This window comes from Gottfriedia acidiceleris (assembly GCF_050457485.1).
GTDB classification, from domain to species: domain Bacteria; phylum Bacillota; class Bacilli; order Bacillales; family Bacillaceae_G; genus Gottfriedia; species Gottfriedia acidiceleris_D.
In genome coordinates, this window is sequence record NZ_JBCMJM010000003.1 from 1 (window position 1) to 57,671 (window position 57,671).

The 57,671-nt window shown below is 33.0% G+C and carries 52 protein-coding genes (1 of these 52 running past the window's edge); 21 read left to right on the plus strand and 31 right to left on the minus strand.

Going from position 1 to position 57,671, the window contains the following annotated elements:
- Nucleotides 1-348 precede the first annotated feature (348 nt).
- Nucleotides 349-1,074, plus strand: a complete 726-nt coding sequence (locus ABEY15_RS02790; protein WP_429888314.1) for a TIGR02206 family membrane protein — start codon at nt 349-351, stop codon at nt 1,072-1,074.
- A 138-nt stretch (nt 1,075-1,212) separates the two neighbouring features.
- Complete coding sequence (locus ABEY15_RS02795) at nt 1,213-1,572, plus strand: YgzB family protein (RefSeq protein ID WP_091023209.1); 360 nt, start codon at nt 1,213-1,215, stop codon at nt 1,570-1,572.
- A gap of 41 nt (nt 1,573-1,613) precedes the next feature.
- Here the strand turns inward: ABEY15_RS02795 and ABEY15_RS02800 are convergent, their stop codons facing one another.
- The 6 genes from ABEY15_RS02800 to ABEY15_RS02825 form a co-directional block, all read right to left on the minus strand.
- On the minus strand, nt 1,614-2,051 hold the full coding sequence (locus ABEY15_RS02800) for a Fur family transcriptional regulator (protein ID WP_025672070.1): 438 nt from the start codon (nt 2,049-2,051) through the stop codon (nt 1,614-1,616).
- 328 nt (nt 2,052-2,379) lie between these two features.
- Nucleotides 2,380-2,844: a thioredoxin-dependent thiol peroxidase gene (bcp, locus tag ABEY15_RS02805; protein ID WP_429888316.1), complete on the minus strand. Its 465-nt coding sequence runs from the start codon at nt 2,842-2,844 to the stop codon at nt 2,380-2,382.
- A gap of 23 nt (nt 2,845-2,867) precedes the next feature.
- The gene (locus ABEY15_RS02810; RefSeq protein ID WP_429888317.1) at nt 2,868-3,275 is read right to left on the minus strand and encodes a potassium channel family protein; all 408 of its coding nucleotides are present in this window, start codon (nt 3,273-3,275) and stop codon (nt 2,868-2,870) included.
- 52 nt (nt 3,276-3,327) lie between these two features.
- Complete coding sequence (locus tag ABEY15_RS02815; protein WP_069035236.1) at nt 3,328-4,113, minus strand: ABC transporter permease; 786 nt, start codon at nt 4,111-4,113, stop codon at nt 3,328-3,330.
- A 3-nt stretch (nt 4,114-4,116) separates the two neighbouring features.
- Nucleotides 4,117-4,908 (minus strand): ABC transporter permease, encoded by a 792-nt coding sequence (locus tag ABEY15_RS02820; protein WP_056468360.1) that lies wholly within the window; start codon nt 4,906-4,908, stop codon nt 4,117-4,119.
- Nucleotides 4,901-5,917, minus strand: coding sequence for an ABC transporter ATP-binding protein (locus tag ABEY15_RS02825; RefSeq protein ID WP_429888319.1), 1,017 nt, complete (start codon nt 5,915-5,917; stop codon nt 4,901-4,903). Before ABEY15_RS02825 ends, ABEY15_RS02820 begins: the two co-directional genes overlap by 8 nt.
- Before the next feature lie 273 nt (nt 5,918-6,190).
- On the opposite strand from ABEY15_RS02825, the gene ABEY15_RS02830 reads away from it, so the two are divergent.
- From ABEY15_RS02830 to ABEY15_RS02840, 3 genes are all read left to right on the plus strand, one after another.
- Nucleotides 6,191-7,492 (plus strand): glutamate-1-semialdehyde 2,1-aminomutase, encoded by a 1,302-nt coding sequence (locus tag ABEY15_RS02830; RefSeq protein WP_429888321.1) that lies wholly within the window; start codon nt 6,191-6,193, stop codon nt 7,490-7,492.
- Between the two features lie 95 nt (nt 7,493-7,587).
- Nucleotides 7,588-11,979, plus strand: a complete 4,392-nt coding sequence (locus tag ABEY15_RS02835; RefSeq protein ID WP_429888323.1) for a glutamate synthase-related protein — start codon at nt 7,588-7,590, stop codon at nt 11,977-11,979.
- Nucleotides 11,980-12,315: 336 nt separating this feature from the next.
- Complete coding sequence (locus ABEY15_RS02840) at nt 12,316-13,413, plus strand: FUSC family protein (protein ID WP_429888325.1); 1,098 nt, start codon at nt 12,316-12,318, stop codon at nt 13,411-13,413.
- A 350-nt stretch (nt 13,414-13,763) separates the two neighbouring features.
- Here ABEY15_RS02840 and ABEY15_RS02845 read toward each other — a convergent pair whose 3' ends face one another.
- The 4 genes from ABEY15_RS02845 to ABEY15_RS02860 form a co-directional block, all read right to left on the minus strand.
- Nucleotides 13,764-15,524, minus strand: coding sequence for an ABC transporter ATP-binding protein (locus ABEY15_RS02845; protein ID WP_429888327.1), 1,761 nt, complete (start codon nt 15,522-15,524; stop codon nt 13,764-13,766).
- Nucleotides 15,525-15,620: 96 nt separating this feature from the next.
- Nucleotides 15,621-16,151, minus strand: coding sequence for a nucleoside tri-diphosphate phosphatase (gene ntdP, locus ABEY15_RS02850; protein WP_025671837.1), 531 nt, complete (start codon nt 16,149-16,151; stop codon nt 15,621-15,623).
- A 131-nt stretch (nt 16,152-16,282) separates the two neighbouring features.
- Nucleotides 16,283-16,540, minus strand: a complete 258-nt coding sequence (locus ABEY15_RS02855; RefSeq protein WP_025671838.1) for a YgaB family protein — start codon at nt 16,538-16,540, stop codon at nt 16,283-16,285.
- A gap of 303 nt (nt 16,541-16,843) precedes the next feature.
- Nucleotides 16,844-17,035 (minus strand): gamma-type small acid-soluble spore protein, encoded by a 192-nt coding sequence (locus ABEY15_RS02860; protein WP_429888329.1) that lies wholly within the window; start codon nt 17,033-17,035, stop codon nt 16,844-16,846.
- A 131-nt stretch (nt 17,036-17,166) separates the two neighbouring features.
- Here ABEY15_RS02860 and ABEY15_RS02865 point away from each other — a divergent pair, with 131 nt between their 5' ends.
- Entirely contained in the window at nt 17,167-17,391 is a 225-nt protein-coding gene (locus tag ABEY15_RS02865) for a hypothetical protein (RefSeq protein WP_098232667.1), read from the plus strand.
- A gap of 54 nt (nt 17,392-17,445) precedes the next feature.
- Here the strand turns inward: ABEY15_RS02865 and mutY are convergent, their stop codons facing one another.
- Nucleotides 17,446-18,543, minus strand: coding sequence for an A/G-specific adenine glycosylase (mutY, locus tag ABEY15_RS02870; RefSeq protein WP_429888331.1), 1,098 nt, complete (start codon nt 18,541-18,543; stop codon nt 17,446-17,448).
- 86 nt (nt 18,544-18,629) lie between these two features.
- Here mutY and ABEY15_RS02875 point away from each other — a divergent pair, with 86 nt between their 5' ends.
- Nucleotides 18,630-19,607, plus strand: a complete 978-nt coding sequence (locus tag ABEY15_RS02875) for a metal-dependent hydrolase (protein WP_098861267.1) — start codon at nt 18,630-18,632, stop codon at nt 19,605-19,607.
- Nucleotides 19,608-19,655: 48 nt separating this feature from the next.
- Here ABEY15_RS02875 and ABEY15_RS02880 read toward each other — a convergent pair whose 3' ends face one another.
- Complete coding sequence (locus ABEY15_RS02880) at nt 19,656-19,934, minus strand: YfhJ family protein (RefSeq protein WP_088014818.1); 279 nt, start codon at nt 19,932-19,934, stop codon at nt 19,656-19,658.
- Between the two features lie 118 nt (nt 19,935-20,052).
- Between ABEY15_RS02880 and sspK the strand changes: the two genes are divergently transcribed.
- Nucleotides 20,053-20,211, plus strand: a complete 159-nt coding sequence (gene sspK / locus ABEY15_RS02885) for a small acid-soluble spore protein K (protein ID WP_429888332.1) — start codon at nt 20,053-20,055, stop codon at nt 20,209-20,211.
- A 113-nt stretch (nt 20,212-20,324) separates the two neighbouring features.
- Here the strand turns inward: sspK and ABEY15_RS02890 are convergent, their stop codons facing one another.
- Nucleotides 20,325-20,651, minus strand: a complete 327-nt coding sequence (locus ABEY15_RS02890; protein WP_387362861.1) for a YfhH family protein — start codon at nt 20,649-20,651, stop codon at nt 20,325-20,327.
- A 155-nt stretch (nt 20,652-20,806) separates the two neighbouring features.
- Nucleotides 20,807-21,622 (minus strand): recombination regulator RecX, encoded by an 816-nt coding sequence (recX, locus tag ABEY15_RS02895; RefSeq protein WP_429888333.1) that lies wholly within the window; start codon nt 21,620-21,622, stop codon nt 20,807-20,809.
- Nucleotides 21,623-21,701: 79 nt separating this feature from the next.
- On the opposite strand from recX, the gene ABEY15_RS02900 reads away from it, so the two are divergent.
- The 4 genes from ABEY15_RS02900 to ABEY15_RS02915 all read left to right on the plus strand — a co-directional run bounded on the left by ABEY15_RS02900 (nt 21,702) and on the right by ABEY15_RS02915 (nt 24,819).
- On the plus strand, nt 21,702-22,598 hold the full coding sequence (locus tag ABEY15_RS02900) for a TIGR01777 family oxidoreductase (protein ID WP_429888335.1): 897 nt from the start codon (nt 21,702-21,704) through the stop codon (nt 22,596-22,598).
- A gap of 18 nt (nt 22,599-22,616) precedes the next feature.
- A complete protein-coding gene (locus ABEY15_RS02905; protein WP_025671592.1) occupies nt 22,617-23,747 on the plus strand; it encodes an amidohydrolase in 1,131 nt (376 codons plus the stop codon).
- 317 nt (nt 23,748-24,064) lie between these two features.
- Nucleotides 24,065-24,625, plus strand: a complete 561-nt coding sequence (locus tag ABEY15_RS02910) for a GNAT family N-acetyltransferase (RefSeq protein WP_429888337.1) — start codon at nt 24,065-24,067, stop codon at nt 24,623-24,625.
- A 68-nt stretch (nt 24,626-24,693) separates the two neighbouring features.
- Nucleotides 24,694-24,819, plus strand: coding sequence for a YfhE family protein (locus tag ABEY15_RS02915; protein ID WP_156339631.1), 126 nt, complete (start codon nt 24,694-24,696; stop codon nt 24,817-24,819).
- A 106-nt stretch (nt 24,820-24,925) separates the two neighbouring features.
- Here the strand turns inward: ABEY15_RS02915 and ABEY15_RS02920 are convergent, their stop codons facing one another.
- The 3 genes from ABEY15_RS02920 to pflB form a co-directional block, all read right to left on the minus strand.
- Entirely contained in the window at nt 24,926-25,105 is a 180-nt protein-coding gene (locus ABEY15_RS02920) for a hypothetical protein (protein WP_429888338.1), read from the minus strand.
- 177 nt (nt 25,106-25,282) lie between these two features.
- Nucleotides 25,283-26,032, minus strand: a complete 750-nt coding sequence (gene pflA / locus ABEY15_RS02925; protein WP_429888339.1) for a pyruvate formate-lyase-activating protein — start codon at nt 26,030-26,032, stop codon at nt 25,283-25,285.
- 95 nt (nt 26,033-26,127) lie between these two features.
- Entirely contained in the window at nt 26,128-28,353 is a 2,226-nt protein-coding gene (pflB, locus tag ABEY15_RS02930) for a formate C-acetyltransferase (protein ID WP_429888340.1), read from the minus strand.
- A 385-nt stretch (nt 28,354-28,738) separates the two neighbouring features.
- On the opposite strand from pflB, the gene ABEY15_RS02935 reads away from it, so the two are divergent.
- The 4 genes from ABEY15_RS02935 to ABEY15_RS02950 all read left to right on the plus strand — a co-directional run bounded on the left by ABEY15_RS02935 (nt 28,739) and on the right by ABEY15_RS02950 (nt 35,178).
- Entirely contained in the window at nt 28,739-29,632 is an 894-nt protein-coding gene (locus ABEY15_RS02935; RefSeq protein ID WP_429888341.1) for an AAA family ATPase, read from the plus strand.
- A gap of 19 nt (nt 29,633-29,651) precedes the next feature.
- Nucleotides 29,652-31,529 carry a vWA domain-containing protein gene (locus tag ABEY15_RS02940; RefSeq protein WP_429888342.1) on the plus strand — a complete coding sequence of 626 codons (1,878 nt, stop codon included), beginning with the start codon at nt 29,652-29,654 and terminating at the stop codon, nt 31,527-31,529.
- Nucleotides 31,530-31,923: 394 nt separating this feature from the next.
- The gene (locus ABEY15_RS02945; RefSeq protein WP_429888343.1) at nt 31,924-33,846 is read left to right on the plus strand and encodes an LTA synthase family protein; all 1,923 of its coding nucleotides are present in this window, start codon (nt 31,924-31,926) and stop codon (nt 33,844-33,846) included.
- A gap of 180 nt (nt 33,847-34,026) precedes the next feature.
- Entirely contained in the window at nt 34,027-35,178 is a 1,152-nt protein-coding gene (locus ABEY15_RS02950) for an AI-2E family transporter (RefSeq protein WP_420488282.1), read from the plus strand.
- A gap of 68 nt (nt 35,179-35,246) precedes the next feature.
- On the opposite strand, the gene ABEY15_RS02955 is transcribed toward ABEY15_RS02950, so the two are convergent.
- From ABEY15_RS02955 to ABEY15_RS02995, 9 genes are all read right to left on the minus strand, one after another.
- Nucleotides 35,247-35,729: a methylated-DNA--[protein]-cysteine S-methyltransferase gene (locus tag ABEY15_RS02955; RefSeq protein ID WP_429888345.1), complete on the minus strand. Its 483-nt coding sequence runs from the start codon at nt 35,727-35,729 to the stop codon at nt 35,247-35,249.
- Nucleotides 35,730-35,745: 16 nt separating this feature from the next.
- Nucleotides 35,746-36,072, minus strand: a complete 327-nt coding sequence (locus ABEY15_RS02960) for a GNAT family N-acetyltransferase (RefSeq protein WP_429888346.1) — start codon at nt 36,070-36,072, stop codon at nt 35,746-35,748.
- Between the two features lie 5 nt (nt 36,073-36,077).
- The gene (locus tag ABEY15_RS02965; protein ID WP_429888347.1) at nt 36,078-36,221 is read right to left on the minus strand and encodes a hypothetical protein; all 144 of its coding nucleotides are present in this window, start codon (nt 36,219-36,221) and stop codon (nt 36,078-36,080) included.
- A gap of 11 nt (nt 36,222-36,232) precedes the next feature.
- Complete coding sequence (locus ABEY15_RS02970) at nt 36,233-36,724, minus strand: DinB family protein (RefSeq protein WP_429888348.1); 492 nt, start codon at nt 36,722-36,724, stop codon at nt 36,233-36,235.
- A gap of 111 nt (nt 36,725-36,835) precedes the next feature.
- On the minus strand, nt 36,836-37,585 hold the full coding sequence (locus tag ABEY15_RS02975; RefSeq protein ID WP_429888349.1) for a sulfite exporter TauE/SafE family protein: 750 nt from the start codon (nt 37,583-37,585) through the stop codon (nt 36,836-36,838).
- A 445-nt stretch (nt 37,586-38,030) separates the two neighbouring features.
- Complete coding sequence (gene glsA / locus ABEY15_RS02980; protein WP_429888350.1) at nt 38,031-38,987, minus strand: glutaminase A; 957 nt, start codon at nt 38,985-38,987, stop codon at nt 38,031-38,033.
- A gap of 103 nt (nt 38,988-39,090) precedes the next feature.
- Nucleotides 39,091-40,875: a DEAD/DEAH box helicase gene (locus ABEY15_RS02985; protein WP_429888352.1), complete on the minus strand. Its 1,785-nt coding sequence runs from the start codon at nt 40,873-40,875 to the stop codon at nt 39,091-39,093.
- A 663-nt stretch (nt 40,876-41,538) separates the two neighbouring features.
- Nucleotides 41,539-45,810 carry a S8 family serine peptidase gene (locus ABEY15_RS02990; protein WP_429888353.1) on the minus strand — a complete coding sequence of 1,424 codons (4,272 nt, stop codon included), beginning with the start codon at nt 45,808-45,810 and terminating at the stop codon, nt 41,539-41,541.
- Nucleotides 45,811-45,940: 130 nt separating this feature from the next.
- Nucleotides 45,941-47,221 carry a helix-turn-helix domain-containing protein gene (locus tag ABEY15_RS02995; RefSeq protein ID WP_429888354.1) on the minus strand — a complete coding sequence of 427 codons (1,281 nt, stop codon included), beginning with the start codon at nt 47,219-47,221 and terminating at the stop codon, nt 45,941-45,943.
- Between the two features lie 415 nt (nt 47,222-47,636).
- Between ABEY15_RS02995 and ABEY15_RS03000 the strand changes: the two genes are divergently transcribed.
- A complete protein-coding gene (locus ABEY15_RS03000; RefSeq protein ID WP_429888355.1) occupies nt 47,637-47,999 on the plus strand; it encodes a VOC family protein in 363 nt (120 codons plus the stop codon).
- A gap of 89 nt (nt 48,000-48,088) precedes the next feature.
- Here ABEY15_RS03000 and ABEY15_RS03005 read toward each other — a convergent pair whose 3' ends face one another.
- Nucleotides 48,089-49,018, minus strand: coding sequence for a DMT family transporter (locus ABEY15_RS03005; protein ID WP_429888357.1), 930 nt, complete (start codon nt 49,016-49,018; stop codon nt 48,089-48,091).
- 139 nt (nt 49,019-49,157) lie between these two features.
- Here ABEY15_RS03005 and ABEY15_RS03010 point away from each other — a divergent pair, with 139 nt between their 5' ends.
- Nucleotides 49,158-50,591 (plus strand): PLP-dependent aminotransferase family protein, encoded by a 1,434-nt coding sequence (locus tag ABEY15_RS03010; protein ID WP_429888358.1) that lies wholly within the window; start codon nt 49,158-49,160, stop codon nt 50,589-50,591.
- A 32-nt stretch (nt 50,592-50,623) separates the two neighbouring features.
- Nucleotides 50,624-51,469: an FtsW/RodA/SpoVE family cell cycle protein gene (locus tag ABEY15_RS03015; RefSeq protein WP_429888359.1), complete on the plus strand. Its 846-nt coding sequence runs from the start codon at nt 50,624-50,626 to the stop codon at nt 51,467-51,469.
- Nucleotides 51,470-51,498: 29 nt separating this feature from the next.
- Here ABEY15_RS03015 and ABEY15_RS03020 read toward each other — a convergent pair whose 3' ends face one another.
- Together ABEY15_RS03020 and ABEY15_RS03025 are read right to left on the minus strand one after the other, a co-directional pair.
- Nucleotides 51,499-52,359 carry a pentapeptide repeat-containing protein gene (locus tag ABEY15_RS03020; protein WP_429888361.1) on the minus strand — a complete coding sequence of 287 codons (861 nt, stop codon included), beginning with the start codon at nt 52,357-52,359 and terminating at the stop codon, nt 51,499-51,501.
- 188 nt (nt 52,360-52,547) lie between these two features.
- Nucleotides 52,548-53,582: a DUF3048 domain-containing protein gene (locus ABEY15_RS03025; RefSeq protein ID WP_429888363.1), complete on the minus strand. Its 1,035-nt coding sequence runs from the start codon at nt 53,580-53,582 to the stop codon at nt 52,548-52,550.
- A gap of 222 nt (nt 53,583-53,804) precedes the next feature.
- Here ABEY15_RS03025 and ABEY15_RS03030 point away from each other — a divergent pair, with 222 nt between their 5' ends.
- Both ABEY15_RS03030 and gloA2 read left to right on the plus strand, forming a co-directional pair.
- Complete coding sequence (locus ABEY15_RS03030) at nt 53,805-54,023, plus strand: hypothetical protein (RefSeq protein WP_056468254.1); 219 nt, start codon at nt 53,805-53,807, stop codon at nt 54,021-54,023.
- A gap of 188 nt (nt 54,024-54,211) precedes the next feature.
- Nucleotides 54,212-54,598: an SMU1112c/YaeR family gloxylase I-like metalloprotein gene (gene gloA2 / locus ABEY15_RS03035; protein WP_429888365.1), complete on the plus strand. Its 387-nt coding sequence runs from the start codon at nt 54,212-54,214 to the stop codon at nt 54,596-54,598.
- Nucleotides 54,599-55,095: 497 nt separating this feature from the next.
- On the opposite strand, the gene ABEY15_RS03040 is transcribed toward gloA2, so the two are convergent.
- Both ABEY15_RS03040 and ABEY15_RS03045 read right to left on the minus strand, forming a co-directional pair.
- Nucleotides 55,096-57,318, minus strand: coding sequence for a glycoside hydrolase family 65 protein (locus ABEY15_RS03040; RefSeq protein ID WP_429888367.1), 2,223 nt, complete (start codon nt 57,316-57,318; stop codon nt 55,096-55,098).
- A gap of 173 nt (nt 57,319-57,491) precedes the next feature.
- Nucleotides 57,492-57,671: the final stretch of a VOC family protein gene (locus ABEY15_RS03045; protein WP_429888369.1), read on the minus strand. 219 nt of this gene lie beyond the right edge of the window; 180 of the gene's 399 nt are visible here — the last part of the coding sequence; its start codon lies beyond the right edge, outside the window — the gene reads right to left on this strand; it ends in the stop codon at nt 57,492-57,494.

Genomic DNA, 57,671 nt, shown 5'->3' on the forward strand with positions numbered 1-57,671 from the left:
AAAGTTCACTTCATCGCGTCATTAGCGACTTTTTCATGTTAACATCCTCAGAAGAGCCTGTCAACATTTTTTAAAATCTTTTTTCTTTCGACGCCGTTATCTCTTGGCGACATAGAATAATATAACATCGATAAATCACAGCGTCAACACTTTTTAAAAGTTTTTTTCAAAAAAGATGAAAACTCTTTTCTAAAAAGAATACACATGTATTTGGACATATAAATAGTAAGTCATAATACTTTAATACAAACAAGCTGAATACAATTAAAAAAGTACAGTATAAGGAAGATTCTATATAATAGCGAATTGTTCAATATCATCTATCCGATTTGAGAGAGGTGTAATTAAATGCATGGTTTCGTGCTGTTTTCAAAGCAACATATTATTACATTATTAATCATTCTCCTCCTTCTTATCTGTTTGTTTTACTTCAGAAATTTAATAAACAATAAGAAAAAAGTAGATTTATTCATCCGCACTCTATTAATCGTCTCAATGCTTACAGTTGAATTTCTATTATATGGATGGCTTATTAAAACGAAACAGTGGGATTGGGGCGATTCATTACCTCTCCAACTATGCGGTATAAGTATGTATCTATGCTGTTATACACTCATTACAAAAAATTATAAAGTTTATGAGATCATCTATTTTTGGGGATTAGCCGGGGCTATCCAAGCTGTACTTACTCCAGATATTAAATATAGTTTTCCTCATTTTAAATATATACAATTTTTCACTACTCACGGAGGAATCATTATTTCTATTTGTTATATGACATTGATCTTTGGATATACTCCAACTCTCCGTTCATTACTAAAGTCCTTCCTCTATTTAATTTTATTGGCTATACCTATTTATTTACTGGATTATGTCATAAAAGGAAACTACTTATTTTTAAGAGCTAAACCTGCTGGAGCAAACTTACTAGACTTTTTTGGGCCATGGCCATATTACTTAATTGTATTATGCTTAATTCTTATCCCCTATTTTTTGATTTTATATCTCCCAATTCATTTTTTAAACAAAAAGCTGAAGATAAACCCAGTACCATCTGATCATACTATCAATTAATTAATGTGTGGATGTCCTGTATTTAGCATAAATTCAGTATTCATCAATTGCATTAAATAAGTTCGAATTGTTTTCCATGTTAGCACTAACATTTCCTATCTCATTTATGCTATATTTACAATGAATGGGGTGGACAAAGTGGCAAAAAAGAAAAGTAGTAAAATTAATAATATAAGAACGTTTGCACTTTCATTATTATTTATTGGCTTCATCATTATGTATGGTGGTGTATTTTTCAGAGAGCATAAGATTGTCATGACGATTTTTATGCTTGTGGGATTTTTAGCGATTATTGGTAGTACAGTTGTTTATTTTTGGATCGGAATGCTGTCTACAAAAACAATTCAAGTCATCTGTCCGAATTGTAACAAAACGACTAAAATGCTTGGTAAAGTTGACATCTGTATGTATTGTAATGAGCCACTTACATTAGACCCTTCATTAGAAGGAAAAGAATTTAATGAAAAATATAATAGCAAACGCGATGCTAAACAATAGCATAATAAATAAAGCACATTACAATTATGTAATGTGCTTTATTATGATAATGTTTTTTCTTTACATTTAGGACAAATACCGTATACTTCCATTCTATGATTGGTTACTTCAAATCCCGTTTCCTTTTCAACATAAAGATTGATTCCTTCTAATCCGTCGTAATGAAAGTCATTCATTTCACCACATTTTTCACAAATAATATGATAATGATCAGTTGTTATATAATCAAAACGACTAGAAGAATCACCGAAGTTTAATTCTTTAACCATTCCTACTTCACGTAATACTCTGAGATTATTGTAAACTGTTGCCACACTCATATTTGGAAATTTTCCCTCAAGTGCTTTATAGATTTCATCAGCAGTTGGATGCGTTCCACTTCCTATTAAATATTCTATAATTGCATGCCTCTGAGGTGTAATACGTACGCCGCTATTCTTTAAATGTAAAATTGCATCTTGAATATTTTCCTTATGCAACGCCGTCTCCCCGTTTCTATAAAATAGTTCCAAAATTAATTACTTATTATTAGTTTATTCAACTGCAAGAATATTTGTCAACTTTTTGAGAATTTCTTAAAAAAATTAGCCAATGCTTGTATTCCATATACCAAAACAAAAAAAATGTGCGAGAATTCTCTCGCACTTCAATATGCTATCATCTGAGGAGGTATGCCCTATACTCCAATATATTCTCTAATGCAATATAGGTATAGACGAAAAGCTCGATTATTTTAGATAAAACGATTCTTTCTCAAAAAAACTTAACATAAATCAAGTTAATTGAACCAAATAGTTTGTACAAATTTTAAGAACGACTAATCACACTATAAACATCTTCAACATGATTCTTTACTCTAACTTTTTGCCATACATTTTCAATACAACCTTCTTCATCAATTAAAAATGTTGTACGTTCTATTCCTATGTATTCCTTACCAAAATTATTCTTTAACTTCCATACATCATATAACTTTGCAACTTCAGTTGTTTCGTCTGAAAGTAATAAAAATGGTAGCTGATGTTTTTCTATAAATTTTTCATGTCTTTTTATAGGATCAGGACTTATTCCTAAAATGACAGTTCCACTATTCATAAACCTTTCATATGAATCTCTAAAGTCACAAGCTTCCGTAGTACAACCTGGTGTCATATCCTTTGGGTAAAAATAAAGAACTACTTTCTTACCTCTAAAGTCTGATAAAGTTACATCTTCTCCATTACTTGCTGGTAAAGTAAATTCCGGTGCTTTGATTCCAATTTCAACAGTCATAATAATCTCCTTAATCATAAATATTAACGTTCTTCTTTAAATACTTGTAAAACAAAAGCTGCTGGCATCGTATAACCGATGAGCGCTTCAATCATAGCAACCCATCTTCCGATCCCCACTGGTACAATATCCCCATAGCCTACAGACAAAAGGGTGATTGCGCTAAAATATAAGCATAACCCCATTATATGGTAATTAGTCCCTTCAATAGGAATAGAATGCTCAATTAAAATTGGATGTGGCCCATGCTCTAGTATAAAATACACTGCGCTAAAGCCTATAAGTACCGTTCCATATATTAAAAATAAAAGAATGTAATTATTAATTGAAATAAGACTTTTATTGACTTTTGTAGTTGAAGTATTCCATAAATACACTAGACTATACAAAATTGCAAAAATAGCAATAAAAAAGAAAAAAGCAGTTCCCATTCCAATCACCTCATTTCAATTTATGAAACAAGCTATTGAAATAGAATACTGCTTAGTTACCTGCACCTTTATATTTTTTTACACCTTGGTTCCAAATTAAAACAGATATAACAAAAACAACTAATCCCATAACAGGCGTTAAAAATGAATAGACATACCATTCACTTCTACGTAGAAAATACGCAGCCGGATAAACACCAACAAATGCAAATGGTAAAATCCATGTTAATACAAAGCGAATGATTGGGTGATAAATATTAATCGGATAACGACCATAGTTTCCTATATTATACATTAACGGCATAATAGATGTTCTTGCATCTGACCAAAAACCGATACTTGCTAAAGCAATAAAGATTCCGGCATAAACAAACATTCCACCAAAAGCCATTAATAAAAATAAAAATGGATCATACCAAGTGATTGAAAGTCCTAATTTAAAACCTGCATAGATCATAATAATTAATCCAGTAATAGCACCTAGTAAAGATTCTAACTCCATTTTCTCTAATACTACTTGAAAAAGACTATGAATTGGTCGAGTTAAAATACGATCAAACTCTCCCTTAACAATGTAACGATCATTAAAATCCCATATATTAAAAAATGAACCAAAAAGAGCAAACGGAACTAAAAAGAAACCATAAATGAATACAATTTCATCTCGGTTCCATCCTTCAATAAGTGAAGTATGATTAAATACTAATAATATAAAAATTAAATTTACAGCCTGAGCCATCAAATCTGATAAAAATGATAAAAAGAAGTTTGCTCTATATTGTAATTTCGTTTTTAAATATTGACCTGAATATTGAAGAAATATATTTAAATAAAACATTCTTTAACCTCCTTGTATAACAAGATGCTTTTTAGCTTTATACCATATAAGAGTAATAGGAATACATAAAATAATGATCCAAATTACTTGAAATAAAAGGCCTCTTAAAATCAATTCACCTTTTATGCCTTGAGCAAAAATCATACTAGGAATATAGCTGATCCCTTGAAATGGTAAGTACTTCATTACATCTTGTGCCCAAACCGGAAAGAACGTGATCGGAATCGTTAAACCTGAAAATAAATCAATGATGACACGTTTAGCTTGAATAAAACCCATATTATTTTGAAGGAAGAATGCCATTAAACCTGTTAATAAATTCAATTGTGTATTAATTGCAAAACTGAAAATCGAAGCAATTAAAAATAAACCTAAAGTTTTTAAATTAAATGAAACATCTAACCGAAAAATTAAAGCAACTATAATAAAGCCTGGAATTGAAAAGAAAAAGAATCTGAAAATCCCCTCACCTAGCCCTTGCATCACTTTAGTTAGTAAATAGTTATAAGGTCTAATAAGCTCTATTGCTACTTTACCTTCTACAATTTCTTCAGCAATTTCACGGTCAAGATTATTGAAATAAAACGCCCTTGCCATCCAAGCAATTGCTACATAAGTAGTCATCTGGTTTACTGAAACACCTTGAATTGATCCTTGATGACCATAGATTGCTTTCCATAAAAAGAAATAAGCACCTATATTAATCGTATAAATAACAATACCGGTATAATAATTAGTACGATACGCTAACATCATTAAAAAACGGATTCGAATGATTTCAATATATTTACTCATTACTAATACCTTCTTGGTAGATGTTTCGTATAATTTCTTCTGTAGAAATCTCTAACATCTTCATATCTTTAACGGGATTTGATTGAACTACTTTTGCAATAATCATAGAGATAAGTGTTTCATCATTTGGTAATGTAACACTCCAAATATTTTCGCCTTCTTCTACTTCTTTCCATTTTACATCAGTTCGTCCGATTAATTCGTTTAATGTAGTATGATTTACAGGCTTAATAAACTGGAATTGAATCTCTTTCTCTTCACCCCATTGTCCTTTTAACTGTTCAAGTTTTCCATCATATATGATTTTTCCTTCATCTAACATAACTACTCGATCACATAATGCCTCAATATCAGAAATATCATGAGTTGTTAAAAGAATTGTTGTGCCATATTTTTGGTTTAACTCTTTTAAAAACTCGCGAATTTTTAATTTTACTAATACATCTAATCCAATTGTTGGCTCATCTAAAAATAATAAAGGTGGATTATGAATTAACGCAGCTGCTAATTCACATCTCATTCTTTGACCTAAAGATAACTTTCTAACAGGTTGATCTAATAAAGGCTCAATATCCAAAGTCTTTATGATATAACCCATATGTTCTTCATATTGCTTATCTGGTATTTGATAAACTTTTTTAAGTAATCGAAATGATTCTTGTACTGCAATATCCCACCATAATTGAGATCTTTGCCCAAATACAACTCCTATTGATTTAACAAAACGCTCTCGATCTTTTTGAGGGTGGTAACCATTGACTGTTACATCTCCAGAAGTAGGCGTTAGTATTCCCGTCAACATTTTAATTGTAGTCGACTTCCCTGCACCATTCTCCCCGATATAAGCCATCATTTCACCTTTTTTTACAGAAAAGCTTATATTATTAACGGCTGTTTTTGTTTTATAGTTTCTTGTAAACAAATCTCTAAATGCACCTTTTACACCAGAGCGACTCAAGAAAGTTTTAAATTCTTTGTGTAAGTTCTGAACTTCGATCATGTTTTCCATAAGACTGCCTCCATTTTTTATTCCGTCGCTTAGTGTATTTGAAATACGAACTAAGTACAATAAAAAAGTACTAAAAAGTAGTTTCCAATTTTTTTCGTACTATTTTTGTGAAAAATATCGATTCTACAAAATGTTCAAATTTCTTTTTAACTTGTAAAGGCTTACATTTACCACGCGCTAAAATTTCGTGCTAGAATGTAATTTAACCACATAAATAATGTAAAGATGCCGGTTAAATTCTTTCATTTTTTTATCAATAATGGGAGGTACTCCATGAATAATCAAAAGTCAATTGAAATACATAATGAAGCTTTAGAACACATCGTTGGAGGAGTAAACAGTCCTTCAAGATCGTTTAAAGCAGTTGGTGGCGGAGCTCCTGTCACAATGAAGCGTGCAAAAGGCGCATATTTTTGGGATGTTGATGGCAATCAATATATAGATTATTTAGCAGCATACGGTCCTATTATTACTGGCCACGCTCACCCTCATATCACAGCGGCAATCACAAAAGCAGCAGAAAATGGTGTCCTTTACGGTACTCCTCATGAACTTGAAGTACAATTTGCCAAAATGCTAAAAGAAGCGATTCCTAGTATGGATAAAGTCAGATTTACAAATTCAGGTACTGAGTCCGTAATGACAACTATTCGTGTAGCGAGAGCATACACTGGTCGTACTAAAATCGTTAAATTTGCTGGTTGCTATCACGGTCACTCAGATTTAGTACTTGTTGCTGCTGGTTCTGGACCATCTACTCTTGGTACTCCTGATTCCGCCGGTGTACCGCAAAGTATTGCTAATGAAGTGATTACAGTTCCATTTAATGACGCCACAGCATATGCAGAAACAATGGAAAAATGGGGTCATGAAGTAGCTGGTGTACTTGTTGAGCCAATCGTCGGTAACTTCGGAATCGTTGAACCGAAAGAAGGATTCTTAAAAGCTGTTAATGAAATTACGCACAATCATGGTGCATTAGTCATTTATGATGAAGTAATTACTGCCTTCCGATTTATGTATGGAGGAGCACAAAATTTATTAGGAATTGAACCAGACTTAACAGCTCTTGGAAAGATTATAGGCGGTGGATTACCGATTGGAGCTTATGGTGGTAAAAAAGAAATTATGGAAACAGTTGCCCCACTTGGACCTGCATATCAAGCTGGTACGATGGCAGGTAATCCAGCATCAATTGCAGCTGGAATTGCGTGTCTTGAAGTATTAAAACAAGAAGGTGTCTATGAAGAATTAGATCGTCTAGGTGCTATCCTTGAAAAAGGTATTCAGGAAAAAGCAGATGATCACAACATCCATATAAAAATCAACCGCTTAAAAGGTGCCTTAACTGTTTATTTTAACGTTGACGAAGTAACGAATTATGAAGAAGCAAAAGAATCCGATGGAGAAGTTTTCGGTAGATTTTTTAACCTTCTTTTAGAAGAAGGTATTAATCTAGCGCCATCAAAATATGAAGCTTGGTTCTTAACTACAGCTCATACTGAACAAGATGTTCACCAAACAATTAATGCTGTTGGGAACGCGTTCCTAAAATTATCTACGATTAAACTATGATATATCTGAGGTCACTACAACTTGAAGTGACCTCTATTCATACATAGTTAATTCTGAATAATCAATTTTTTTACCATAAAATAGGAGGTAGTTAAATGAAATTTCAAACAAAAACAGAATGGTCACCAGGTTTATTTAGAGATTATTACAATAACGAACATGATGCATGTGGGATCGTAGCCTTTATCAATCGTTCTATAACTCAAACAAGAGATACGATCGATATTGCTGCCGAAAGTTTACGAAAGATGAATCATCGAGCGGGATTTACGAACGGTGAAGGTGATGGTGTAGGAATTCAGACTGACATCCCTACTCTACTTTGGCAAGAAAAACTTACATCTGTAGGAATTAGTCCAGAAGTTGTTTCACACCCTTCATTTACAGTTGGGCATTTCTTCCTAGATGAAAAATCAGAAATACAAACATTGCTCCAAATTTTTGAAGAAAATGGTTATGAAACTTTATATCATAGTTGTAATCAAACCTTTACTTCAGCACTTGGTCCGATCGCTCAAGCAGTAGAACCTGAGTTCTTACAAGTAGCTTTACTCCCAATTAAAAATCACCAAATCACATCCCTATTTGATTTAACAAATATTATTAGCAAAAAAACAAATGTAACTGTTGTCTCTCTTAGTCAATCAACTTGCGTTTATAAGGTAATGGGAACAATCGATACTTTATTGTCATACTATTCTGATTTACAGCACCCTAATTTTCAATCATCTGTTGTGGTAGGTCATAATCGATACTCAACAAACACATCTTCTTCGTTTTCAAGAGTTCAGCCATTTAGCATGCTAGCACATAATGGAGAAATTAATACAATCGAACAATTAAGAATTGAAGCAAAACAAATTGGCGCAAATATTAAGCATGGAAATAGTGATTCACAAGATGTAAATATAACACTTGAGACGCTTATTCATAAATATAACTACTCTTTGAAAGAAGCAATGGAACTGTTATTCCCACCTGTACCTGCAGAATATGAATCAGATCCAGAAGTAAACTCCATTTACAATATGATTCGAAGTACATTCGGTCCTTATTGTCAAGGTCCCGCAGGTGTACTTACAAGAGAAGGAAATGAATTTGTTGCTAGTGTGGACGCTTTAGGTTTACGTCCTGTTTGGTTACTTGAAACAAGTGATTATTATGTATTTTCATCCGAGCAAGGCATCCTTTCTCCAGAATTATTTATATCCGAGCCACATGCTCTTTCACCTGGAGAAAAAGTCGGTATTAATTTATTAAAAGACCGTGCTCAACTATTAACACACCGTGAATTAACTCATTTCGTTACAACGAAATTAAACGAAAAATTAACAATGAATCTAGCAAATAATGAAGCAAATTCAACTGATTACGTAGAACACTCACCTCCTTCAATTCATCCGTTTGAATATGGAGCTTTTGGATGGCAAAAGGAACAAATCCAATTAGTTGAACAAATGGCAGAAAAAGGTGCAGAGCCTATTCGTTCATTAGGGCATGACGCACCACTAGCATGTTTAGATGAAGCTAGAAAAAATCTTTCTGATTTTATGAAAGAAACCGTCGCAGTAGTAACGAACCCTGCGATTGATCGTGATCGTGAAACAGAGCATTTCTCTATTTCTGTCATATTAGGAAAAAGGCCTTCCATTACAAAGAAAGATTCAGGAATTGTTCTACAACTCCCTTCTCCGATAATAGGTGATGGTTTTGTAGGAAATACGCTAAAAGCTAATCGTCAACAAACTTCGTATGAAGAAATTCTAAATCTATATCAATTAGAAAATAAACTTTATACAATTCAAAGTACATTTTCTAATTTGCCTTTAGAAGAAACATTGTCTCAATATAAATACGAAGCTGTGGAAGCTGTAAAAAATGGTGCAGAATGTATTGTGATTACCGATGATGAAGCTCATAAAAATAATCAATACTGGATTGATCCAGCTCTTATTACAGCAATAATCCATAATGGACTTGTAAATGCTAAGTTAAGAAGAAACTGTTCGATTGTCTTAAAGACAGCTGCAGTCCGTAATCTTCACGATTTAATGGTAATGAAAGGTTTAGGAGCAGATGCAATTAATCCTCATTTCCTTTTTGGAACTATTTCAGAATTGGAAGCTCCTGAAAAAATAGTAAAACTTTATGATGTTTTAAATAAAGGGATTGAAAAAGTAATTTCAACAATAGGTATGCATGAGCTACGAGGCTATGCAAAAATGTTCAGTAGCATTGGATTACAAGAAGATATCGCTTCGTCTTTAGGCGTAATAAATTTCTTCGGTGATCAAACAGTTTCTGGATTCAAATTATTAGAGGCTGATTCGAAAAAACGTTCTGAAGATTATAATGCAAATAACGCAACAATGCCAAAATCTTTCCACGTATTCCCTCGAATTTGGAAAGCTATTGGCGAAACGGCGCAAACAGGTAGTTATGAAACATACCGTCAAAAATTAAATCAAATCGAAGAAGAGCGACCTACTACAGTACGTCATGCGCTTTCTTTAATTGAAAGTAGTAAACCATTTGATTCAAGTCAGGTTTCATTAGAAATAGCTACTCACTCACTACCATTTATTATCAGTTCTATGTCATTCGGATCTCAAAACGAAGTTGCTTTTAGAGCATATGCTGAAGGTGCAAATCGACTGAACATGATTAGCTTAAATGGTGAAGGTGGAGAGATCCAAGATATGATTGGTAAATATCCAAACACTCGTGGACAGCAAATTGCTTCAGGTCGATTCGGAGTTAACGCTAATTTACTTCACTCTTCTAACTTAATTGAGATTAAAATTGGTCAAGGTGCAAAACCTGGTGAAGGTGGTCATTTACCTGCTTCAAAGGTTACACAAAAAATTGCGGAAACGAGAAATGCAACACTTGGTTCTGATTTAATTTCACCTTCAAATAATCATGATATTTATTCAATTGAAGATTTAGCTCAAATGATTAGTGAAATTAAAGCTGTTAATCCAAAAGCAAAAGTTGCTGTAAAAGTCCCTGTTGTTCCTAATATCGGCACAATTGCTGTTGGTATTGCAAAAGCGGGTGCAAACTTTATCAATATTAGCGGTTTTGATGGAGGAACTGGTGCTGCCCGTGTTCATGCAATTCAAAATGTAGGTTTACCAGTTGAAATTGGAGTTCGTGCAGCCCACAATGCACTACTTGAATCTGGTTTACGCAATTCTGTCGAAATTTGGGCGGATGGTGGAATGAAAAGCGTAAATGATGTAGTAAAAATGATGATACTAGGTGCAAACCGAATCGGATTTGGAACTTTATCAATGATTGCAATCGGTTGTACGACATGTCGTGGTTGTCATTTAGATACATGCCACGTTGGTATTGCAACACAAATCGAATCAGAAATTGAAGCAATGCGTCACGGTTTACGAAAATTCACACCTAGACAACTTGAAACAGCAGTAACAAATTTAGTACAATTCTTCACTGCATTCAAAGATGAATTGCAAGTGATTGTTGGTTCATTAGGAGTAAAAAATGCTCAAGACCTTGTTGGTAAAACTGAATTCTTAAAACAAACAAGATTTTTAGATACGCTAAGTTTAACTAATTTATTATCTACTAATAAAATTGAAGAAAAAGAATATGTACTTTCGAATGGAGAATCTGCTAAAGTACTTCAAAGTAATGACGTTGGAGTTTATGCAAAGGTTGACAATGAATATCGCCATGCTGGCAGTTTATTAATCCATGACCTAGTAGTAAAAAAACAAACGCAAGGTGTAGCTTCCCCTGTCGAGATTAGCTTCGAGGATCAATCCATTCCTGGAAATGGCTTAGGAACTTATACAGTAGAAGATTATTCTGTATTCGTTCAAGGCGGAGCTCAAGATGGAGTAGCGAAAACTGCTTTTGGTGGAACAATTTTTATTAGTAAAGCGTTAGGTGCTAACGGACAATACTTTGGTGGTTCGGTCGGAAAATGCTTTGCATATGGAGCACAAAAAGGACAATTCTTTATCCAGGGTAACGCTGACTCGCGAGCAGGCATTCGTTTATCAGGAGCAGATGTTGTAATTGGTGGCCGTAATCAATCTAGTCAACCTATTTCACAGAAAACTCGCCTAGGTGCAAAAGCAAATATAAACGGTTTTGCTTTTGAATATATGACTGGTGGTCGTGCAGTTGTACTAGGAGATCCAGGTCCATGGATGTGTGCTGGTATGACTGGCGGAGTAATTTACGTTCGAAACTCATCTGAATTAGGTCTTACTAAGGAAGCTTACCAAAATCGAATCGCAAAAGGTGCAAGTGTAAGTATTGTACCCGTCGATAAAACTGGTAAAAACGATCTAAATGAATTGTTAGAACAATATATCTCACTTTTAACTCAGCATAATCAGCATGACGAAGCTGAATTTGTTCAAAGTTTATTAGACGACATTGAACAAAACTTCTTACAAATTAAGCCTAAAAAAGAACAAGCGGATCCGTCTGTTTCAACTGAATGATTTTATAAAAAAGAAGCGAAATATTTCGCTTCTTTTTTCATTATTTAATAGTAAAGCCCTTTCATTTCTAAGTTCAAAATCTTTTAACTTAACTAACAATTTAATCTTTTTTCTCATTCATATAATTAACATAATTTCTTAAAAAATTGTATTGATAATGCGTGTAGTTCATTGTATAGTTACAGGATGTTACATGAGAAAAAAATAAAAGTTACTTTTAATTGAAGCAATTTTAAAAAACACTCGATGTAATAATTAGTAGTTTAGTAGTAATATAGTTAAACGTTCATATTTCATTACAAGCATTAAGCTAGACAAACAAAAAGGAGTAATACAATGAGATTAGGAGCGCGTGTTCTAAAAACTGGTATAGCTATTACGCTCGCCATTTATAGCGCGATGTTTTTTGATTTATCAACAGCTTCGATTGCAGGTATCTCTGCTATTTCGGCATTAAAATCATCAGTAAACCAATCATATAAATCATTAATTGAACAACTTCAAGCTAACTTGATTGGTGCAATACTGGCAATTATTGCAGTGGTTACTCTAGGGAATAATCCAGTAATTATAGGATTTACATGTATTCTCGTGATTATCATTACATTAAAACTAAAACTCGAAAATACAATTGCTACAACATTAGTTACTGTAGTCGTAATTATGGAGGTAAGTACAAGTACCGAACACTTTGCCATTTTTACTTTCGATCGTATTTTGGCAGTAACAATTGGTGTTTTAGCTGCATCATTTGTAAATATTTTCTTAATGCCTCCAAATTATGAAAAAAAATTATCTCGTGGCATGATTTCGATTACTGAACAAACAAATAAATTAATGATGATGGCTCTACACAAAACTGTTAGCCATAATGGATTAAAAGATGAAATTTATCAATTAAAAGAAATCATGAGAAATGTTACGAAAATATATCGCTTATACAAAGAAGACCGAATTATTCTTGTTGGTCGTAAGAAAAAAGAGCATGAAAAATCTCGTAAAATCGTATTGTTTAGACAAATGCTTGTCACAGCCGATAATGCATTTGATACGTTAAAAGCTTTAAACCGATTAGAATATGAAATTAATGCATCTCCGAAAGAGTTCCAAGATTTAATTAAAAATGAACTAACATGCTTAATGCAGTACCATGAGCATGCATTGATGAAATTAATTGGGAAAGTAAACTGTGATCAAACTTCCCCACTTCATAGAGAAGAAAATATTTTAAAAGATAAATTAACTAAGGCATTCTTGGACCACCATGATCTTAATGACGAAGAAAAACAAAAAACATGGTTACATTTATTCCAAGTAGTATCTGCCATTTTAGAATATAGCGAAAATGTTGAACATTTAAATACACTCGTTGATAGCCATCAAACTTATCACAAAGAATACCAAGTTCAAGTTGAACAGGTTGAAACAATGTAAAAGCCTTCGAATTATGGAGGCTTTTTGTTTTGAGTTTGAATCAAAGTAAGTAGGGTATCTCGACGGAGTTCTTTATTTTGAAGATGATTTTTTCAATCCTTGCCAGCCGATTTTTATCCATTTTTAGATCGAATGGAATTTTATTTGTGAATTTCGGATTTTATTTGCAGTTCGTCCTTTAATTTACACTTTAACATTATTTATTCACACACTTAGTCCCCCTTATTTGCGGTCTTCTCAAACTTATTACAACTCAGATTTAATTCGTCACTACTCTTCTTCATACAAACCGTATTTACACTTACTTCCTCAAATAAAAAAAGCACAAAGAATTTCTTTGTGCTAATCTTCTATACCGAACTCGAACTAGTTTCTAAATTTTGAATTTCAAACAAATGATAGTAAGATTCTTTTTTAGCCATTAATTCCTCATGCGAACCAATTTCGACAATATGACCTTGATCAATATAAACGATTTTATCTACATGTGTAATAGTAGATAATCTATGTGCAATAAATATTGTTGTACGGTTCTTTGCTAGTTCATGAATTGCGTCTTGGATATACCTTTCATTTTCTAAATCAAGAGCTGAAGTAGCTTCATCAAATATTAGAATTGAAGGATTTCTTAAAAATACACGGGCAATTGCTACACGTTGTTTTTGACCACCAGAAAGCTTTACTCCTCTTTCCCCAACAAGCGTGTCATATCCATCTGGTAAACTCATGATAAAATCATGTGCATTGGCTGCTTTGGCAGCCGCAATAATTTCTTCTTCACTAGCACTCGGATTCCCATAATGAATGTTCGATTTTACAGTATCACTAAATAGAAAATTGTCTTGTAAAACGATACCGATTTTTTCACGCATACTTTTTAAATCAAAGTCCCTTATGTCAACACCATCAATTTTAATAGACCCTTTTGTTACGTCATAAAAACGTGGTATTAAACTAACTAACGAAGACTTTCCACCACCACTTGAACCAACCAATGCAATCTTTTGACCAGGTTCAATTTGAAAAGTTACATCTTGAATGACCTCATCATCAACGGCATTATATTGAAAAGATACGTGATTAAAGTGTATTTGACCATCTAACTTCTTTGCATAAATTGGATTTTCCCGATTAACGATATCATACTTTTCATCCATTAATTCAAAGACACGGTCCATCGATGCAAACGATTGTGTTAATGCCGTTGAAGAATTCGCTAATCTTCTAAGTGGATCATATAAACGATCAATATATCCAACGAATGCTACCATCTCACCAAGTGTTAAGTGACCATGAATAACTTGATATGCAGAAAATCCGATAATTAATAATGGTCCAATATCAGTTAATGTATTAATAATTGTAAACGTTCTCGCATTCCATCCTGTATGCTTAAGAGCACGATCTAAAAACTCACCATTTTTTTCTTTAAATAGTCCGCTTTCATAATCTTCCAATGCAAAACTACGTGTTACTTGCATTCCTTGAATTCTTTCTGTTAAGAACCCTTGTAAAACAGCTAAAGCTTGAGATCTTTGACGAGTCAAAAATCGAAGTCGACCGAAAAAGTACTTTACTGCTAATGTATAAAACGGCAAAACGATTAATGATACAAGCGTTAACTTTACATCCATTGTTAACATGATTGTAACTGTGATTAAGATTGTAATTAAATCTAACCAAACATTCATTAACCCAGTAATAACAAAGTCTTTAGTAGATTCAACATCATTTATTACTCGTGAAATGACTTCACCTGTCTTTGCATTAGCATAATATCTTAAGCTGAGTTTTTGTAAATGTTTAAATAAATGATCTCTAATGTCAAATAAAATTCGACTACCGATATATTGAGCATAATATTGTCTGAAATACTCAATAGGCGGTCTTACAATAACAAAAATTCCAAATGCAATTAACATGATGTAAATAAGATGTGAGCTTTTGGTTGCAATTGGTAATGATGAATTAATGATATTATCAACTACATATTTTAATAAAAACGGTAATATTAATGGGATTCCAAATTTAACGATACCGATAGCAATCGTTAAAAAAATATGAAATCGATATGGTTTAACAAATTTTAAATAACGTTTAATACTTCCCATATTTTCATCCTTTCATATCATTCAAAAAGAAACTGTTGAGCAGTCTTTTTGAGATGATTAATTCTCAAAAAGACTTAGTCCGCTCAACAGTTTCGATTAATCACGATACATTAAGAATCGTTCATACCAATTATCAATAAAATCGGTAGCAAACGGCCCTTTTCGTTGATGAATTAATTCCTTTAAATAACCTAAGTTCTTTTTTAAGATTGGGTCAATTATAGGAGGATAATTCATTATTTGTCGATGATTCTCATATTCATCTTCATCTAACAGCACGTAAGTCATGTCTGGAAAAACTTTAATATCTAGATCATAGTCAATATACTTAATGGCACCATCTTCATAGACGAATGGTGAGCTAATATTACAGTAATAATAAACCCCATCTTCTCTAATCATTCCAATGACATTAAACCAATAATCCATATCAAAGTAACAAATTGCTGGCTCTCGTGTAACCCATGTTCTACCGTCCGATTCAGTTACAAGCGTGCGATCATTTGCGCCAATTACTAACTGCTGCGTCCCTTTTAAAATGGTTGTCTCTTCCCATATACGATGAATATGTCCATTATGTTTGTAACTATGTATCTGTATTTTTTCTCCTGGTTTGGGAACGTTCATTGTTTCTCCCTTCTTTCTAGTGTGGACGCATTTCAACACTTTATTTATACTTTACACTTCTATTATAACTAGTTCTTATCCATTTTTAAACAAAAGGGAGGTTAATTTGGTAAAATGCCCCATTGTTTTTTTTATTTTAATGCAATTTTCCTCTCATCTGAGAAAGATTTAATAATTTGCTGTGTTTGTATTAGAAAGGTGTCTTGGATAGCTTTTAATTCAGATCTCATTATATGTATTTCATCTTGGATAGAAGACAATTTTGACAAATCCTCTAATTCAAATAGTTGGTTTTCAATTTCTTGACATCGTTCAATTTCTTCTTGAATCTTTATTAACTGATCCATTGTTTCAAGCTGACGACTTACCAATTCATCGAATACTTGCATAGCATTCACCATCCTTATTTCATTATTACACTATTTCTTGAAAACTAACATAATCCCTTTGACTACATTTGACGATATTTGACTATTGAGAAGAAATTAATAATTCTATGTGGATTTTAAATGGTGGACATAAATTACATGAAGGTAAAAGAGCACCCTTATATAAGGGTGCTCTTTTTGAACGTTCTTTATAACAACTAGACTGCATGATCTCTCATCAGACAGGAAGATGATTATGGAAAGTAAGACTATACTTACTATCTCCTCATCAACAGCGCACTTCTAGTAATTCCTCTTTAGGGATTATTGTTGGTTTTGTTGTCCAAAGTTTTTAGAAGCAGCTTTTTGTGTAGATTGTGCATTTGCTTCTCTTACAGCTTGAGCATCAGTTTCACTTGAAAACTCTTGTCCAAAACTTTGGTTTTGTTGTTTAACTTTTCCAATGTTAGTTCCAGATGCTGTTTTTCCAGCATTGAATTGATTGTTGTTGTTCATGATTTATCACCTCCACGAATAATATGATGTCCATTAGTCGGAGTAATATGTAAAAAACTTTACTTTTATTTTTTTGTTTAATGAACTGTTCGAGTGGAAAACTATGAGAAGAAATTTAAAGGAGGCTTATTATGTACGTTGGCAGAGATCTATCGGAGTTATCAATGACTCCAAAAACTCAATGGAAAGATAGTGAATTGGAATACTATCATCATTCATTTCAGCAAATTACTGGTTATTTAAATATCGAAGGTAGCACAATGCAAAAAGAAATAATAAAAGAAATTGAATCACGTGGTGGTCTTCATAGAAATGAAGCAGACTGGACTAGTGGTACTCGCCCTACTTTTGACTAAAGTGACTCTTAAACCAAAAAGAACCCCAACTATTTGTTGGGGTTCTTTGTTTCATTACTGTAACTTTTCGATTTGCTGATAAATTTTTTGATGCACTACCGGAAACGGCAGTTCTTTACACTCATCTAATGTTACCCATTTCTGATTACTTGTTAAACTACCCTCATTAATTGCATCTCCAACATATACATCCATTTTCCATACAAGATGTGAAAAAACATGCTCAATATTAAATTGATAAGATAATCCTTCAACTACTAATTGAGACTCTTGATTTAAGAAAAAACTAAGCGTATCACTTTTAGATAACATCGTTGATTGTAATTCAGCAGTTGGAAACTCCCACATATTAGCAAGTAATCCACTAGAAGGTCTTTGTTGAATTAAATATTGATTTTTTCTATTCTTAATGACACCAACTGCTAAATTAATTGGCTTTGGTGCCTTCTTTTTACTTTTTATAGGTAACTCAGTCACAACTCCAGTTTCAAAAGCTAAACATTGCTCTCTCACAGGACATAGTAAACATGCAGGATTTGTTGGTGTACAAATTAATGCACCAAGCTCCATTAAACCTTGATTAAAAGCAGACGGATCTTCATGACTAATTAAAGCTCTTACAGCTTGTTCAAAAATTTTTCGATTTTTCGGTACACCAATGTCTTCCCAAATTGTTAATATTCTAGATAATACCCTCATTACATTCCCATCAACGGCTGGCTCTGGTTTACCGTATGCAATACTAAGGATCGCTCCAGCAGTATAAGGACCTACACCTTTTAATTTACTTATTAATTCTGGCGTATCTGGTACTTTACCTGAATACTCTTCATGGACTTCTCGGACAGCCGATTGCAAATTTCTAGCTCTAGAATAATAACCAAGTCCTTCCCATGCTTTTAGTACTTTTTCTTCCTCGGCATTCGCCAAGTCAGCAATAGTAGGGAAATTTTGCATAAACTTATTATAAAAAGGGATTACTGTATCTACACGTGTTTGCTGAAGCATTATTTCTGAAACCCATACTCGATATGGGTCTTTATTCTTTCTCCAAGGTAAATCTCTTTGTTCTGCTAAAAACCAATTAACTAAATTATTTTTAAAGTCATTTTTGGGGAAAACTTCTAATGTCGTATTTAAATCATTATTCATAACTTATACCTTTCTCTAACATCTATATGTTTTTGTTAATAGTCAATACTATAAAAATTAAAAGGGTAAGTAAAGGGAGGAACTAAATGGATACTGGTACTCATCTTGTAATGGGATTTACACTTGGCGGATTAGCAACCCTGAGTCCAATTGTCCTACATGACCCACATTTGACAAACTCACTCTTATTAACAACAATCATCGGATCACAATTACCAGACAGTGACACGATATTAAAATTAAGAAATAACGCAAAATATTTAAAACATCATCGTGGAATTACGCATTCAATTCCAGCAGTCATTTTATGGACATTATCACTTTCTGCGCTTATGACATTATTTAACAATAGAGAACACTTTGGACTCTATTTATTCTGGTCTTTCCTGGCAGTAAGTGTACACGTATTTGTTGATTTATTTAATGCCTACGGAACCCAAGCACTAAGGCCTTTTTCAAAACGCTGGATTGCTTTTGGTATCATAAATACTTTCGATCCAATTATTTTTGCAATCCATTTAGTTGGAGTTCCATTTGTTATTTTTCATTTTAGAGCAGGTCCGATCTGTGTTATGCTCTATTTCATTATGATTTTTTACTATGCGTTTAGATATCGACAAAAACAAATCGTGATTCAAACAGTCACAAAAAAATTACCGGATGTAAAACGTGTCTATGTTTCACCTTCTATAAAATACACTCATTATCATATTGTAGCAAGTACAGATTCTCATCATTATGTTGGCAAAATAAAGAAAAGAATCTTTAAAATACACGACGTATTTAAAAGGATCCCGTTACCAGTAATTGAAGACGTAAAAGCAGCCTTTAAGGATGAAAACGTTAAATCATTCCTGGCATTTTCACCAGTTTATATTTGGGAATTGATTGGACATGACGACCATAAAGAATTAAGACTAATCGATTTAAGGTACAGGACAGAAACCTACTACCCATTTGTTGCAGTAGTTAAATTTGACTACGAACATAATATTATCAGTTCATTCACTGGCTGGATCTTTAGTGAGAAAAAATTACAAAAAAAACTAAAAGCGGAATCTTGAAAAACCAAAAAATAACCCTTAGCAATTTTTTTGCTAAGGGTTATTTAATTAATGAAGAAGATTGTCTTTCTCTTTCGTTTCTATAATTTCTAATCCTGGTGGCTTTGCAATTTTTATATCTGTTTCATGCAAATATTTTCCATATTGGAAAATAAATTGTTGAACAACCTTTTTAGACATTTGTTCTCCATGATATTCTCCAGCTTTAGCATAAGTTGCTTCAAAATCTTCCCATAGCCATTCAACCCAAATTTTTGCTTGAGAGTATGTTAAATGACTATTTTCTTTTAGTAATAGCTCAGTTAATTGCTCTAAATATTTCTCCATATAATTACACCTTCCAATTTTTAAACATTTATTATCATCATATCTAAATTCAAAATGGTCATCATATTGATGATGGTTCATTTCATCAATTAGTTTAATCACTAGGGGGTTTTTTAAAATGACAACAAAAAGCGAACGTTTTTCAGCACAAAAGCACGATACGAAAATCGACGGTAATATCGATTATAAATCAAAAAATGCTTCTAAGCGTCCTAACGGTCAAATAAATACAAGTCCACAAAGAAGAATGGCAAAAAGTGATCCTAGTAATGATTAATATTTAAAATAAAAAGCCAGGGGCAATTCGTCCCTGGTTTCAGACTACCCACCAGACGCTCGTTTATAAAGTAGAGCTCAGTTTTCAATCAGTCTGATTTTATATTTTTTGAATTAGTTCGTTCCTTGTTTCTTTAATAATGCGATTGGGATTCCTATTTCTTCTTCACTAGTACTTTTATGACCCCAAGCAAAAATACCATTCATATATGTGATCATAAATAATACACCAGGTTCTTCAATTAATTCATATTGTTCGCCAGGAATAAATTGACTTGCGTCTAATAAATATGATTGAGCCATCGTTTTTTTACGAAGTATAACTTCAAGTTCATTGATCATATCCATTTGTTCAGCTTTTCTAGCTTGATGATTCAAATTGCTGATTTCTTGAACTAATTCATCTTTCGTTAAGTCACTATATCGTTTTGGAATTTCCATTTTAAGTCTCCTCTAAATCATTTAGATATTTTTATTATATCAAGCTAATAACAGACAACCAATTATTTTAGTTTCAGACTGCCCGCCAAACGCTTGCAATCAGTCTGAAAATCAATTGTTTTGAACTTTTTGTCTACATACTTCATTCAAGTAATTTAGTATTCTTCCTCTTCTAAAATTAAAATTGCTTTTTCAATTAAATCAATTGGGAAACCTTTTCGAAATAATACTGTTTTCATTTTTTGAGTATATTCCCAGCCACTTAATTTTTCATATTTCTTTTTCGCTTTTCTAGCATGTATTAATAGAGCTTGTAATTCATCATCTTCTTCACTTTCATATTGTGTTTCTTCAATTGCAATCGAAGTGATGTTAGCAGAATATCCTTTTCTTCTCAGCAATTCTTCAAGCTTTGCCTTTTTTTGATTTGTTGAGTACTTCGAAAGTACAGACACCTTTTTTTGGCAGAGTGAAATAGCATGTTGAATTTGTTTATCTTTCGAAAATAAAATTAAGCTTTTCTCTATTACAGAATTGTGAATACCTCTTGCTAGTAATTCATTCTTAATGATTGTTGGTCCTTTCAATGTCGTATTAATAGACGTACGGACATAACTTTCAGCGTATTTTTCTTCATTAATATACCCTTCTTCTACAAGTCGGATAATTGTAGTTTGTATTGTATCATCTAAGAATTCTTGCTTTGTTAAATATTGTTCTATTTCTTTTTTTGTTCTCATCATTCGAGATAAATAAACAACGCTAGAAAGATATGCCTTTCTAAGTTGATCGGCATTTAATATTTCTTCTAGTTCAAATGGCTCAAATGATTGACCTTTTATTATGTTAAATTTAACAAGAGTATCAGCGTCTACACTAAACGAATACTCTTCACCATTACCACTATCTGTGTAAATATTAAATCGTTCTTTATTTAATTTTTGAACTTGAATTTTCGTTATTATAGACATAATTTACCTCAAAATAAATTTTGTTTTTATGTACACATAAAAATAATAATATCATATTATGTATTAAGGAGATGCGTGGATGAAAATTCTTCTTACAGGCGGTACAGGGTTTATTGGATCTCAATTAATAAATGAATTTATTCGACATGAATTTCAATGTTATATTGTCACAAGAAATATAAGAAAATCATCTAATCCATTTATTACTTATATTAATTGGGATCAATTAACCTCGAATTCTTTCGGGGAGTCCATTGATGTAGTCATTAACTTAGCCGGTGAATCAATAAACAGCGGTAGGTGGACTAAACAATTAAAAGACAAAATTCTACAAAGTCGTATAAAATCTACAAATATTCTAATTACATGGTTTGAAAGACAAGCCCATCGTCCAAACCTTTTTATTAATGCTAGCGCAATAGGGTTTTATGGAACCTCGGAATCAATAACTTTTAATGAACATGACAAGCCTATTTCAAATGATTTTTTAGCATCAACTGTAAGAGAATGGGAAACTGTTGCCAGAAAAGCTGAAGAACTGGGAATTCGGACTATTCTCGCTAGATTTGGTCTTGTATTAGGGTTAAACGGTGGAGCACTTCCAAAAATGATTTTGCCTTATAAATTGTTAATTGGTGGTCCTATCGGAAAAGGTACCCAGTGGATATCATGGATTCATGAGAAGGATGTTGTTGGACTAATACTTCATTCGATAAATAATACCGAAATTAGAGGGCCAATCAATTTAGTGTCACCTAATCCAGTAACAATGAACGAGTTTAGCAGAACCCTTTCAGCAGCTTTACATCGACCAAATATATTGAAAGTTCCAAATTTTGCCCTTCAATTATTACTAGGTGAAATGAGTATGCTAGTTTTAGAAGGTCAAAAAGTTATGCCTTCTAAAGCCATTCAAACTAATTATAACTTTCAATTCCCATCTTTAAAAGAAGCTTTACTGTTAACTTTAAATTAGTATTTGAAAGGATTTATCATGAATCTATTATTTAAAAATGCAACCATTTTTCCCATTACATCTCAAGTTTTATATAACCATGATTTGTTAATTGAAAATGGGAAAATTAAAGAAATTGCACCTGAGATTTTTTCGATTGAAGATCAAACAATTGTCATAGAATGTGCAGGAAAACCTCTTTTTCCTGGTTTTATTGATGTACACACTCACTTAGGTCTATATGACGAAGGAACTGGTTGGGCTGGAAATGATGCGAATGAAACAATTGAAGTATTGACTCCACATATTCGATCCATGGATGGAATATTGCCACTTGATGTTGCTTTTACTGATGCCATCCAACATGGAATTACAACAGCTCATATTATGCCTGGTAGTGGAAATGTAATTGGTGGAACAACTTGTACAATTAAAACATATGGTAAAAGTGTCGATAAAATGATTATTCAAGAACCGTCTGGATTGAAAATCGCTTTTGGTGAAAACCCAAAAAGAACTCACAGTAACGGGAATAAAGAATCAATTACTAGAATGGGTATTATGGGAATGCTTCGTGAAGCATTCTATGAAGCTAAAAACTCGCATAACCCAGATGACTTTCGAATTTTACCAATTATTAAAGCTTTAAATAGAGAAATTCCAGTACGAATTCATGCTCATCGTGCAGATGATATTTTATCAGCTATACGTTTTGGCGAAGAATTTAACTTAGATATACGAATTGAACATTGTACAGAAGGTCATTTAATTATTGACCATCTAAAGGATCGAAACCTTCAAGTATCTGTTGGTCCTACATTAACTAGACGTTCAAAAATTGAATTAAAAAATAAATCCTGGACTACATACAAAGCTCTTGCTGATATTGGGGTAAGTGTTTCAATTACAACTGACCACCCTTATACGCCAATTCAGTATTTAAATGTATGTGCAGCTATAGCAGTTCGAGAAGGTTTACCTGAGCTCGAAGCTTTAAAAGCAATTACGATTAATCCAGCAAAAAATCTTAATTTATCTCATAGAATTGGTAGCTTAGAAATTGGTAAAGATGGTGATGTAGTATTATGGTCCCATCATCCGTTTCATTATATGGCTAAACCATTACTCACTGTCATAGATGGTAGAATTGTGTATAAAAATATCGAATAATTTTAGTTTGCAATTTGAACAAAATCGTTTATTATAGTATAGTAAGAACGTTTGCGGTAAATTAAATAGAAAGTGTGAAAACACTTTTCTTATATAGTATTTTAACGGGAAAGGCAAATGGTGAGCCACCAGTAAATCGCTGGTCCTAGTGGGTTCGATTCCCACCCCGAAATTTTAGGGTGCATTAAAAAATTATTCATAATTTATTCATAGTTAATGCACTTCACAGGACTTTAAATTTTATTGTTTAGTCCTCACAAAAATTTCGCGGGTGGCGTAACCTTCTTTCGCTACCCTTATTATGAGGAGGAGTAGAGATGCTGAAACAGCGAGATTTACAAGATTGTTCTGTACTTTTTGAACTTATGGTGCATCCTGATGTCTTTCCCTTTGTGCGCCATAAAGCAAATTCGTACGAAGAATTTCTATTTATCACAAAGCAGGCAATCGAACTAGAAGAACAAGGAAAAATGATATCAAGAACAATCTTAGATGAGTGGGGTAACCCTATTGGTAACATTTCTTTACATGATATTGAAGGTGGATACGGCTTTTTAGGAACATGGTTAGGCAAACCTTTTCACGGAATGGGTTATAACAAACCTGCAAAAGACGCGTTCTTCCATGAGTTATTTCACGATTTAGGAATCAACTCAATTTTTATGCGTATTCGTAAAGTTAATAAGCGCTCTTTTTATGCTGCAAGTAAACTACCATACGCATCATTAGCAAATGAATCACGTAAATGTTTATATAATGAAATTAATCAAAATGAAGAAATTTACGACTTATTTGAAATTACTAAAGACAATTATTTATTGCATACAATGCGTGAAGATTACCAACAGCATGAAGTAACACATTTAAAAGAAGCATAATTTAGTATATCAGCCACAAAAATTGGAGAGACTTACTAAGGATTTTATAACTTAGCGAGGTGTTTTTTGTGGATAAACGAAAAGATAAAACGAGACGTAATTTAAGTTCTACTCAAGAAGTATTATATGCAAAGGAATTTAAACGAGCTGATCGTGCTGCAGGTTATACTAATTTTAATGGAGTAGGCAAATAATTTTATTCAAAAAGGCTTTCTTAGGAAGCCTTTTTTGTTTTTCCACAATAACTTTATACCTAAAAATACTGCATATAAACATCTTTAAAAATTTACAATATCTTATTTAAATTTCACTTGATTCAATAATATAAACCGAAGATGGTCTAACATAATATTCCTTACTAAGTTTTTCTTTTATTCGATCCATTTCATCTTCAATTTTTTCACCTCGAACAAAAGAACCCCCTTCGATTCCATTCTGGTCATCTAGTAAAACATACCAAGAAAATCGAAACTCCTTCATTAAAATTCACCCTTTAAAATAAGAAACTATAAATAACTATTTTTCATTATATTCACTAACCTCAAATTTATTTTAGTCAATCGTCTAAATAATCATAAAAAGCTAATAAAATAAACTGTCCTTTAAATGTTAGACGCCTACTAACATTTAAAGGACAGTTCATAGTAATTAGTGTTATTAACAAGTTTGTATTTCTTTCTTTTGAGTTAATAGTTGATAAGCATGATTAACACTTTCATTTGATGGTGGTTGAATATCTTTTAAAGGATATTTTAATCCTAATGCTTCCCATTTATAGACTCCTAATTGATGATATGGTAAAATTTCTACTTTTTCCACATTATTTAATTTATTTATAAAATCACCTAGTTTTATTAGATTATCTTCTGAGTCGGTTATTCCAGGAACTAAGACATGTCTAATCCAAACCGGGATATTTTTCTTGTCCAAGTATCTAGCAAAGATTTTAATCTGCTCATTTGATTTTCCCGTAAGTTTTATATGTTTTTTTTCATCAAAATGTTTTAAATCCAATAATACTAAATCGGTGTATTCTAATACTTCATCTAATTTAGAAAGAAAATTTGGATCTGTACTGAAACATCCACCAGATGTATCAATCGTTGTATGAATCCCATTTCTTCTACAAGATTTAAACAGTTCTAATAGAAAATCTAATTGTAATAATGGTTCTCCACCACTAACCGTAACTCCACCTCCAGATGATCTCATAAATGGAATATACGTCTTGATATCCTTCATTAATTGATCAACTGACATATCTTTACCTGCTCCAATTTTCCACGTATCTGCGTTATGACAATATTGACATCTTAATAAACATCCTTGCGTAAAAATTACATATCTAAGACCTGGTCCATCGACAGTTCCACATGTTTCAATTGAATGTATATTTCCTGAAATCATTGTCATTCTCCTCTGAACTAATTTTTTCCTTATTTAGTAAAAACATTAAAGCCTAGTGAAGTATGTCCCCCACTAGGCTTGAAACACAGAGATTTCTACATAGAACCGTGGAAAGTTCTATTTATTACGTCAATTTGTTGTTCCCTAGTTAGTTTTATGAAGTTAACTGCATAACCTGAGACTCTAATCGTTAATTGTGGATATTCTTCAGGATGTTCCATCGCATCCATTAATGTTTCTCGATTGAATACATTTACGTTTAAGTGATGACCGCCTTTTTCTGTATATCCATCTAACATTGCTACTAAGTTTAATATTTGTGTACACTCGTCCTTACCTAAAGCTTTTGGAACGATCGAAAAAGTATTTGAAATTCCATCTTGTGCATCTTCGTAAGGTAATTTCGCTACTGAACTTAATGATGCTAGAGCGCCATTTGTATCGCGTCCATGTAACGGATTGGCACCAGGAGCAAATGGTTCACCTGCTTTTCTTCCATCTGGTGTATTACCTGTCTTTTTACCATAAACAACATTAGAAGTAATCGTTAGCACTGATGTTGTATGAATTGAATTACGATAAGTTTTATGCTTTCTTACTTTTGCCATAAAGCTTTCAACTAGTTCTACAGCAATATCATCTACAAGATCATTGTTGTTCCCGTATTTTGGATACTCTCCTTCAATTTCAAAATCAACAACGATTCCATTCTCATCGCGAATTGTTTTAACATTTGCATGCTTAATAGCTGATAATGAATCAGCACATACTGACAATCCTGCAATACCTGTTGCCATTGTACGTTTTATATTTGCATCATGTAACGCCATTTCAATTCGTTCATAGCTATATTTATCATGCATAAAGTGGATACAATTTAATGTATTAACATATAAGCCTGCTAACCAATCTAATAAAACGTCGAACTTAATTTTTACTTCTTCATAGTCAAGATACTCAGATGTAATCGGAGCATACATAGGTGCTACTTGAGCTTTTGATTTTTCGTCTTTACCACCATTAATAGCGTATAATAATGCTTTAGCAAGATTTGCACGTGCACCAAAGAATTGCATTTGTTTACCGATAGTCATAGCGGAAACGCAGCATGCAATGCCATAATCATCACCATATTCTGGACGCATAATATCATCATTTTCATATTGAATTGAGCTAGTTTTAATTGACATTTTAGCGCAATATTGCTTAAATCCCTCTGGTAGTTTTGATGACCAAAGGACAGTTAAGTTAGGTTCTGGCGCAGGTCCTAGGTTATCCAAAGTATTTAAAAAGCGGAATGAGTTCTTTGTTATAAGTGGACGACCATCTATTCCTATTCCACCGATTGACTCTGTTACCCAAGTAGGATCGCCAGAAAATAGTTCATTATAATCAGGCGTACGAGCAAACTTGACTAATCTCAGTTTCATTACAAAATGATCGACTAATTCTTGTGCGTCTTGTTCAGTTAAAGTGCTTTCTTCAAGATCTCTTTCTATATATATATCCAAAAATGTTGAAACTCTCCCTAAGCTCATAGCCGCTCCATTTTGCTCTTTTATTGCTGCTAAATAGCCAAAATATAACCATTGGAAAGCTTCTTTTGCGTTTGTTGCAGGTCTAGAAATATCAAACCCATGATTTGTTGCCATTTGTTTTAATTCATTTAATGCACGCATTTGTTCATTTAGTTCTTCACGATCTCTTATTACTTCTTCTGACATAACACTTGTTGTTTTATTTAAAGTATCAATTTTATCTTTAATCAGTCGATCTACCCCATATAACGCTACCCTTCTATAGTCACCTATAATTCTTCCACGACCGTAAGCATCAGGTAGACCAGTAATCACACCAGAACGTCTTGCTGCTTTCATTTCTGATGTATAGGCATCAAATACGCCTTGATTATGTGTTTTTCGATATTCTGTAAATATTTTGCTTATTTCATCATCAACTTTGTATCCATAAGACTCACATGATGCTTCAGCCATTCGAATTCCACCAAATGGTTGTAATGATCTTTTAAACGGTTTATCTGTTTGGAATCCAACAATTTGCTCTAATTCTTTTTCTAAGTATCCTGGTTCGTGTGAAGTAATCGTAGATACAATTTTCGTATCCATATCTAAAACTCCGCCATTTTCGCGTTCTTCTTTAGATAGTTTAAGTACTATATCCCATAGTTTGTTAGTTGCATCTGTTGGGCCTAAAAGAAAAGAGTCATCACCAACATAAGATTTAACATTTTTTTGAATAAAGTCCCTTACATCAATCGTTTGTTCCCATCGTCCAGTTTCAAATTGTCTCCATTGTTCCATTGTATTACTCCTCCTCTTCTGCATATAATACAGAAAGTTAATTAAGTATATAACAGATTACGTATCTAATTTAACATACGATGAACTGAAACAATCGCTTGTATTATGAACATATTGTGAAATATTGAACAAAGTAGTTGAAAAGTTAACTCATATAAACATTTAGTTCTTTCCACTAAATTACAGTTGCTTCATATATATAGTAATTCACTCTGAAAACTTTCCTGTTAAACGACAAACTGTTATACTCAAAAGATAGTAACTGTATTAGCATATTCATGAAATTTGTGGACAAGACATTCACAATCCAAATATGCGATAATACTATGGTTAATACACAAATGAATAATCCAATTGAACAATGTTTATATAAAAGGAGTAATTTATGAATACAAAACTAAATCTTTCTAGTTCGATTAATGAAAAATTAAATTTAATATATAATGAACAAATTCAAAAAGTTCTAAAAGAAGAGCAATTATTAATCGGAACAAAACAATATGTTTCTCAAGACAAAACGATTTTAGAAGATGCTATTACTGCCCTTCTTCTTGGTAAAAATATATTATTAAAAGGTCCAACAGGAAGTGGTAAAACGGTTTTAGCTGAGACTCTTTCAAAAATGCTTTATCAACCGATGCATAGCATAAACTGTTCAGTCGATTTAGATTTAGAAGGTATTGTTGGATACAACACAATTGCTTCTAATACGAACGGATCTGAAGTAGTATTCATCGATGGACCTTTAATGAAAGCAATGAAAAAAGGTCATATTTTATATATCGATGAAATTAACATGGCTAAACCAGAAACATTACCATTACTACATGGTGCACTTGATTATCGAAAAATGATTACAAATCCATTTACTCAAGAAGTAGTAAAAGGTGACGAAAACTTTAGAGTAATCGCCGCAATAAATGAAGGGTATGTAGGAACAAGCGAATTAAATGAAGCTTTAAAAAATCGCTTCATTATTATAGATGTTCCATATATTAACGGGGAATCATTACTTCAGTTATTAAAAGATGAATCTGAGCTAAAAGATGAAGATCTTCTGAAGAAATTTACAAGCTTTTCAAGTGATTTAATCCCATTAGCAAGTGAAGGCAGAATTAGTGAAGATGCCGCAAGTATTCGTGGTGTACTTGACGCATGTGATTTATCTGTTCATATACCAGTACTTCGAGCAATTGAACGCACAATTATCGCTAAATTAAGTGATGACATTGAGCGCGAGACTGTTAGAGAACTAGCTGAAAGTTATTTTCTTTCTTGAAATGAGTGATGATTAACATATGAAACAAATCATTTTTAACAATAAAAAAATCGACGCTTCCACTTTTCTTCAAATGGAAAATTTATCGATTTCTCTTTCGAAAGATCGTAGTTCATTTTTAGAATTTGATTTTCAGGCGTATTACGACGATGAAGAACAAAAATTTACTGTAAGTCATTTTTGGGATACACAAGAGCATAGTACACAGTTACAAGGTTTGAAATCAGATGTGTACTTAAAAGCTTTAGGTAATAAACATTACTCAGATTTTAGTGAATTCAAAGATACACTAAAGGAATTACAAGAAACTCATTTAAAAAGTTTCTTAACACAATTGTTTGTCCTTCTTGAGGATATCCGACTTGAAGAGTTAATTAGTCATCAAAGACCAGGTACAAGACAATTATTTTCTACGAGAAAAAGAATATATAGACATTATTTTCAATCACAATTCAAAGCAAATGAAATGCGTAATTTCCAATTAGATCAATTGTTTTGTTTAATTTATCTTTCACTTACTTCTACTCAATTAACTTATCAAACGAATGAACAACTAGAGGATATTTTACCCATCCTCTTCCAGTCGTTTGAAGCTAAGAAAACAAGTGATATTTCTTCCATTGTATTTAGAGTGCAGCAGAGACTACTTTCACTGTATAAGGAAGATATGATTCACACATATTTTGGCTATTTACCGTTAAATAAAATTAACGAATTAGCCTCATGTAATAGTAAGGTAAAAGAGCTTCAAAATGATGACCAGCAAGAAGGTCTTGATGAAAGAAATAGCGAAGATGAAAGATTATCAACCTGGCATAGAGAAAGTAAAAATAATGAAACAGATGATAATTTTTTACGATTTGAAGTTGAAAGTGGTACAAAAACTTCTATTAAAGCAAATTTTGCACGAGAAGAAGAGGCCGGCGATCAGGCAATTGCAAATGCATTTGGTTCCTCCAAACAAGGAGAGAATAAAAAGTCAAAACAAACTGATTCATATGAGGCTACGAATTCATCCTCCTCACAGCAAAATCCTTTTGGTAAATACAATAGTAATGTTTCTATTAAATACAAAGAAGCAATTGGGCAAACAGTTACCGAAAAGAAACAGTATTCTACATTGTCTTCAATGGTTTCTAAAGATGTTAAAGAACTAAGAAAGACGATTGAAAAATCATTAGAAAATAAACAAAATGCACCTACTGATAAATACTATGGTAGGTTAAATAAAAAATGGATTCGACTTTTCACAGAAGAAAACCCTAAAATGTTTTATAAAAAACAAACTGAATCGAAAGAATTAGATGCTGTTTTTTACTTATTAGTAGATTGCTCCGGATCGATGTTTAATAAAATGGATGAAGTGAAAAAAAGCGTCATTTTATTCCATGAAACATTAAAACAATTAAAAATCTCTCATAGCATTAGTGGCTTTTGGGAGGATGCTTCAAATGCTACAAAAGAAAACAAACCAAATATTTTACATCAAGTCATTCCGTTTTCAAGCTCTTTATCACCTTCAGTAGGTCCAAACATCATGCAACTTCAAGAAGAAGAGGATAATCGTGATGGCTTAATGATTCGAATTGTTTCAGAAGAGCTCGCTAAACGTTCGGAAAAGCATAAATTTTTGCTCGTATTTACAGATGGTGAACCTTCTGCATTAGATTATTTCCAGGATGGGATTATCGATACGCATGAAGCAGTTAAACAAGCTAGAAAACTTGGAATTGAGGTAATCGGTACATTCATTGAGGAAGAAGAACATCAAGAAGAAACTTCACAATTAATGAAAAATATTTATCAGCACCATTACTTAATCGCATCAAATGCAGAAGATTTAAGACTTCAATTAAAACCAATGTTAAAAAAATTATTATTAAGAAGCATAGATTAAGATAGTTGTCCATAAAATGAAAAGAAATAGGTTGTAGCAGACAAAGTTCTAATAACTTGATGATCAGACTGATTGCAAGCGCTTGTCTTTCGAGGCACGAAGGCTGATGAGGAGCGGAGTTACCCTAGACGGTAATGAGCACCGCAGACAGACGAAGTAACGAAGAAAGCGAGCGCTTGTCAACTGTCTGATCGGCTTACTAGTAGCCTATTTCTTTTTTTATAAGTAGTTAGAATATTTTGTCGAACGGATTTACATAACGAAATCGTATTTCCTATTGATTTTTAAAATTAAACGGAGTACGATAAATTTTGACGACTTAGAGAGATGCATATTTAAAGAAAAGCTAGTGAATGACCGCTAGTTTGTTTTGTATTTAAGGGGGATTAAGACTATGCCTACTTCAATTAAAGCAACATTTTCACGTGTACGATTCGTATTACTGGTTGCGTTAGTAGTTTGGCTAAAAACGTATATTGTTACTCTGTTTGGATTCGATTTAAAAATTGATACAGTCTTTCAAAATGTAATATTATTTATTAGCCCTTTGGCATCCTCATTATTCCTTGTAGGGATCGCACTTTTTTTCAAAGGGAAAAAACGTAATTCGATCGCGCTTTTGATTAATTTCATTTTAACCTTGCTATTATGTGGAAACGTTTTATTTTACGGATTCTTTAACGACTTCATAACATTACCAGTGCTGTTTCAAACTAGTAATATGGGTGATTTAGGATCAAGTGTAAAAGAACTAGCAAGCTTTAAAATTCTATTTATGTTTATTGATATTCTTATCCTATATTTGATCTCAAAGAAATTTCCTAAATTTTCAAACACTGGTCGTGTACCTTCATTTATGAAGTCAACTTACTATTTAATTACGATTGCAATTGCAGTTTTAAACTTAGGCTTAGCTGAAATGGAACGACCTGAATTGCTTACTCGTTCGTTTGATCGTGAAATGCTTGTAAAAAATCTTGGATTATATGTTTACCAAGGTTATGATTTATCACTTCAAACAAAGACTTCAACACAAAAGGCCTTTGCGGATAGCAGTAAATTAACTGAAATTGAAAACTATGTAAATAGTAACGGCGTAAAAGCAAATGCAAAGCTTTTCGGTAAATATAAAGGTAAAAATGTTATTGTTATTTCTTTAGAATCAATGCAAAATTTCACAATTGGCGCAAAGGTTAATGGGAAAGAAATAACTCCATTTTTAAATAAATACATTAAAGAAAGTTATTATTTTGACCACTTCTATCACCAAACTGGTCAAGGAAAAACATCTGATGCTGAGTTCATTATTGATAACTCTTTATATCCATTAGACCGCGGTGCTGTCTATTTTACACATGCAAATAACGAATATATGGCTACACCTGAAATTTTAAAAGATCAAGGATATTATTCAGCTGTTTTCCATGCAAATAATAAAAGCTTTTGGAATCGAAATGTAATGTACCCTTCTCTAGGTTACGATCGCTACTTTAACGAAGTAGATTATAATATTACCGATGAAAACTCGGTAAACTGGGGATTAAAGGATGAAGATTTCTTTGAACAATCACTTCCTCTTTTATCACAAGTGAAACAACCGTTTTATACTAGATTCTTAACTTTATCAAACCACTATCCTTTCGTACTTGATCCACAAGATCAATACATTGATCAATATAATTCTGGTGACGAGACACTTGATCATTATGTAACGACAGTACGATATATGGATGAATCAATTAAACACTTTATTGAAGGTCTAAAAAAATCAGGTTTATATGATAATACTATTCTTGTTATGTATGGTGATCATTATGGTATTTCTGAAAACCATAATCGTGCAATGGCTCAGTTCTTAGGTAAAGACGAAATTACTCCATATGACCATATGGATTTACAACGTACGCCATTTATTATTCATTTACCTAAGCAAAAACAAGGTCAAACAATCTCAAAGGTTGCTGGTCAAATTGATGTAAAACCTACGATTCTTCATCTTTTAGGCGTTGATACAAAAACAGATATTGAATTTGGTAAAGATCTATTTAGCCCAGATTATTCGGAATTCATTGTTTTCCGTGATGGCAGCTTCGTTACAAGCAAATATTATTATGTAGCTGGCTCTAATGAATTTTATAATCGATTAACTGCTGAAAAAGTAGAAGTTCCTGATCAAGAAGCGAAACTATTAATTGATAAAGCTAAAAAAGAGCTAACACTTTCAGATAATATTGTTTACGGTGATTTATTCCGTTTCTACAGTGGCAACAAGCATAAAACTGGTACAATGCAAACAATAACTGAACCAAATCAGTAATAGGTATTTCAAAAGAACCTCATAGTCTAGTAATTAAATTTTTAGTTTGTCAACAGTCTGAAAATCAAACTTTTAATATTTTGTCTATACATCGAGAGATGCTTTTACAAGCATCTCTTTTTGTTATAATATGGTATTTATACATAGTTTTTTAATTAAAATATAGTGGGAGGATATTAATTGTATAAAAACTCTAAGTTATTATTTTGGACGATCGAACTACTATTATTATTCTTAGTCTTATTCGTTGGAACAAAAATATCATTCTTATTTCAACCAATTGCTATTTTAATTAGTACTTTATTCGCGCCAATACTTGTCTCAATCTTTCTATATTTCCTATTTGCACCAATAGTTGATTTTTTAGAGCGAAAAAAAGTACCCCGTTCAATAGGCATTCTTCTTCTCTATCTCGGATTAATCCTAATTGCTGTAGTATCTATCATTAATGTATTCCCAACCTTAACTGAACAATTTAAAGATTTAGTAAATAATATGCCAACAATTGTAAATGAAGCAACAAATAAGATTGGCCTATTAGAGAAGTGGTTAGGAAGTCAAAATTACGTTGAAATTAAAGATTTAGAAAAGAAAGTTGCAGACTATGCCCTAGTATTTATCGGTGGCATAACTGGTGGAATTGGTGCGTTTTTCAATATTTTAAGTAATGTAACGTTAATCATATTAACAGTTCCATTTATACTGTTTTATATGTTTAAAGATGGTCATAAATTTCCAGCTGCGATGTCTCGTTTTTTACCGCAAAGCTTAAGGAATGAAGCTATTCATATTGCAAATGAAACAAGCGAAACATTGGCTTCATACATTCAAGGTCAAACGATTGTTTGTATTTTTGTTGGAATTGGAACATTTATCGGATATAGTATTATCGGGATACCTAATGCCTTAATTTTAGCGCTAGTAGCTGCTATAACAAATATTATCCCTTACTTTGGCCCGTTTATCGGTGGAGCTCCTGCAGTGATCGTTGCGGCTCTAATTTCTCCTAAATTAGCGTTATTCGTTGTACTAATTATTTTAATTGTTCAACAAATTGATTCAAACTTAATCTCACCATATATCATGGGGAAAAAGTTAAATATTCATCCTTTAACGATTATTTTATTATTATTATTTGCTGGTAACTTTGCTGGTGTACTTGGTATGGTTTTAGCTGTACCAACATATGCAATTTGTAAGGTAGTGATTGTTAATATATCTAGGATCATCAATTTAAGGAAAAAAGCAAAATTCGCAGATAAGATTATTGATGACGACATTGAAACAAATATCGAAATAAACATTAACAACGATAACGACCAAAAAGAATAAATAAGAGCAAGAATAATGAAGTTGGAGTGATATCTACTCCTAACACTTCAATTATTCTTGCTCTTTTTTTACAATTTAAACGTCTCTCTTCCCTGCTCTCTATTTAAGAGCCATTCTTTCCTCCACAGTCCACCAGCATAACCAGTTAGCTTACCATTTGACCCAATAATGCGATGGCATGGAACGATGATACTTAATGGATTTCTTGCATTTGCATTCGCAACTGCTCTTACTGCCTTCGGGTTCCCTATACGATTAGCAATTTCTGCATATGAAGCAGTTTCTCCATATTTAATTTTAACTAGTTCCCTCCACACACTTTCTTGAAAAGGAGTTCCTTTCGCAATTGATTGAATACTAAATTCCTTCCTAGATCCATTGAAATATTCAATCAATTCATTTCCTGCATCCTTCAAAGAAGGTGGTACTATTTTTTGAATTTCATCATTCTCTTCTTTGACAAAATCAATATATGCTACTCCTTTTTCATTTCCAACGATCCTTAATGTACCTAACGGAGTGTCTATATAAGCTGTATCTAATTGATTCATAAATCATTCTCCTAGATTATTTATCTAAATTTGGAAAATACTCCATTGCTTCAATACATTGATTATAACCGTTCCGCTTATAAAAATTAACACCTTGCTCGCTTGGCCAAACAATAACAAATTCGAACTTCATTTCGCTTACCCATTTATTAACTTGGGAGATTAATTTTCCTCCAATCCCCTTCCCTCGATAATCCTTTAATGTATATACATTCGTCATGAAAGCAAAAGGATTGGTCACTCTACCAGGTCGGGGTACTTTTTGAATAAGTTCAATATAAATATGGGAAACAACTGTACCTTCTATTTCAGCAACCCATATATACCACTGTTTACTGTTCATTGCATTTAGTAAAAATCACGACATTCACTGTAAAAGTCATTGTATTCACTCTCTTTAATTCTTCCCGACTCGTAATCTTCCAAAGTAAGGTCCCATCTCATCTTAATTAACTGCTCAATGTCTTTTATTTCTGCCAACCTCAAATTCATTTTATTCCCCCTTAATCCTCTGTACCTAAAACATCGGTATTAGGTGGAATATACCCCATCTGCCGAGCCATCGAGACAATTTGTCCTTTATGATGATATTCATGTGTGATCGTATGTACTAGCAGTTTCATCGGTGTGAAAGATACTTCTTCATTATGATCTCTCCATGGAATCTTTCTAACAATTGGTTTATTCAAACAGTCAACTGTCATGTCCAATAATTCACTCATGAATAAATCAGCTTGTTCAAATCTTGATTTTATATCATCAAGACTAATATTCACAACGTTTTCCTTTGGCGTAATTGGCTTTTTCGTTTTCAATAATATAAAAGATCCAATCCACGCAATATAACATTCAGCCATATGTAGTAAAGTTTCTCTAACACTTTGGAAACCAAACCCGTCTAATTTACGAGTAAAATCCTCAGGCTTTAATTCACCACAAAAATTTAACAATGCTTCACGATTTTCTTTTACCCATTGATATTCCTTCAGATTCACTAAACTCACCTCTTACAATTTTGATTAATTAAGCTATTCTACCAAGTGGTAAAAATTACCTTTAAGTAAAAAAAATAAAAGGTCTGTATATACCTACAGACCTTGTTTTGTTTATACAAATAACTTTAAACTTACTTGAACAATTAATAAAACAGAAACTGAAATTAATAGAATTCTGGCTAACTTCATTGGAACAAATTCCGCAAATCTTAACCCTACTTGATTACCTACAATTGAAGCAGCAGCCATCGTCACAGCAATTTTCCATTGGAAGTGACCTGTCATATAAAAAATGATAAATGCTGATAAACAACTCCCAAAATTTAATACTCTAGCCAACTGAACTGCATTAACATAAGTAAACCCTTTTTTAATAAAATACAAGATTGCAAATGTTGAAGAACCTGGACCAAAGCCCCCATCATAAACACCAATCCCCGTTAAGATGCCCCTATCTAGCAGTGTTTGCTTTTCAACACCACTTTTATTCGTAGTTTCATAGTTCCACTTTTTACTTGCAAATGTTAGCCATAATGAACCAGTTAATAAAACTAATGCCACAATATTCATTACATGTTCATCTAACATACTCGTTACAAATGCACCAATTCCCCCACCAATGAGCGAAACTAATATAAATTGAAAAATAACTGAGGCCTTAAAATCTTTCTTTTTAATTGTATAAAGAATACTACTAAACGACCCCAGACCTGAGGCAAACTTATTTGTGGCAATACCCGTTTGAATAGGAATACCAAGAAAAATCATCATCGGGAGTGTAATTAATCCCCCGCCACCTGCTAATGTTCCAACTACTGCTGCACCGATTCCTAAAATAAAAAGTAATAATAGTGAGTCCATTTTCCTATCTCCCTTTTTCGCGTCTACCCTTACTATACACAAAATATTCGAAAAAAGGGAAACTAAAGACCTTATTATATGTGGTTGATTATGGAATAGCGGGACTAAGGAGAGTAATTTAAGGAGGGTTGGGACTTTTGGTGTAAATAAACGACGACCGCAATTAAATTTCGAAAATCGAAAATAAATTAGAAAAATACCTATAGTGGTAAAGGCATTAGAACGTAATAGTTGTGCTGAAGTAGCTAATTTCAACTGGATTAATAGCAAAATTGCTCTAAGTATTCCCTAATCGGATAAAAAACGGAAAGAATTTGCTAGTTTACTATAAAGAGTAGCAGTAAAATCCCTCATAAATGAATAATACTGACAAGATACCCCAACTCAACAAAAAAAGAGCTTGCCCATCCGTCAATTAACCTGACTTATGGACAACCCTATATGTTTAAAAAATACTCAAGTTATATCGTGAAGCCAGTAACTCTAATAATTTTATACCGGCTATACTATTTCCTTTTTCATCAAGTGACGGTCCATAAACACCAATTCCAAATCGGCGAGGTACCGCACCCATAACACCGCCAGAAACACCACTTTTAGCAGGAATTCCAACTTTAATCGCAAACTCACCCGATGCATTATACATCCCACAAGTAACCATAAAAGTGTTACAAATCTTTGCTATTTTTTCAGGTATAAGCTGCGTTTTAGAAATTGGATCCCAACCATCAAGCGCGAAAATAAGTCCTATTCTCGCCATTTCTACACAGTTAACTTCGATTGAACATTGTTTTGTATATAAATCTAATAACAATTCAACATCTTCAGTAATAATTCCATGCTCTTTCATAAAGTAACAAAGCGATCTATTCAAGTGCGCTGTTTCAAATTCTGATGTAGCAACCTCTTTAGAATAAGAAAGATCTTTATTATCTGTTAAAACCCTCATAAAGTTTAAAAGTCGATTAAAGCGATCATTTATACTATGACCTTTAATCATACTTGTAACTGCCAAAGCCCCTGCATTAATCATTGGATTTAACGGCTTTCCAGCAGACCTAACTTCTAATTTTGCAATTGAATTAAACGGATCACCAGTAGGCTCCATCCCTACTCGCTCAAATACATAATCTTCTCCACGATCCATTAAAACTAAAGCGAGCGAAATTACCTTCGAAATACTTTGCAAAGTAAAACGAATGCTCGTATTTCCAGCCTCAAAATGTCGTCCATCAGGCAAAAACACAGCCAACGATAAATCCTTTTTATTTGCCTTTGCAAGAGCAGGAATATAATTGGCTACTTTTCCATACTGAATAAACTCCTTTGCCTCTTCAATAAGGATTTTCAATTCCTCCATATGGTGAACTTCTTTTTCCTCTCGAAATCCATTCTGCGTCATAAAATCACCTGTTTATTTCATTTTTAAGGGAAAAACCTTCCCAAATCACTTTATAAGAGTATGTCTAAAACAATTAACTCCCTACCTACTCTTCACTTATTTCTTATCTACTTCTCCTACCAGATCTGCCCTCATTTCTTGATCTCCCTGTACTTCTTGATCTTCCAACACTTTCTGTTCTTTCGCCTCTTCTGGAATTCCCCGTATTTCCTGTTCTTTCCGCTCTTCCTGCATTTCTTGATCCATCTGCCCTGCTTGCATTTCCCGCTCTTTCCGCTCTACCTACATTTCCTGTTCTTTCTGCTCTACCCGCATTCCCTGCTCTTTCTGCTCTACCCGCATTTCCTGTTCTTTCTGCTCTACCCGCATTTCCTGTTCTTTCTGCTCTACTCGCATTTCCTGTTCTTTCTGCTCTACCCGCATTTCCTGTTCTTTCCGCTCTTCCTGATCTTTCTGCTCTGCCTGCATTTCCTGTTCTTTCTGCTCTGCCTGCATTTCCCGCTCTTTCCGCTCTACCCGCATTTCCCGTTCTTTCCGCTCTACCTGCATTTCCTGTTCTTTCTGCTCTGCCCGCATTTCCTGTTCTTTCTGCTCTACCCGCATTTCCTGTTCTTTCTGCTCTGCCCGCATTTCCTGTTCTTTCCGCTCTTCCTGATCTTTCTGCTCTGCCTGCATTTCCTGTTCTTTCCGCTCTTCCTGATCTTTCTGCTCTGCCTGCATTTCTCGATCTTTCGGCTCTACCGGCATTTTCTGATCTATCCGCTCTGTCTGAACTTTCTCCTCTTTCCATTTCTATTCTCTTAATTGAAAGATTAAGCTCTTTTTCAATTACTCTCATATCTTGAAAATCCTTTGGAGTAGCAAATGTAATCGCAATACCAGTATCTCCTGCACGTCCTGTTCTTCCAATTCGATGTACATAGCTTTCTGTATCCAATGGTATATCATAGTTGAACACGTGAGTAACACCTTCGACATCAATTCCTCTGGCTGCTACATCTGTTGCTACAAGATATTGTATCTTAGCTTCGCGGAACAATTTCATAACTTTTTCGCGCTTGCCTTGGGTTAAATCTCCGTGTAATTCTTCAGATAAAAGACCTTTTCCTTTAAGCTGTTCATTTAACTTATTAGCTCTTCTTTTTGTTCTGCAAAAAATGATTGCTAGAAACGGCTCTGCTTCTTTGATTTGATTCAATAAAGCATTAAATTTTCCGCGATCTGTTGTTTCAATAATTAATTGTTCAATTTCATCAAGTGTAATTCTTTTAGCCTTTACTTTAATAATTTCCGGCTTTTTCATGTAACGCTTTGCAAGTGATTGGATTTGATCTGGCATAGTTGCAGAAAATAATAAGGTTTGTCTCGATACAGGAGTTTGATTGATAATATCTTCTACCTCATGTAAAAATCCAATATGTAACATTTGGTCTGCTTCATCGAGCACTAGAAAATCAACTTTATCTAATTTTATTGTTCCTCGTCTTAAATGGTCTAAAAGTCTACCAGGTGTTGCAATGATTAAATGTGCACCACTTTTTAGTTTACGAGCTTGTTGTTCAACATCTTGCCCACCGTACACAGCAAGTACTCCAAAATCATCACTAACAATCCTTTTAGCCTCAGCAGTTATTTGAAGAGCCAACTCTCTTGTTGGAGCAACGACTAATGCTTGTGTATGTGGTAATTCTAAATTAATTCTTTCAAGGATTGGAAATAAGAATGCAAATGTTTTACCAGTTCCTGTTTGCGCCTGTCCTATTAAATCCTTACCTTCAAATACAATTGGAATTGCCTTCTCTTGAATGGGAGTAGGTTCTGTTATCCCTAATTCAGTTAGATACTCAGTTAATTCCTCACTTAAACCTAAACTTGAAAATTTATTCATTCCTTTTACCTTACTTTCTATTTTCTATCATTAAAATAATGTGAATTTATATAGTTACTAAAAAAATGACTAATCCATTGTATCACAACGTTTATTAATCTTTTAAAATAATTCCTATTTTACTGTGTAAGTATAATAGGTCAGATTTCTTCTGCATCAAATTATTTTTCACAATTCTTGAGTAAAATAATCAATAAATTATTTAAATTAAGATTCCAAGAATAAACAGGGAATTTCTATATGTTGTAAATCAGTATAAGTTAGTTGATTTCAACTACAGGATGCCCGCTTTCCACGGGGCATGCCTGCGGGGTCTCAGCCTTCCTGTATCTCCCATAGGAGTCCGGCAACATTCATTCCAATCAACTTCTTCAAATAAAAAAAATTATTTTTAAAATCATCGAGAATGTTTATTACTTTATAATTAACTTTAATAAATCCAGAAACTTATCCTCCAAATAAGTTCACACTTCATAAATTTTATAACTTTTTATTTACTAAAAAAGTTCAATTATCGTTAAACATTCTTAAAAAATATCGATAACATTTATTTAGATCGACTTTCTAACTCAATTCACTATACGGGTTTTAGTTACCACTCTCATTTTTTACAGCATGAAAAACGGTAACCTTTTGTAGGTTACCGTTTTAGTAGTTATTGTATTACTCTAATCCTAATGCTTGTAAAACATCATCGATCGTTTTACTCTTATACTTTGTTTCTGCTTTTGGTGAATTGTCATTCCATGGATTTTGCATTAAGTAGTTATTAATTACATACTGCATATCTTTTGCATCAACAACACCATCATAGTTAATGTCAGCGTCACGCTTATTTGTACCCCAATAAGTTTGGATATATAGCGCATCTTTTACGTCAATGACATTATCTTTATTTACATCTCCGCCAGGAATATAATCATAATTGATTGGTTTAGATCCTGCAGTCGTTTTTCCATCATCTTTTACACCGATTGTAAAATCTTTTGAGAACGTAAAGTGACCTGGCACATCAATTTTTAATGTAAATTCATCATCTGTTATCGGTAATCTTGTTCTAAATGCAGCTTGTGATAAGCTACCAGCGTAACCTAATGGATCAGTGACACCATATTCTTTTCCATTTACATCTTTCACGCTAATTTTTGAACCTGCTTTATTGTAATCAATTGGTTTAGGTAGAATTTCACCACCAAACGTCACTAGTCCCTCAGCCTGTACTGTACCTCTCATTAACGAATACGTCGGTGTAATATAAAAATATGGTTGAATTCCTTGTGTCGTTTCAGTAGTATTATCAACATTTGTATAAACAGCGTTAAAGAATCGACTTGAACCTGTTGCACTGTAGAAGTTCATTGGCCCTTTGTAGTATTGGTCTTTTGCTTTTAATGTTAAGTCCACTAATGGTACATCTCCTGCTATTCCAGTATTCGCTAAGTCTCCTGTTGCATTTGCAGTGATTGTCATTTTAGTTAGTGAACTATTAAAAGGAGCAGTCGTATATTGAACATCTAGTTTACCTTTAAATGCCGCATTAGGTTGTACATTGACTAAATCAAGGAACTGACTCGGATAAAGGAATGTGAATTCTGCTTTCTTCACGTTTGTTTTTACATTCTTTGTGGAGAATGTTAATGTTGTTGATTCACCCATGTTTATACGTTGCTTGTCAGCAATCGCAGTTGTATAAGCCGTTCCTTTTCTTACAAAATATGCATCAATAAAACTACCATAATTTCTAACAGTTGATTTACTATAATCTGAGAAGTCGTACTCTGTAATTGCATTGACAATTGGACCAGATGTACTTAATGGAATTTCAGCATTGAAATTTCCTTGAGTGTCCAATGGAATACTTGTTTCTTTTGAACTATTAGGATTATAGTACGTAAAATTGTTATCCGCTTGTGAAGCGTTAATGCCCGCTGCTTTCATCTCATCAATTTCTTTATCAAATACATTACCTGATACAGTAACTTTTGTATCAGTTGGGTTAGCAGTTTCGTAAATACCGCCAGCCTTCATATTATTCATTGTTACCTTTGCTTCTTTAACCCCATTGTAAACCGGTGCATCTGCAGTGAAAGTTTCACCTTTATCGTTTGTGCCCACCATTCTAATCTTATATAATCCTGGATCTAATTCTTTAAGGTCATATGCAATTGGATTATCTGTATCGCCAGTTAAAGGATAGTATTGACCATTATTCAGAACGCCACGGAAATAATACTCAATATTCTCATCTGCTCCCATTCCATCAGCTGAGCCTAAGAATCCGAACTCTTTGTCTGTCTTTGGATCCACAAGGAAGAAATCGAAATTACGCATATGAGAATTTAATTTAAAGTTTACGCCAATTGACCATCTTGTCGCATTACTTGCCGCTTCATAAGGCACTGTAAACGCTGATGGATTACCCGTTAAGTAGTCGATACCTTCTTTTACAGTATGAATAGCAAATGGAATTTTATAAGTATCATTAGGATCCTTTTGGTTTGTATATACTACATACCCTTCATATGTTCCAAGTTTTGCTGTTTTAGGAACATTTATTGTCGCATCCATATTTGCACTGCCATAACGTTTTACTTTTACAGAAGATTTAACATCTAATGTAACCCCGTTAGCAGTAGCATCTTGATCTGCTCTAGAATCATTTGTAAATCGTGCATCCAACGTTTGGAATTGTACCTTTACATCATATGTTTTATCGACGGAACTCTTATTAAATAACGTGATTGAACGATTATCTGATAAGTCTTTACCAGTAACAGCTTGTTCACCAAAGCTTATTGCACCAGTAATGTTTTTAATTTGTTTAATGCCTTTACTTGCTAGAGTTGTTCCTCCATTATTACTTGAGTTATCTTTTACGGTTGAAGTTTTGTCTTTTACTTGAATTTCTGTCTGAGAATGAACAGCATCATATGGGTTTACACGGCCAGCACCAACTTCGTATACACTGTATTTATCAGATAAAGGATCTGCTGTGTTCATCAGAGTTGCTTTAATATCTGAAGGAGACATATCAGGATGAGCTTGTTTTAATAATGCTGCTACTCCAACAACATTAGGAGTTGCCATTGATGTTCCAGATAAACGCTCATATGCGTATTGATAGTTTCCAATTTGATCTGCTCCGTGCATATAAGATGGAACAGTAGAGAAAACAGATACCCCAGGTGCCGTTACTTCTGGTTTAATATCGTATAACACACGGGATGGACCTCGTGAACTGAATGGCGCTAATTTATCGCCAACCGTCACTGATTGTTTCATGTTGCTAAATGTAAAACCTAGAGATGTACCCTTTGATGCACCATTTACAGGTAATTTAGCTGAAATAGCTTTTCCTTGTGCGTTACTTAGTAAAAATGTTGGTAGTAAGCCGTATCCATCTCCAAGATATACATCACCTAAAGGAACATCTGCATCATATAAAACAACAGCTTTTGCACCATGTGCTTTAGCAGTAGCGATGATTTGAGTGATGCCAATGCTACCGCGTTGTGCTAATACCACTTTCCCCTTTACATCGATTGGATTAGAATTACCAGCAGCCCCCATCCAATAACTAGTCTCATTACCATATGATACATTTACCATTTGTAATGTTTGTCCTTCAAAATCTCCAATATTATCAGTTAAACCTTTAGCAGCTAACTTTAGATCTGCAGGTAAATCACCTGTTGAAGGATGTAATGCCCCCGTAAAACTCGGAATTGAAACAGATGTGTCACTTGCTCCAACTGTGATAGCTAAAGGTGCATTACCAGGAGCACCAAGAGAATACATTCGATCCCCAGAGTTTCCTGCTGCGACAATTGCTGTTACACCTGCAAGAACTGCATTGTTAACGGCAATACTTGTAGGGTATAATGGGTCATTGTAATTTGCTCCAAGAGACATATTAATAATGTCCATTCCATCTGCCACTGCTTTATCGATCCCTGCCAAAATAGCTGATGTAGAACCCGATCCATATGGGCCTAGTACACGATAAGAATAAATATCAGCTTCTGGTGCAACACCTTCTACAGCAAAGTCTGCTTCATTTTTAGCCTGTCCAGCAATTATTCCAGCTACATGCGTTCCATGTTCAGTATAATACGCTCCACTTGAAGTTAATTCTGCTTTCCCTGACTTCTTCCAATCTGCATATGTTGTTTCCATTGGATCATTGTCATTGTCAACGAAATCGTAACCGCCTTTAAATGCTCCTTTTAAATCTGGATGATTGTAATCAATACCAGTATCGAGAATACCAACTTTTACTCCCTTACCTGTAAAGCCTTCCTGATGAAGTTTTTCAACTCCAGGAAATGTAACCATTGTATGAGTTGCTGCTTGCTTAGTTGTTGATACATCACTGATTGAAGGTGGCTCAACTTGAACTTGCATATCACTCCAAACAGCTTTTACTGCTTTAGATTTAAGCAGTGATTTTACTTTGTTCGCTGGTAGAGTCATAGAGACCCCATTAAATGCTTTTTTATATGAACGTTTAATAGAATATGGATTTTTCTTTGATTTTAATTCACTACTAAAAATTGTTTTTAAATCTTTTTGGAACGTATCATGTGACTCGTCCACCTTTGCTTTTGCATCATCTGCTGATAGCGTTACACCATCTGATTCTGCCTCTAAAACCGCAGTCTGCTGAGGCTTCTCCTTAAACTCGACAATGACAGAAGTAACCTTGTCACTTGTTTGATCGACTTCAGAAGATAATTGTAGTCCCTCTTTGTCACTTAATTTCAATTGCTTAATTGCCTCACGTTGCTGCGGAGTAAGATTTGCTAATACTTGTTCAATCTTTGAAGTTGCTTGTGCATGAACTTGTTGTGAAAAGGAACCTGGTGTCATTGTAGTACTAATAAGTCCTGTTGTTAATGCTAATGTTGTAACATTTCTAAACATTTTCTTTTTCAACTACTATCCCTACTTTCTTTTCTTAATAAGTTCATTATAATGAAACTTGATGAGATTTTATTTTCTGAAAATTATGTCAAATTGTGTTTTTTTTAATTTATTTATGTTTTCTTCTTTAAATAAAATAGTACTATGCAAAATTTCGCGAGGAGCTCTCCTTAATACCATTGATGCTTAGTAGTTTTATATACTTATTTATTTGGTCAGAAGTCGCATGGTCCTTATATCTCCAATATATAAGAAGACATTTATTGAATCTTTCTAAATTGCCTATTTGATTTGCTGTATAAGCTACGTCCAATAATTCATCTAAACCCTTTGGTAGCTGTAGACTTTCACACTGATAAAAAGCATATGCATAACGAAAATCTAAATACACCTTCTGCTTTAACCATGGTTCGGCATCTATTATCAACTCATCAATTTTATGTTGATATAAATCTAAGATTCTCTTAGCGTCATCTAAACGATTCAAGCGAATAAAAGCTTCAAGTACTTTTGGTAACCCAATATATATATCCTCTCTATCTTCTAGCCAATTGAGATACTGATCTACATACTCAAGATGTCCGTACTCTAAATAAGAAGCAAATCTATTTCCTATAGCCAAATCAGCAAAATAATCATTTACTTTTGCATATTTTTCTATAAGTTCTATTATTTCTTCTAGTGAGCCTCCAAGACGTGCAAGTGCAAAGCTTTTATACATAAGTGCTCTTCCATAATACTCTCCATCTTTAACCAATTTGTTTAACCTCTCTGCGTAATAAAGCACCTCTTCCCATTGCTCGCGCCTATAATAAAATGCAGATATACAAAAATATGCTTCCATCCTCACTTTTTTTGGCATGCAAAATAGATACTCCAACACAAAAGTCAATGCCTGCTGTCCATCCTCTGTCATTCTTAAAATATAAAAACGCCTAAAATAACTAATTGCCAATAGTTCTAGACTGTCCTTCGAATCACTTTTAATAATGATTTCGTACAAATACAAGGCTTTTTCTTCTTTACCAACTTTAAAAAGCTCCTCTGCGACAAAAAATATATAATTCAAATAATCGATTCGAGTCATAACTGATTTTTCAGTTGTCATAACATGTAATAGATTTTGACAATGTTCCTCATAACCATTAGAAAAACATTTAAATAAAAACTGTACACATTTACGCTTGTCCAATATTTCTTCTTCGTTAAAGCATTCCTCATAAAAGTAAGAATAAAGTGTACCTTCTTCCAACCCAATAGCTGCTGTAATGGCATCTAAATACTTTAGTGTAAGCAAGCGCTTATGATTGAAAATACGACTGATTTCACTAATATGTATACCTGACTCTTGAGCCAAATCTGTTTTTGTCCAGCCTTTCTCTCGGCATATACATTGAATTTCTTTAAATAGAGCTGCGTTCATACTTCTCACCCACCAATAATATTTACTTCTACTCATCCCCAAACGTAATAAACGGTCAATCCTCTTAAAGCAATTAAATTACAATTTCATTATAACGAGACTTGATATAATATTATTTCTGAAAAATATTGTCAATTTGCATTTAATCTTGTAAACATACTCTATTTTTATGGACAAGCAATCGAACAAGGGCTTTCCATTAGTCACATAATGACGCAAAGAGAACCCTTTAATTAGTTAATATTATATGAATCTACTTGATAACTTTAGATTATTGAATCAAACCTAGGCATTAAAAAACTCTTTTGCTGAAATACTAGAGAAAAGATTCATTTCTTCGTTTTAAATGATAAAAAAGGTAAGCATATACTCTACAAAGAATTGTTAATACAGGAAATAAAAAGGAGCTGATTAAATGAATGGAGTTTTAGATATTGTTATTTTTTGTAAAAACACAAACTCTTCTAAGAACTGGTATGAAAAAGTTGGATTTGAATATTTAAGAGGACACGATGGTATGTACTGGTTTAAAGCAGGGAATGGCGAGCTAATGCTCCATCCTACAGATACGCAATCCAATACTGATGCAGTCTTTCAATTAGTCGTAAATGAAGTCGATCCACTGTTTGAAAGTGTGTTGGAAAAAGAATTGACGCCATTAGATTTCTCAAATGGAGAAAAAGTCATCACAGAACCTACTGTTCAACCATGGGGTTTTAAGGAATTTTGCTTAAGAGACCCAGACGGTTACATATGGGCATTTGTTCAAAAATCATAATTAATTAAAGTATAAAGTAAGAAAATCCACAGGATAATTCATTTTTCATGTGGATTTTTCTTTATTTTTTTAGTTTTAGATTAACGAAATTACTTTGAAATATTCACTTCTTTTTTTAATAGCCTTCCTTGCTTTCTATACATAGAAAACGTTGACCAATTTGCAATGAATACACCGGATAATATTAGTATGCCACCAATCGCCATAATTGGTTTGATCGGTTCGTCCATTACGAAATAACCTAAGACACTTGCAATTAATGGTGATACATAAAGCCATGTTGAGGGGAAGACCGGGTTCGTTTTAGATAATAACCAACTGTATAATCCATGTCCCCCTATTGAACCTATAAATACAAGATACAATATTGGCCACACGGCGTCCCAAGAACTTAAACTTTCAATTTTCGGTTTTTCTAATAAAAACGAAACTAATAGTAGAAATATTCCACCATATAACATTTGAAAAGCATTGATTAAAAATGGCGATACAGTACTATATTCTGTTAATATTTCTTTTGAGGAAATCGATCCAAATCCGTAAAAAGCCTCTCCTAATAATACTGCGATACAAGCAGTAACCCATAAGTAAGAGACATGCTGACTTATCCCAGGTAAACAGACAAAAATTACACCTGCAAAAGCCATTAATAACGCTATTAGTTGTTTACGCTCAATTCCCTTATTATTTCTCCTTAATTGGAAAAGTAAAATCATCATTGGACCAGTTGCAGACAAAACTGCGGCTAACCCTGATGTTATATACTGCTCAGCCCAATATAATGTTGAAAATGTCATAAAAGTTAAGCAGAATCCAATATACATAATTCGTTTTGAAAAAATAAATTTCTTCACATTTACCCCTTTAAGTAGAAAATATAAAATGACAATCAGTCCCGCTAATGTAAATCGAATGCCGGCTGAAAATAATGGCGAAACGCCTGACTCAATTCCGAATTTTATTGCTAGAAAAGTTGTACCGAAAATCATGCAAATAAAAATATAATTAATAATGATCATTTCATCACCCCTTTGATAAAAGTATTATATTAAAGTCGGAGTATAACAGTATAATAGAGCATATAACAGTTAGCTCTTTTTCCATTGACGATTGATCTTTTTTAAATTAATTTATAACTAAAAAACTAGTGGTGAATATATGAAAATTCAAATCCATAAAAAATCAACAGTTCCGATTTATCTCCAAGTAAGCACTCAAATTGCAGGTAGCATTCAAAGTGGTCTACTTTTGCCTAACGAAAAATTACCATCTTTACGGATATTGGCAGAAGAACTTTCTATAAGCGTCTTAACTGTTAGAAAGGCTTATAAATGGTTAGAGACAAACGGTTATGTCACGGTGGAGCCAGGTAAAGGAGTATTTATTAGTAAGAAAGTAAAAAAAACAGCACAAGCCGATTCAAGTAATAACTGGCAACAGGCTTTAGGAATCAATATTGTAAGATCTCAATACTTAATAAATAGAGAACCGTTAAAGTATGATTTTTCAAAGGCAGTTGTGTATCCACGTCTGCTTCCTAATAAATTTTTAGCGGATGAAATGCAAAAACTTTTAAGAGATGATGCGTCTATATTAACAACCTACGGACCGGTTCAAGGAGATATTGAATTAAGATCGGAAATTATTAAACATTTATTTGAGTTTCAAAAAATACGTTCTAAAGCTGAAAACCTAATTATTACAAGCGGGGTTCAACAAGGAATTGATTTAGTAGCCCAAGCGCTATTAAAAACTGGGGATTCAATTATAGTCGAGAGTCCGTGCTATGGTGGTGCACTTGATATTTTTATAAATAAGGGGATTCATATAATACCTGTCGAGATGGATGAAGAGGGAATTCGATCAGACTTAATTGAAGATATGTGCATTAAATTTACACCAAAATTAATTTATGTTAACCCTACCTTTCAAAACCCAACTGGAATCTCAATGAGTAATGGTCGTAGAAAAGAATTAATTGAACTAGCACAACAGTATCATTTTTTTATTCTTGAAGACGATTCATTTAGTGATATTTATTTCGAAAAAGCATTTCAATATTACCCCATTAAGTATTATGATCAATCAGATCACGTCATCTACATTAAAGGATTTAGTAAAACTTTAGCACCCGGAGTTAGAATTGCCGCAATGCTGGCAAATGGACCGGTTCTGGAATGGCTACTTGCGGTAAAAGCTTCAATGGATGTGGGTAGCCCTTTACTAACACAAAAAGCGATTTTACCATTTCTACGGACCGATCGAATGCGAAGTCACGTTGAAAAACTACGAATTGCTCTACAAATTCGCCGTGATACAAGTGTTGAAATACTTTCATCTGTTAATGATCAATTAAATTTTCGGATACCTGATGGCGGCTTTAATTTGTGGCTTGCATTTCATAAAACCAATGTAGATATTTTTAATTTATTAAGAAAAGCTAATCATGAAAATATCTCATTCTTACCCGGTGTAGCATGTTTTAACAACAATACAGATATTTCTTCATTTCGGATTAGTTACTCACTAGTTAGCGAAAATGATTTAGCCGAGGGGTTAGAGAAACTACGCAATCTAATTAAACAAATATAAAACTATTGTAAAGGAAGGCCATTTAGAACAAGATGCTTAATTTCAAAAAAATAAACTTATTACCACTTGTCATAACCATGCCAGCAATGATAATCGGAGTACTTGCCATGATCAATAACCAAGTGCCCCCGTCCATTTACGGTCAAAATATTTTAATTGCTATTGTAGGAGGAATCATCTCATTTTTAGTACTGTGTAGAGATCAGAAATCTACAACGAAAAAGACAAATATCATTGTCATTACATGCATACTCATATTATTTTTACTTACCTTTTTGGACAAAGGATTATATGGTGTACATCGCTGGGTAGCAATTGGTCCAATAAGATTTAATATCGCTTTAGTTTTAGTTCCGTTATTAACAATTCAACTATCAAGCTTAATGAAATCAAAACCATTTTGGCTTACTTTTGGTTTTGCATTAGTCTTTACAGTATTATTACTTTTTCAACCAGATGCATCTCAACTAACAGCTTTTACGATCGCCATCTCATTTCTTTTACTAAATATGAAAAAGAATAAAAGCGTTCAATTACTCCTTTTAATTGTTTTTATACTTTTAATTATTTTAAGCTGGTCTCACTTAGATCAACTTGCCCCAGTTTCTTATGTTGAGGACATTTTAAGTTTAGTAAAGGAAATGGGAATCGGATGGCTAGTCTTTGCGGTAATCTCACTTTTTATTTTGCCAATGCCATTTTTCTTATTTCCGCCAAACAGTGCAAAACCATTATCGTTTAGTCTAGGGATTTATTTTTTAATTAGTATTCTTTCCACCTTTTTTGGAAACTTCCCTGTACCGATAATGGGTTATGGAACATCTCCTTTTATCGGTTACTTAATTGCTATTACTTGGTATGTATATAATAAAAAATGAACCATTAAAAAGGTTCATTTTTATTTTTCTCACCAATGAGATGGTCTTTTAAGTGTTGCTGGTATTCTAGTGTGATAATCTCCCTTTGCTGAGTTAATTTGAGCTTGAGTAAGAAAAATACTTCCTGAAAGGTCCGCACCACTCAAATTAGCATCACGTAAGTCTGCACCGATTAGATCAGAACCCCTTAAATCGGCTCCCTTTAAATCTGCAGCAATTAGATAGGCTCCTCTTAAGTTTGCTCCGATAAAATTCGCATCCTTTAATTTAGCACCAATAAAGTCTAAAGCTCTACCGGTAGCTTTTTGACGCTTCTTATTGTTGTTAAATTTTTTCAAAGCCACGGTCCTTGCTTGCTCACTAACACGTAAAAGTAAAGAGTTAACTTCTGCACGGTGGGCTATGATATCTAAGTTTTGTATTAGATTAGGGTCCATAAGTGTTAATTTTTCAGTTTCTTCTAATATTATTTTTATTTCATTATGAATCTCACTTGCAGCACTAATCGTCAAACTTTCATTTAAATACCAAAGCATTTCATGCAGTTGCTTCATAATTGGAAATACTTCATACATCTCATTAGCCAATTCTGGATTTTGTCGCCAGTCTTTTCCATTAAAGGTTACTTGTGATACTTTTTGTCCCGCTCCAAAGCACTCAAAAACAGTACAGCCTTTGAAACCTAACTCTCTTAAATTCTTGTGAACTCCGCAACGAAAGTCTGATTGTAAATTATGACAAGGTTTGCCTGCAATTTTATCATTAGCAAAATCAGCCGAGGCAGCAAAAGGTAATGCGACACAGCATAGACCAAAGCAACTCTCACATTCCGCTTTTAGAGCTTGATAACGCTCATTTACTAATCCTATATTTCCAATTTTACTAGCCACTCCCTGCGCCCCCTTCCCACTATATATAAACGACTAATATTTTTTATCGTAACATCGTAAATTTTTTTGGTCAAACATAGTTCAGCTTATTAAGTGCAACTTTCAACATTCATTAGGCGGTGTTCACTTTTCATTCTTTTAGCAATAAAAAACAGATAATTATATAAAATTATCTGCTTTAATGTACTTTATTTAATTGTTACATCTTTTAAAAATGGAACAAAGTTAATCCAAGTTTGACCTGGTGAAAGTTTTATTTCAGTTCCATCTAGTGTAAACGGAATGATTCGACCATCTACATTCTTCCATTGTATATTCATATACTTTCCATCAACAATATAATATCCTTTTCCTCCATGCTCGATATCAATAGAACGACGACCATAGCTATCAATAATTTTATGAGTCGCTTCTATGACTAAAATATTTTTAATATGAAGCTCTTTCCCGTTCAAAGCATCCTTTGCAACAATTCCATTTTGAACTCGCAGAAATTGTTTAGTTGAATTCGAATACTTGTAAGTCACATTATTTCTTGCATCATGAGAATATTTTATAAATACTTCACCAGCATTTTTCCAAGAGTTATCAAATACTAAGTCTTTCTGCGTAAAATCTAATGGAGTAACTTTTTCTGAATAAGAGTAATGTCTTTGAGCAACTCCTTTTTCAATACCCTCTTTCAAAATATAAGAATTGTGAGGTGCTTTTCTTGTCTTGTCTCTTTTAAATAACGTACCGTCGTAGATCAGTCCATTTAATGCATCAATCATTCCTGAATCCATCATTTGTTTCGCCTTAGGACTATTTCCGTGACATATAAATAATGCATGATAACCATTTGCCAAGTTGATGTAATAATCTCTCGCACTTCTCACGGGACCTATTTTCTCAGGTATATCGCTTTGAAAAATGGCTAGAAACCTTGTAATATCTCCTTCTGCTAAAATTTCATAAACCACATCAGCATTACTTAATCCACTTTGAGGTCTAGCTAAATAATAATTATTAACCATAACTGCAACAGGTCTTTGTTCACTAGCCTGACTTATTGGTAATCCACTTAAAGGAGCATAAATTGTATCAATTTCTCCTTTATCAATTACATGTTCATTCGAAGTATTTTTATCATCATTTTTAACTGTTTTTACAGACTTTTCGCCATGCTTACATCCTACTAGAAGCATACTTATCACAATTATTGATAAAATTTTCTTATGCATTGGCTCCCTCACAATCTGTTATTTTCTTAAATTGTATTAAATAACTTTTAAAATAGAAAGGATTTGTTAGAATTTTTCAAAAATAATACAACAGTCTTATATTCGAGGTTATTCCTTAATATATGAACTTGTTTTGTTTAATAATCAGCTTAAATTTGTTCTTATTTTATTTAATCTTAAATATTGTATAAAGATAAGAATGATTAGAGGAGTTGAAGCTATATGATTGTAGTTCATTATATCGAGAAAAACGTTGAACTATTAAACCAACTACTCAAAAATGTACCCTCTGAAGGAGATACTATTTCCATTAAAGGTCGAAAAGGTAAAGTATTAAGTGTTAATCAAATAAATGATAAACATGTGCATGTAATTGTAGAGCTAGAAGTTATTAAGAAAGTACAGGTTTTAGCAAAAGATGATAAAAAAAGAAGAAGATAAATTTCTAAAACTTAATGGGAGATGATTCCCATTATTTTTTTTGAATTTTTGTCCACTATCACAATTCATTTTTCCACTTAATACTATGAACTATACTGTCTAAATGGAATGTATTCCTTTTTCAAACTGTACTATTCATGATAAACTAGGAAAAGTTTTAGTAAATCAAAGTAATAAGGAGTTTTAATATGGAAATTAAGAATATCCATCATGTCGCTATCATTTGTTCTAATTATGAATTGTCTAAGCATTTTTACATAAATTTATTAGGTTGTAAGGTAATTAAGGAAACCTATCGAGAAGAGCGAGACTCTTATAAATTGGACTTAAGTATTGGAGAAAATGGACAAATTGAGCTATTTTCATTTCCCAATCCACCGAAACGACTTACAAATCCAGAAGCAGTTGGGTTACGCCATTTAGCCTTTACTGTAACTAATATAGAAGAAAGTATTCAATACTTAAAACAAAATGCTGTCTATGTAGAACCAATTCGAATTGACGAGTTAACAAATAAAAGATTTACATTTTTCCATGATCCCGATGGCTTACCATTAGAATTGTATGAAGAGTAGATTTTGAAAAACAAAACCCAATCTTAATAAAAGATTGGGTTTTGTCAGAGTGATGAAATATAAAATGGTCAATAGGGAAAACGGACATTAAATGAACATTTATTAATGATGAAATTATCATTTTTTGGATGTTCTATTAATCGTTTTAAATGATAATATGTTAGAGCAATTTTATGATTCTAATAACACTAGTAATGTTTTTTTAGAAGTTAAAAATTTTATGGGCTAATTTTTAGAAAAATATATTCAATTGCTTAGTTTAATTAATGTTAGAAATTAATTGACCTACAAACTGATTATTAAACAACTGCTAGGTTACTCTAAGTAAAGGCTATTTGATTAGGATTTATTGCAGACTTTTTTNNNNTCCTTTTACGAAAATTTGGTACTTTAATTGACAAGGATCTTTTTCAACAGCTTGACAAAACCCAATCTTAATAAAAGATTGGGTTTAAATGTAAGATTATGTTTTGTTTTTTTCTCTTTTTTCTCGATTCTTAAAGAGAAACCTTTATCTTATCTGTTAAATTAAATGTTTCACCATTAATTTCTAATGATACTGGTGGACCATATTCCTTTGTGACTGTTATCGTTTTTTTGGCAATTGTTATTTCTAGTCTTGCTCCTTGCCATAGTAAAGGAAAACTCATTTTATCCCAATTTGTAGGTAATTTCGGATCAATTTTTAAACGATTTATGTCCATGGAGATATTTGCAAAGCCAAAGATTGCTACTAGCCAATTTGCTCCCATAGGCGCAGCATGAATTCCATCATCTGATGATTTTGGATTCGGTCCTAAATCGATTAAACATCCTTCTTGAAATAATTGGTAAGACTCTTCCCCGTAGTCACATCTTGCAGCAACAATTGCATGAATTGCTTTACTTGTTGGAGAATCATGAACAGTACGCTCTTCGTAGTATTCTAAATTCTTTTTAGCGATTTCCGTTGAGAACAAATCCGGGAAAAGATAGAGCAACATGACAACATCAGCTTGTTTTAACACTTGTAGTTCGTATAGTTCTTGTAGGGAATAATCTAATAGAATATCCCGACTTGCAATGGATTGTCTATATTCAGTTAAATCAATCTCGGGTTTACTTAAAAATGTATCATCTTGCGGGATGACATTTTCATCATTTTGGTTTGGTAAATATAATCGTTTTAAAAAATCAGTACACTTTTGCTTTAATTCTGCATCAGGATCATTATATTTTTCCATATAATTTAACGCATTCTGCACATTATAAAAAGCCATGTAATTCGTATAAGCATTATTATCTACTTGATCTGTGTATTCGTCTGGACCGATGACATTTTTAATGATTAAATCGCCATTTGTATCAGTGGGCCTACTCACCCAAAAGCGTGCAGTTTCTTTGAGTAGTTCAAGTCCATCATTGGCCATAAAGCTTTCATCTAGGGTATTTTCATAATATTGTACGACAGCAAATGCAATGTCAGCTACAATATGTTCACTTGATTTTGCTAAATTTGAGCTTTGTACGATCTCGGGTTTTGTATTATTCACTGAACCTTTTTGTGTTTCTTCTTTTCCGGAAAAAGCACTTGCCCAAGGAAATAAAGTACCCTCATAACCTGATTGGAATGCATTTACTTTTGCTTCTTTAATATGATGATATCGATATCTTAGTAATCTTTTAGCAATCTCTGGTTCAGTAAACAAGTGAAACGGTGCAATAAACATCTCTGTATCCCAAAATATTAAACCATTATTGCCCTCACCAGTTAATCCCCTTGCGCCTATACTCAATCGATCATCATGACAAGGAGTCATTACTTCTATGTGGTACAAAGAAAAATCTAGAGCTAACTGATCTGCCTGTTCCTTTGATGTTATGACTACTCTTTTTTGCTTCCAAAAATCCTGCCATTTGATAGTCGTACTATTTCTCAAATTATCATAACCCTCTGATAAATATTTCTGTACAGTATTAACACTAGCTGCAGAAGGTTCTTCCCGTAACATATCATTAGATGTATAAACTGAGCTAATTTTTGAAAACTCAACAGGTCGATCAACTACGAGATCTTGTGTAATTGAGGCTAGAAGCTGATTATTCAACGTAAAATATGAAACTTCACTCTCATCAGGAGTTACACAGCATGTTGCGATAGCAATTTTATGTTTAGTCTCCGTAGTTTGATAAACACCATGCATAATTCTATTATCCATTATTCTTACTAATTCTTCTGTAAGTTCATTCTTTTGTTGACTGACACACTCCGCATTAATACCTGTTTTTATTTTAATTTTGGCATTACAATCTAAAGCTGTGACAGTAATTTTTGAAGCAAGTAAATGTAAATCATCCTTTGAAACGAAACGCTGAAACAAAAAGTGGAATCGATTTCCATCTTTATTCTTCCAAATTACCTCTCTTATTAATTCGCCAGTCAGCATATTTAATTTTCGATCATAAAATGTAAATTGACCAGTTACATTCGAAAAAATATCACCATTTATTTCAATTTCCATTCCAATTAGATCTGGAAGATTCACAATCTTTGTCGTTTGACTTGGAGATAACTGATTATAGATACCTGCTATATACATCCCCCTAGTTTGTCCTTCATAGTCTTCTTCATGACAAGATCTCAGACCTAAGTAACCATTACCTAATGCCATTAAACTTGCATATTTATTAATTAATTGCTCGTCAAATTCTTTTTCAGTAATCATATTTACTTCATTCATATAGTTAAATTCTCACCTTTATAAAAATTCATATAGTAAAAGTTTGCAATAAATCTTCTTATTTTAAACTTGATATTATAAAAAATAATGGCTGATTTGTTAAAAATAAGATTACTGACAATAAAAAAAATCGTGTCACTATTTCTAACACGATTTTTTCTTACAGTTCATTATTAATTTTTTGCGAGAGTTAATTGCCAAGATACACCATATTTATCATTCACCCATACAAACTTTTCACTGAATGGATATGATTGTAAAGGCATTAATACTTCACCGTCTTGACTTAATTGTTTGTATGCATTTTCAATTTCTTCATTTGTTTCACAAGTCACATATAATGAAACAGCTGG

Bases quoted from the DNA above. Each gene is read 5' to 3' on its own strand.
- ABEY15_RS02985 (WP_429888352.1), bottom strand. From the start codon at position 40,875: ATGAATAAATTTTCAAGTTTAGGTTTAAGTGAGGAATTAACTGAGTAT.
- ABEY15_RS03000 (WP_429888355.1), top strand. From the start codon at position 47,637: ATGAATGGAGTTTTAGATATTGTTATTTTTTGTAAAAACACAAACTCT.
- ABEY15_RS02880 (WP_088014818.1), bottom strand. From the start codon at position 19,934: ATGGAGAAATATTTAGAGCAATTAACTGAGCTATTACTAAAAGAAAAT.
- recX (WP_429888333.1), bottom strand. From the start codon at position 21,622: ATGTCTATAATAACGAAAATTCAAGTTCAAAAATTAAATAAAGAACGA.
- ABEY15_RS02810 (WP_429888317.1), bottom strand. From the start codon at position 3,275: ATGGGAACTGCTTTTTTCTTTTTTATTGCTATTTTTGCAATTTTGTAT.
- ABEY15_RS02890 (WP_387362861.1), bottom strand. From the start codon at position 20,651: ATGGAAATTCCAAAACGATATAGTGACTTAACGAAAGATGAATTAGTT.
- mutY (WP_429888331.1), bottom strand. From the start codon at position 18,543: ATGAATAATGATTTAAATACGACATTAGAAGTTTTCCCCAAAAATGAC.
- ABEY15_RS02790 (WP_429888314.1), top strand. From the start codon at position 349: ATGCATGGTTTCGTGCTGTTTTCAAAGCAACATATTATTACATTATTA.
- ABEY15_RS02910 (WP_429888337.1), top strand. From the start codon at position 24,065: ATGCTGAAACAGCGAGATTTACAAGATTGTTCTGTACTTTTTGAACTT.
- ntdP (WP_025671837.1), bottom strand. From the start codon at position 16,151: ATGAACGTTCCCAAACCAGGAGAAAAAATACAGATACATAGTTACAAA.
- ABEY15_RS02830 (WP_429888321.1), top strand. From the start codon at position 6,191: ATGAATAATCAAAAGTCAATTGAAATACATAATGAAGCTTTAGAACAC.
- ABEY15_RS02965 (WP_429888347.1), bottom strand. From the start codon at position 36,221: ATGAATTTGAGGTTGGCAGAAATAAAAGACATTGAGCAGTTAATTAAG.
- ABEY15_RS02865 (WP_098232667.1), top strand. From the start codon at position 17,167: ATGTACGTTGGCAGAGATCTATCGGAGTTATCAATGACTCCAAAAACT.
- sspK (WP_429888332.1), top strand. From the start codon at position 20,053: ATGACAACAAAAAGCGAACGTTTTTCAGCACAAAAGCACGATACGAAA.
- ABEY15_RS02935 (WP_429888341.1), top strand. From the start codon at position 28,739: ATGAATACAAAACTAAATCTTTCTAGTTCGATTAATGAAAAATTAAAT.
- ABEY15_RS02940 (WP_429888342.1), top strand. From the start codon at position 29,652: ATGAAACAAATCATTTTTAACAATAAAAAAATCGACGCTTCCACTTTT.
- ABEY15_RS02845 (WP_429888327.1), bottom strand. From the start codon at position 15,524: ATGGGAAGTATTAAACGTTATTTAAAATTTGTTAAACCATATCGATTT.
- ABEY15_RS02855 (WP_025671838.1), bottom strand. From the start codon at position 16,540: ATGCAAGTATTCGATGAATTGGTAAGTCGTCAGCTTGAAACAATGGAT.
- ABEY15_RS02905 (WP_025671592.1), top strand. From the start codon at position 22,617: ATGAATCTATTATTTAAAAATGCAACCATTTTTCCCATTACATCTCAA.
- pflA (WP_429888339.1), bottom strand. From the start codon at position 26,032: ATGATTTCAGGAAATATACATTCAATTGAAACATGTGGAACTGTCGAT.
- pflB (WP_429888340.1), bottom strand. From the start codon at position 28,353: ATGGAACAATGGAGACAATTTGAAACTGGACGATGGGAACAAACGATT.
- bcp (WP_429888316.1), bottom strand. From the start codon at position 2,844: ATGACTGTTGAAATTGGAATCAAAGCACCGGAATTTACTTTACCAGCA.
- ABEY15_RS03040 (WP_429888367.1), bottom strand. From the start codon at position 57,318: ATGAATGAAGTAAATATGATTACTGAAAAAGAATTTGACGAGCAATTA.
- ABEY15_RS02815 (WP_069035236.1), bottom strand. From the start codon at position 4,113: ATGTTTTATTTAAATATATTTCTTCAATATTCAGGTCAATATTTAAAA.
- ABEY15_RS02835 (WP_429888323.1), top strand. From the start codon at position 7,588: ATGAAATTTCAAACAAAAACAGAATGGTCACCAGGTTTATTTAGAGAT.
- ABEY15_RS02975 (WP_429888349.1), bottom strand. From the start codon at position 37,585: ATGGACTCACTATTATTACTTTTTATTTTAGGAATCGGTGCAGCAGTA.
- ABEY15_RS02820 (WP_056468360.1), bottom strand. From the start codon at position 4,908: ATGAGTAAATATATTGAAATCATTCGAATCCGTTTTTTAATGATGTTA.
- ABEY15_RS02955 (WP_429888345.1), bottom strand. From the start codon at position 35,729: ATGAATCAATTAGATACAGCTTATATAGACACTCCGTTAGGTACATTA.
- ABEY15_RS02840 (WP_429888325.1), top strand. From the start codon at position 12,316: ATGAGATTAGGAGCGCGTGTTCTAAAAACTGGTATAGCTATTACGCTC.
- ABEY15_RS02900 (WP_429888335.1), top strand. From the start codon at position 21,702: ATGAAAATTCTTCTTACAGGCGGTACAGGGTTTATTGGATCTCAATTA.
- glsA (WP_429888350.1), bottom strand. From the start codon at position 38,987: ATGACGCAGAATGGATTTCGAGAGGAAAAAGAAGTTCACCATATGGAG.
- ABEY15_RS03005 (WP_429888357.1), bottom strand. From the start codon at position 49,018: ATGATCATTATTAATTATATTTTTATTTGCATGATTTTCGGTACAACT.
- ABEY15_RS02875 (WP_098861267.1), top strand. From the start codon at position 18,630: ATGGATACTGGTACTCATCTTGTAATGGGATTTACACTTGGCGGATTA.
- ABEY15_RS02945 (WP_429888343.1), top strand. From the start codon at position 31,924: ATGCCTACTTCAATTAAAGCAACATTTTCACGTGTACGATTCGTATTA.
- ABEY15_RS03025 (WP_429888363.1), bottom strand. From the start codon at position 53,582: ATGCATAAGAAAATTTTATCAATAATTGTGATAAGTATGCTTCTAGTA.
- ABEY15_RS02920 (WP_429888338.1), bottom strand. From the start codon at position 25,105: ATGAAGGAGTTTCGATTTTCTTGGTATGTTTTACTAGATGACCAGAAT.
- ABEY15_RS02960 (WP_429888346.1), bottom strand. From the start codon at position 36,072: ATGAACAGTAAACAGTGGTATATATGGGTTGCTGAAATAGAAGGTACA.
- ABEY15_RS03030 (WP_056468254.1), top strand. From the start codon at position 53,805: ATGATTGTAGTTCATTATATCGAGAAAAACGTTGAACTATTAAACCAA.
- gloA2 (WP_429888365.1), top strand. From the start codon at position 54,212: ATGGAAATTAAGAATATCCATCATGTCGCTATCATTTGTTCTAATTAT.
- ABEY15_RS02995 (WP_429888354.1), bottom strand. From the start codon at position 47,221: ATGAACGCAGCTCTATTTAAAGAAATTCAATGTATATGCCGAGAGAAA.
- ABEY15_RS03010 (WP_429888358.1), top strand. From the start codon at position 49,158: ATGAAAATTCAAATCCATAAAAAATCAACAGTTCCGATTTATCTCCAA.
- ABEY15_RS02860 (WP_429888329.1), bottom strand. From the start codon at position 17,035: ATGAACAACAACAATCAATTCAATGCTGGAAAAACAGCATCTGGAACT.
- ABEY15_RS03015 (WP_429888359.1), top strand. From the start codon at position 50,624: ATGCTTAATTTCAAAAAAATAAACTTATTACCACTTGTCATAACCATG.
- ABEY15_RS02825 (WP_429888319.1), bottom strand. From the start codon at position 5,917: ATGGAAAACATGATCGAAGTTCAGAACTTACACAAAGAATTTAAAACT.